Source organism: Klebsiella sp. CB_Kp196, from assembly GCF_040061575.1.
In the GTDB taxonomy this organism is placed as follows: Bacteria; Pseudomonadota; Gammaproteobacteria; order Enterobacterales; family Enterobacteriaceae; genus Klebsiella; species Klebsiella michiganensis.
Window position 1 is genome coordinate 1 of the sequence record NZ_JBEAFH010000038.1, and the last position, 56,508, is coordinate 56,508.

At 57.8% G+C, this 56,508-nt stretch carries 51 protein-coding genes and 1 pseudogene (1 of these 52 only partly in view); 27 read left to right on the forward strand and 25 right to left on the reverse strand.

Annotation, left to right across the window (positions count from 1 at the left end; genetic code table 11):
* Positions 1-140: 140 nt before the first annotated feature.
* The 3 genes from paaX to ABLU87_RS11080 are packed head-to-tail and all read left to right on the forward strand — an operon-like array spanning position 141 to position 2,091.
* Positions 141-1,067: a phenylacetic acid degradation operon negative regulatory protein PaaX gene (gene paaX, locus ABLU87_RS11070; protein WP_009652999.1), complete on the forward strand. Its 927-nt coding sequence runs from the start codon at positions 141-143 to the stop codon at positions 1,065-1,067.
* A gap of 9 nt (positions 1,068-1,076) precedes the next feature.
* Positions 1,077-1,673: a phenylacetic acid degradation protein PaaY gene (gene paaY / locus ABLU87_RS11075; protein ID WP_014229191.1), complete on the forward strand. Its 597-nt coding sequence runs from the start codon at positions 1,077-1,079 to the stop codon at positions 1,671-1,673.
* Between the two features lie 7 nt (positions 1,674-1,680).
* On the forward strand, positions 1,681-2,091 hold the full coding sequence (locus ABLU87_RS11080; RefSeq protein ID WP_086074107.1) for a GFA family protein: 411 nt from the start codon (positions 1,681-1,683) through the stop codon (positions 2,089-2,091).
* A 37-nt stretch (positions 2,092-2,128) separates the two neighbouring features.
* Here ABLU87_RS11080 and azoR read toward each other — a convergent pair whose 3' ends face one another.
* Positions 2,129-2,734, reverse strand: coding sequence for an FMN-dependent NADH-azoreductase (azoR, locus tag ABLU87_RS11085; RefSeq protein ID WP_014229193.1), 606 nt, complete (start codon positions 2,732-2,734; stop codon positions 2,129-2,131).
* 204 nt (positions 2,735-2,938) lie between these two features.
* Between azoR and hrpA the strand changes: the two genes are divergently transcribed.
* Positions 2,939-6,841 (forward strand): ATP-dependent RNA helicase HrpA, encoded by a 3,903-nt coding sequence (gene hrpA, locus ABLU87_RS11090; RefSeq protein ID WP_049084341.1) that lies wholly within the window; start codon positions 2,939-2,941, stop codon positions 6,839-6,841.
* A 48-nt stretch (positions 6,842-6,889) separates the two neighbouring features.
* Here hrpA and ABLU87_RS11095 read toward each other — a convergent pair whose 3' ends face one another.
* The 6 genes from ABLU87_RS11095 to ABLU87_RS11120 all read right to left on the reverse strand — a co-directional run bounded on the left by ABLU87_RS11095 (position 6,890) and on the right by ABLU87_RS11120 (position 13,582).
* Complete coding sequence (locus ABLU87_RS11095) at positions 6,890-7,549, reverse strand: O-methyltransferase (RefSeq protein ID WP_038424460.1); 660 nt, start codon at positions 7,547-7,549, stop codon at positions 6,890-6,892.
* A 15-nt stretch (positions 7,550-7,564) separates the two neighbouring features.
* Positions 7,565-8,944, reverse strand: a complete 1,380-nt coding sequence (locus ABLU87_RS11100) for an efflux transporter outer membrane subunit (protein WP_025107915.1) — start codon at positions 8,942-8,944, stop codon at positions 7,565-7,567.
* Complete coding sequence (locus tag ABLU87_RS11105) at positions 8,941-10,026, reverse strand: HlyD family secretion protein (protein ID WP_014229197.1); 1,086 nt, start codon at positions 10,024-10,026, stop codon at positions 8,941-8,943. Before ABLU87_RS11105 ends, ABLU87_RS11100 begins: the two co-directional genes overlap by 4 nt.
* Positions 10,027-10,048: 22 nt before the next feature.
* On the reverse strand, positions 10,049-11,701 hold the full coding sequence (locus ABLU87_RS11110) for an MFS transporter (protein WP_014229198.1): 1,653 nt from the start codon (positions 11,699-11,701) through the stop codon (positions 10,049-10,051).
* Positions 11,701-12,132, reverse strand: coding sequence for a MarR family transcriptional regulator (locus tag ABLU87_RS11115; RefSeq protein WP_122117062.1), 432 nt, complete (start codon positions 12,130-12,132; stop codon positions 11,701-11,703). The genes ABLU87_RS11110 and ABLU87_RS11115 overlap by 1 nt, the downstream gene beginning before the upstream one ends.
* Before the next feature lie 175 nt (positions 12,133-12,307).
* Positions 12,308-13,582, reverse strand: coding sequence for a Glu/Leu/Phe/Val dehydrogenase (locus ABLU87_RS11120; RefSeq protein ID WP_014229200.1), 1,275 nt, complete (start codon positions 13,580-13,582; stop codon positions 12,308-12,310).
* 411 nt (positions 13,583-13,993) lie between these two features.
* Here ABLU87_RS11120 and ABLU87_RS11125 point away from each other — a divergent pair, with 411 nt between their 5' ends.
* Both ABLU87_RS11125 and aldA read left to right on the forward strand, forming a co-directional pair.
* Positions 13,994-14,785: a YdcF family protein gene (locus ABLU87_RS11125; protein WP_032749261.1), complete on the forward strand. Its 792-nt coding sequence runs from the start codon at positions 13,994-13,996 to the stop codon at positions 14,783-14,785.
* Positions 14,786-15,056: 271 nt separating this feature from the next.
* Entirely contained in the window at positions 15,057-16,496 is a 1,440-nt protein-coding gene (aldA, locus tag ABLU87_RS11130) for an aldehyde dehydrogenase (RefSeq protein WP_122117061.1), read from the forward strand.
* Between the two features lie 165 nt (positions 16,497-16,661).
* Here the strand turns inward: aldA and gap are convergent, their stop codons facing one another.
* Both gap and ABLU87_RS11140 read right to left on the reverse strand, forming a co-directional pair.
* Positions 16,662-17,660 (reverse strand): type I glyceraldehyde-3-phosphate dehydrogenase, encoded by a 999-nt coding sequence (gene gap / locus ABLU87_RS11135; protein WP_004850532.1) that lies wholly within the window; start codon positions 17,658-17,660, stop codon positions 16,662-16,664.
* A gap of 255 nt (positions 17,661-17,915) precedes the next feature.
* The gene (locus ABLU87_RS11140; RefSeq protein ID WP_014838362.1) at positions 17,916-18,410 is read right to left on the reverse strand and encodes a GNAT family N-acetyltransferase; all 495 of its coding nucleotides are present in this window, start codon (positions 18,408-18,410) and stop codon (positions 17,916-17,918) included.
* An 89-nt stretch (positions 18,411-18,499) separates the two neighbouring features.
* Between ABLU87_RS11140 and ABLU87_RS11145 the strand changes: the two genes are divergently transcribed.
* Positions 18,500-19,423 carry a LysR family transcriptional regulator gene (locus ABLU87_RS11145; protein ID WP_162557344.1) on the forward strand — a complete coding sequence of 308 codons (924 nt, stop codon included), beginning with the start codon at positions 18,500-18,502 and terminating at the stop codon, positions 19,421-19,423.
* A gap of 132 nt (positions 19,424-19,555) precedes the next feature.
* Positions 19,556-20,527 (forward strand): sensor domain-containing diguanylate cyclase, encoded by a 972-nt coding sequence (locus ABLU87_RS11150; protein WP_014229205.1) that lies wholly within the window; start codon positions 19,556-19,558, stop codon positions 20,525-20,527.
* A 65-nt stretch (positions 20,528-20,592) separates the two neighbouring features.
* Here the strand turns inward: ABLU87_RS11150 and ydfZ are convergent, their stop codons facing one another.
* On the reverse strand, positions 20,593-20,796 hold the full coding sequence (gene ydfZ, locus ABLU87_RS11155) for a putative selenium delivery protein YdfZ (protein ID WP_004850536.1): 204 nt from the start codon (positions 20,794-20,796) through the stop codon (positions 20,593-20,595).
* A 291-nt stretch (positions 20,797-21,087) separates the two neighbouring features.
* Between ydfZ and ABLU87_RS11160 the strand changes: the two genes are divergently transcribed.
* Positions 21,088-21,285 carry a hypothetical protein gene (locus ABLU87_RS11160; RefSeq protein WP_122117060.1) on the forward strand — a complete coding sequence of 66 codons (198 nt, stop codon included), beginning with the start codon at positions 21,088-21,090 and terminating at the stop codon, positions 21,283-21,285.
* Positions 21,286-21,405: 120 nt separating this feature from the next.
* Here ABLU87_RS11160 and ABLU87_RS11165 read toward each other — a convergent pair whose 3' ends face one another.
* Together ABLU87_RS11165 and ABLU87_RS11170 are read right to left on the reverse strand one after the other, a co-directional pair.
* On the reverse strand, positions 21,406-21,570 hold the full coding sequence (locus ABLU87_RS11165) for a hypothetical protein (RefSeq protein WP_004850538.1): 165 nt from the start codon (positions 21,568-21,570) through the stop codon (positions 21,406-21,408).
* A 21-nt stretch (positions 21,571-21,591) separates the two neighbouring features.
* Positions 21,592-21,834: a DinI family protein gene (locus ABLU87_RS11170; RefSeq protein WP_004101739.1), complete on the reverse strand. Its 243-nt coding sequence runs from the start codon at positions 21,832-21,834 to the stop codon at positions 21,592-21,594.
* A 225-nt stretch (positions 21,835-22,059) separates the two neighbouring features.
* Here ABLU87_RS11170 and cybB point away from each other — a divergent pair, with 225 nt between their 5' ends.
* The 3 genes from cybB (at position 22,060) to ABLU87_RS11185 (ending at position 24,173) form a co-directional block, all read left to right on the forward strand.
* Positions 22,060-22,587, forward strand: coding sequence for a cytochrome b561 (cybB, locus tag ABLU87_RS11175; protein ID WP_025107908.1), 528 nt, complete (start codon positions 22,060-22,062; stop codon positions 22,585-22,587).
* Positions 22,588-22,756: 169 nt separating this feature from the next.
* Positions 22,757-23,032: a metal/formaldehyde-sensitive transcriptional repressor gene (locus ABLU87_RS11180; RefSeq protein ID WP_004101746.1), complete on the forward strand. Its 276-nt coding sequence runs from the start codon at positions 22,757-22,759 to the stop codon at positions 23,030-23,032.
* A gap of 22 nt (positions 23,033-23,054) precedes the next feature.
* On the forward strand, positions 23,055-24,173 hold the full coding sequence (locus tag ABLU87_RS11185; RefSeq protein WP_014229209.1) for an S-(hydroxymethyl)glutathione dehydrogenase/class III alcohol dehydrogenase: 1,119 nt from the start codon (positions 23,055-23,057) through the stop codon (positions 24,171-24,173).
* Between the two features lie 52 nt (positions 24,174-24,225).
* On the opposite strand, the gene ABLU87_RS11190 is transcribed toward ABLU87_RS11185, so the two are convergent.
* From ABLU87_RS11190 to pcaH, 5 genes are all read right to left on the reverse strand, one after another.
* Positions 24,226-24,501, reverse strand: a complete 276-nt coding sequence (locus ABLU87_RS11190) for a hypothetical protein (protein WP_122117058.1) — start codon at positions 24,499-24,501, stop codon at positions 24,226-24,228.
* Between the two features lie 164 nt (positions 24,502-24,665).
* Positions 24,666-27,038, reverse strand: coding sequence for a membrane-bound PQQ-dependent dehydrogenase, glucose/quinate/shikimate family (locus tag ABLU87_RS11195; RefSeq protein WP_122117057.1), 2,373 nt, complete (start codon positions 27,036-27,038; stop codon positions 24,666-24,668).
* Positions 27,039-27,330: 292 nt separating this feature from the next.
* The gene (locus ABLU87_RS11200) at positions 27,331-28,254 is read right to left on the reverse strand and encodes a LysR substrate-binding domain-containing protein (RefSeq protein WP_004850547.1); all 924 of its coding nucleotides are present in this window, start codon (positions 28,252-28,254) and stop codon (positions 27,331-27,333) included.
* A gap of 170 nt (positions 28,255-28,424) precedes the next feature.
* Entirely contained in the window at positions 28,425-29,045 is a 621-nt protein-coding gene (gene pcaG / locus ABLU87_RS11205) for a protocatechuate 3,4-dioxygenase subunit alpha (RefSeq protein WP_122117056.1), read from the reverse strand.
* The gene (gene pcaH / locus ABLU87_RS11210) at positions 29,042-29,782 is read right to left on the reverse strand and encodes a protocatechuate 3,4-dioxygenase subunit beta (protein ID WP_122117055.1); all 741 of its coding nucleotides are present in this window, start codon (positions 29,780-29,782) and stop codon (positions 29,042-29,044) included. The genes pcaG and pcaH overlap by 4 nt, the downstream gene beginning before the upstream one ends.
* A 239-nt stretch (positions 29,783-30,021) precedes the next feature.
* Here pcaH and ABLU87_RS11215 point away from each other — a divergent pair, with 239 nt between their 5' ends.
* The 4 genes from ABLU87_RS11215 to rimL all read left to right on the forward strand — a co-directional run bounded on the left by ABLU87_RS11215 (position 30,022) and on the right by rimL (position 35,562).
* On the forward strand, positions 30,022-31,365 hold the full coding sequence (locus tag ABLU87_RS11215) for a VOC family protein (protein WP_004850554.1): 1,344 nt from the start codon (positions 30,022-30,024) through the stop codon (positions 31,363-31,365).
* A gap of 42 nt (positions 31,366-31,407) precedes the next feature.
* The gene (locus ABLU87_RS11220) at positions 31,408-32,916 is read left to right on the forward strand and encodes a carboxylesterase/lipase family protein (RefSeq protein WP_122117054.1); all 1,509 of its coding nucleotides are present in this window, start codon (positions 31,408-31,410) and stop codon (positions 32,914-32,916) included.
* Positions 32,917-33,246: 330 nt separating this feature from the next.
* Entirely contained in the window at positions 33,247-34,902 is a 1,656-nt protein-coding gene (locus ABLU87_RS11225; protein WP_004850560.1) for a glucan biosynthesis protein, read from the forward strand.
* Between the two features lie 75 nt (positions 34,903-34,977).
* Entirely contained in the window at positions 34,978-35,562 is a 585-nt protein-coding gene (rimL, locus tag ABLU87_RS11230; RefSeq protein WP_004850562.1) for a 50S ribosomal protein L7/L12-serine acetyltransferase, read from the forward strand.
* 126 nt (positions 35,563-35,688) lie between these two features.
* Here rimL and ydcK read toward each other — a convergent pair whose 3' ends face one another.
* Positions 35,689-36,669, reverse strand: a complete 981-nt coding sequence (gene ydcK, locus ABLU87_RS11235; RefSeq protein WP_122117053.1) for a YdcK family protein — start codon at positions 36,667-36,669, stop codon at positions 35,689-35,691.
* 110 nt (positions 36,670-36,779) lie between these two features.
* On the opposite strand from ydcK, the pseudogene tehA reads away from it, so the two are divergent.
* Positions 36,780-37,777 (forward strand): annotated as a pseudogene (gene tehA, locus ABLU87_RS11240) (dicarboxylate transporter/tellurite-resistance protein TehA).
* A 2-nt stretch (positions 37,778-37,779) separates the two neighbouring features.
* Positions 37,780-38,376: a tellurite resistance methyltransferase TehB gene (tehB, locus tag ABLU87_RS11245; RefSeq protein ID WP_014229216.1), complete on the forward strand. Its 597-nt coding sequence runs from the start codon at positions 37,780-37,782 to the stop codon at positions 38,374-38,376.
* On the opposite strand, the gene pepT is transcribed toward tehB, so the two are convergent.
* Complete coding sequence (gene pepT, locus ABLU87_RS11250; protein ID WP_032749237.1) at positions 38,373-39,602, reverse strand: peptidase T; 1,230 nt, start codon at positions 39,600-39,602, stop codon at positions 38,373-38,375. The genes tehB and pepT overlap by 4 nt on opposite strands.
* A gap of 113 nt (positions 39,603-39,715) precedes the next feature.
* On the opposite strand from pepT, the gene ABLU87_RS11255 reads away from it, so the two are divergent.
* Positions 39,716-41,308, forward strand: a complete 1,593-nt coding sequence (locus tag ABLU87_RS11255) for an ABC transporter substrate-binding protein (RefSeq protein WP_064375244.1) — start codon at positions 39,716-39,718, stop codon at positions 41,306-41,308.
* Between the two features lie 139 nt (positions 41,309-41,447).
* Entirely contained in the window at positions 41,448-42,116 is a 669-nt protein-coding gene (locus ABLU87_RS11260) for a DUF3313 domain-containing protein (RefSeq protein WP_014229219.1), read from the forward strand.
* A gap of 75 nt (positions 42,117-42,191) precedes the next feature.
* Here the strand turns inward: ABLU87_RS11260 and ABLU87_RS11265 are convergent, their stop codons facing one another.
* A complete protein-coding gene (locus ABLU87_RS11265) occupies positions 42,192-43,109 on the reverse strand; it encodes an EamA family transporter (protein WP_014838374.1) in 918 nt (305 codons plus the stop codon).
* 182 nt (positions 43,110-43,291) lie between these two features.
* On the opposite strand from ABLU87_RS11265, the gene ABLU87_RS11270 reads away from it, so the two are divergent.
* Positions 43,292-44,158 carry an AraC family transcriptional regulator gene (locus ABLU87_RS11270; protein ID WP_014229221.1) on the forward strand — a complete coding sequence of 289 codons (867 nt, stop codon included), beginning with the start codon at positions 43,292-43,294 and terminating at the stop codon, positions 44,156-44,158.
* Here the strand turns inward: ABLU87_RS11270 and ABLU87_RS11275 are convergent.
* Positions 44,138-45,304 (reverse strand): benzoate/H(+) symporter BenE family transporter, encoded by a 1,167-nt coding sequence (locus tag ABLU87_RS11275; protein ID WP_122117803.1) that lies wholly within the window; start codon positions 45,302-45,304, stop codon positions 44,138-44,140. The two genes, ABLU87_RS11270 and ABLU87_RS11275, sit on opposite strands and share 21 nt — an antisense overlap.
* Positions 45,305-45,483: 179 nt before the next feature.
* Here ABLU87_RS11275 and ABLU87_RS11280 point away from each other — a divergent pair, with 179 nt between their 5' ends.
* A complete protein-coding gene (locus ABLU87_RS11280; protein WP_014229223.1) occupies positions 45,484-46,014 on the forward strand; it encodes an XRE family transcriptional regulator in 531 nt (176 codons plus the stop codon).
* 248 nt (positions 46,015-46,262) lie between these two features.
* Complete coding sequence (locus ABLU87_RS11285) at positions 46,263-48,227, forward strand: U32 family peptidase (RefSeq protein WP_032693487.1); 1,965 nt, start codon at positions 46,263-46,265, stop codon at positions 48,225-48,227.
* A gap of 11 nt (positions 48,228-48,238) precedes the next feature.
* Here the strand turns inward: ABLU87_RS11285 and ABLU87_RS11290 are convergent, their stop codons facing one another.
* The 4 genes from ABLU87_RS11290 to ABLU87_RS11305 form a co-directional block, all read right to left on the reverse strand.
* The gene (locus ABLU87_RS11290) at positions 48,239-48,472 is read right to left on the reverse strand and encodes a DUF2554 family protein (RefSeq protein WP_004850586.1); all 234 of its coding nucleotides are present in this window, start codon (positions 48,470-48,472) and stop codon (positions 48,239-48,241) included.
* Positions 48,473-48,641: 169 nt separating this feature from the next.
* Complete coding sequence (locus ABLU87_RS11295) at positions 48,642-48,767, reverse strand: DUF2474 domain-containing protein (protein ID WP_004850587.1); 126 nt, start codon at positions 48,765-48,767, stop codon at positions 48,642-48,644.
* Entirely contained in the window at positions 48,767-49,777 is a 1,011-nt protein-coding gene (cydB, locus tag ABLU87_RS11300; RefSeq protein ID WP_004850589.1) for a cytochrome d ubiquinol oxidase subunit II, read from the reverse strand. Before cydB ends, ABLU87_RS11295 begins: the two co-directional genes overlap by 1 nt.
* Positions 49,777-51,174: a cytochrome ubiquinol oxidase subunit I gene (locus ABLU87_RS11305; RefSeq protein ID WP_014229228.1), complete on the reverse strand. Its 1,398-nt coding sequence runs from the start codon at positions 51,172-51,174 to the stop codon at positions 49,777-49,779. The genes cydB and ABLU87_RS11305 overlap by 1 nt, the downstream gene beginning before the upstream one ends.
* Positions 51,175-51,958: 784 nt before the next feature.
* On the opposite strand from ABLU87_RS11305, the gene ABLU87_RS11310 reads away from it, so the two are divergent.
* From ABLU87_RS11310 to ABLU87_RS11325, 4 genes are all read left to right on the forward strand, one after another.
* Positions 51,959-53,371: a PLP-dependent aminotransferase family protein gene (locus ABLU87_RS11310; RefSeq protein ID WP_004850592.1), complete on the forward strand. Its 1,413-nt coding sequence runs from the start codon at positions 51,959-51,961 to the stop codon at positions 53,369-53,371.
* A gap of 443 nt (positions 53,372-53,814) precedes the next feature.
* Positions 53,815-54,960, forward strand: coding sequence for a putative ABC transporter substrate-binding protein YdcS (ydcS, locus tag ABLU87_RS11315; RefSeq protein WP_049079816.1), 1,146 nt, complete (start codon positions 53,815-53,817; stop codon positions 54,958-54,960).
* A 19-nt stretch (positions 54,961-54,979) separates the two neighbouring features.
* Positions 54,980-55,990 carry an ABC transporter ATP-binding protein gene (locus ABLU87_RS11320; RefSeq protein WP_122117601.1) on the forward strand — a complete coding sequence of 337 codons (1,011 nt, stop codon included), beginning with the start codon at positions 54,980-54,982 and terminating at the stop codon, positions 55,988-55,990.
* Between the two features lies 1 nt (position 55,991).
* Positions 55,992-56,508 carry the 5' portion of an ABC transporter permease gene (locus tag ABLU87_RS11325; RefSeq protein ID WP_014229232.1) on the forward strand. 413 nt of this gene lie beyond the right edge of the window, so the window shows 517 of its 930 coding nt (coding positions 1-517); the start codon lies at positions 55,992-55,994; its stop codon lies beyond the right edge, outside the window.

A 56,508-nucleotide genomic window follows, 5' to 3' on the forward strand; every position in this document is an offset into this window, starting at 1 on the left:
CCGGCTCGCGCTGCGCTTAGCCGGGCTACGTATTCACCGTCGTCTGCGGGCCGGTCGCCCGGACAGGTGCGCCAGCACCGCCTCCGGGATTTCCTGTGCTATGATTCAAAAAGGACAAAAATCACAACAGAATGAATCAGATGAGTAAACTCGACACCTTTATTCAACAGGCCGTCGCCGCGATGCCCATTAGCGGGACCTCGCTTATTGCTTCTTTATACGGCGACGCCTTGCTCCAGCGCGGCGGAGAGGTCTGGCTCGGCAGCGTGGCGGCGCTGCTGGAAGGGCTCGGATTCGGCGAACGATTCGTGCGTACCGCGCTGTTCCGCCTGAATAAAGAAGAGTGGCTCGATGTGGTGCGCATTGGCCGCCGCAGCTTCTACCGCCTCAGCGACAAAGGCCTGCGCCTGACCCGCCGGGCGGAGCATAAAATCTATCGCGCCAGCGCCCCGGAGTGGGACGGTACCTGGCTACTGCTGCTGTCGGAAGGGCTGGAGAAGAGCACTCTGGCGGAAGTCAAAAAACAGCTGCTGTGGCAGGGATTTGGCGCGCTGGCGCCGAGCCTGCTGGCTTCGCCATCGCAGAAGCTGGCGGACGTGCAATCTCTGCTGCACGAAGCGGGCGTAGCGGAAAACGTTATCTGCTTCGAAGCGCATTCCCCGCTGGCGCTCTCCCGGGCGGCGCTGCGCGCTCGCGTTGAAGAGTGCTGGCATCTTACCGACCAGAACGCGATGTATGAAACGTTTATCGCCCTGTTTCGACCGCTGCTGCCGCTGCTTCGCGACTGCGAGCCCGCGGAGCTGACGCCTGAACGCTGCTTTCAAATTCAGCTCCTGCTGATTCACTTCTATCGCCGGGTGGTGCTGAAAGATCCGCTGCTGCCCGAAGAACTGCTCCCCGCGCACTGGGCCGGACAAACCGCGCGCCAGCTGTGCATCAATATTTATCAACGCGTTGCGCCCGGCGCGCTGGCGTTTGTCGGCGAAAAGGGCGAAAGCTCGGTGGGGGAACTTCCCGCGCCGGGGCCGCTCTATTTCCAGCGCTTCGGCGGGCTGTCGGGCGTATAAGGAGGCACTATGCCCATTTATCAGATTGACGGTATGACGCCGGTTGTACCGGACGAAAGCTATGTTCATCCCACCGCCGTGCTGATTGGCGACGTGATCCTCGGCAAAGGGGTCTACGTCGGGCCTAACGCCAGCCTGCGCGGCGATTTTGGCCGTATCGTGGTGAAAGATGGCGCTAATATCCAGGATAACTGCGTGATGCACGGCTTTCCCGGCCAGGATACGGTGGTGGAAGAAGAGGGACATATCGGCCACGGCGCGATTCTGCACGGCTGCACCATCGGCCGCAACGCGCTGGTGGGGATGAGCGCGGTGATTATTGACGGGGCCAGGATTGGGGAAAACAGCATCGTCGGCGCTTCGGCCTTTGTGAAAGCCAACGCCGAAATGCCCGCCAACCATCTGATTGTCGGCAGTCCGGCAAAAGCCATTCGTACATTAAGCGAACAGGAGCTGGCCTGGAAGAAGCAGGGGACGCGGGAGTATCAGGTGCTGGTGGAGCGCTGCAAACAGACGCTGCATCAGGTGGAACCGCTCAAAGAAGCAGAGCCGGACAGAAAGCGGCTGATCTTTGACGAGAATTTGCGGCCGAAATCATCATCCTGAGGGGAAAATCATGGCAGAGAAATTATCCGCTCAGTGCCACTGCGGCGCGGTGGCGTTTACCGTTGAGCTCAGCGATGGCTTCAACACCGTTCGCCGCTGTAACTGTTCATATTGCCGGATGCGTGGGGCGGTTGCGGTCTCCGCGCCGCTTTCAGGAATAGAGGTGGTGCGCGGACGGGATAAGCTCACGGAGTATCGTTTTAATACCGGTCAAGCCGTGCACTTTTTCTGCTCGGTATGCGGGATCTACACCTTTCATCAGCGGCGTTCAAACCCGCAGCAGTACGGCGTGAATGTGGCCTGCATTGACGGCGTGTCGCCCTTCGATTTTCCCTGCGTGGAGGTCAACGACGGCGTGAATCATCCGAAAGATGGCGGTGGTGGCGTAGTGGGGTATTTGCGCTACGAGAAAAAATGAAACTCTCCTCCCGCCGGGAAGCGGGAGGAGTCAACTCTTATGCGGCTACAACGCTGTCGATAGCGGCTTTTGCATCAGACTGCGCTTTCGCTGCGACTTCCGGGCCGTAGGCGATGCCTTCAGCAAACACGAAGTTCACATCGGTAATGCCGATAAAGCCGAGGAAGGTGGAGAGGTAAGGGGTCACCAGATCGGTCGGGGTATCTTTATGGATACCGCCGCGGCTGGTGACGACAACCGCACGTTTACCTTTCACCAGACCTTCCGGCCCTTTCTCGGTGTAGCGGAAGGTCACGCCAGCGCGCGCCACCAGGTCGAAGTAGTTTTTCAACTGGGTCGGGATGTTGAAGTTGTACATCGGCGCCGCGATAACAATCACATCGTTCGCCTGCAGTTCAGCGATCAGTTCGTCAGAAAGCGCCAGCGCTTCCTGCTGACGCGGCGTCAGCGGCGCGTCGCTCGGACGCAGAGCGCCAACCAGCTCGCCGTCCAGTACCGGAATTGGGTTTGCAGCCAGGTCGCGCACGGTGATAACGTCTTCCGCGTGCTTTTCACGCCATTGTTCAACAAAATAGTCGGACAGCTGACCAGATTGCGAGTACCCTGCCAGAATACTGGATTTCAGAACTAATACTTTGCTCATGGGTGTTTCCTTTTTTAATGTGATTGACGGGCCGATGCCCTGGTGCTTGTTGACACTCTATTCACAATCATGCCACAGAGAAAGCGCAATAAATCGAACTCTGTATTCAGTTTTTTTGAACAAGGCACGAAATGCGCGGATGTGGTACTCTAACGCAATACTTCAAAAGAGATTTTTCCCGGCAGTGCGCTGCCCGATAACGCTATGACAGAACAACAAAAAATGACCTTCTCATCGCTCTTTGAACGGCTTGATGGCCTGATGCTGCGCGATAAGTCGCGCTTCGCCCGTCGCCTGCACGGCGTGAAGAAGGTTAAAAATCCTGATGCCCAACAGGCCATTCTTCAGGAGATGGCGCAAGAAATTGAACAGGCGGCAGGGAGAGTCCTGCTGCGCGATGCCGCGCGGCCAGCGATTTCCTATCCGGAAAACCTGCCGGTTAGCCAGAAAAAACAGGAGATTCTCGAAGCCGTTCGCGATCACCAGGTGGTAATTGTGGCGGGGGAAACCGGGTCGGGGAAAACCACCCAGCTGCCAAAAATTTGTATGGAGCTGGGGCGCGGCGTTAAAGGCTTAATTGGCCATACGCAGCCGCGTCGCCTGGCCGCGCGTACCGTCGCCAACCGTATCGCCGAAGAGCTGCAAACGGAGCCCGGCGGCTGCATCGGCTATAAAGTTCGCTTTAGCGACCACGTCAGCGATAACACCATGGTTAAGCTGATGACCGACGGTATTCTGCTGGCGGAAATCCAGCAGGACCGGCTGCTGATGCAGTATGACACCATCATTATCGATGAAGCGCACGAACGCAGCCTCAATATCGACTTCCTGCTGGGTTATTTGCGGGAACTGCTGCCCCGTCGCCCGGATCTGAAAATTATTATCACCTCGGCGACCATCGACCCGGAACGCTTCTCGCGCCACTTTAACAACGCCCCGATTATCGAAGTGTCCGGGCGCACCTACCCGGTAGAAGTGCGCTATCGACCCATCGTTGAAGACGCCGACGACACCGAGCGCGATCAGCTGCAGGCGATTTTCGACGCCGTTGATGAGCTCGGGCGTGAAAGCCCCGGCGATATCCTCATTTTTATGAGCGGCGAGCGCGAAATTCGCGATACCGCCGATGCGCTCAATAAGCTGAATCTGCGCCATACCGAAGTGCTGCCGCTGTATGCGCGACTGTCCAACAGCGAACAGAATCGCGTGTTCCAGGCCCACAGCGGGCGGCGGATCGTGCTGGCCACCAACGTCGCGGAAACCTCGCTGACCGTGCCGGGCATCAAGTACGTTATCGATCCAGGCACCGCGCGTATCAGCCGCTACAGCTTCCGGACCAAAGTACAGCGCCTGCCGATTGAGCCGGTTTCCCAGGCGTCGGCTAACCAGCGTAAGGGCCGCTGCGGCCGCGTCTCCGAAGGGATCTGTATTCGTCTTTATTCTGAAGACGACTTCCTGTCGCGCCCGGAGTTTACCGACCCGGAGATTCTGCGCACCAACCTGGCGTCGGTTATTCTGCAAATGACCGCGCTCGGGCTCGGCGATATTGCCGCGTTCCCGTTCGTTGAAGCGCCGGACAAACGCAATATTCAGGACGGCGTGCGCCTGCTGGAAGAGCTGGGAGCGATTACCACTGACGAACAGCAGACCGCCTATAAGCTGACGCCGATGGGCCGCCAGCTGAGCCAGCTACCGGTGGACCCGCGTCTGGCGCGCATGGTGCTGGAAGCGCAAAAACACGGCTGCGTGCGCGAGGCGATGATTATCACCTCGGCGCTCTCTATTCAGGATCCGCGCGAGCGGCCAATGGACAAGCAGCAGGCGTCCGACGAGAAACACCGCCGCTTCCACGACAAAGAGTCCGACTTCCTGGCGTTCGTCAACCTGTGGAACTACCTGGGCGAGCAGCAAAAAGCGCTCTCCTCGAACCAGTTCCGCCGCCAGTGCCGGGTCGATTTTCTCAACTACCTGCGCGTGCGCGAGTGGCAGGATATCTACACCCAGCTGCGTCAGGTGGTCAAAGAGCTCGGCCTGCCGGTCAATAGCGAGCCGGCGGAGTATCGCGAAATTCACACCGCGCTGCTGACCGGTCTGCTGTCGCACATCGGTATGAAAGACGCCGACAAGCAGGAGTTTACCGGCGCGCGCAACGCCCGTTTCTCCATCTTCCCCGGATCGGGGCTGTTTAAAAAGCCGCCGAAATGGACGATGGTCGCCGAACTGGTGGAAACCAGCCGCCTGTGGGGGCGCATCGCCGCGCGCATTGAGCCGGAATGGGTCGAGCCGGTGGCGCAGCATCTGATCAAACGCTCGTACAGTGAACCCCACTGGGAGCGCGGGCAGGGCGCGGTGATGGCGACGGAGAAGGTGACCGTTTACGGCCTGCCGATTGTCGCTGCCCGCAAGGTCAACTACAGCCAGATTGACCCGGCGCTGTGCCGCGAGCTATTTATCCGCCACGCGCTGGTGGAGGGCGACTGGCAGACTCGCCACGCGTTCTTCCGCGAAAACCTGAAGCTGCGCAACGAAATTGAAGAGCTGGAGCATAAATCGCGCCGTCGCGACATTCTCGTCGATGACGAAACGCTGTTTGAGTTCTACGACCAGCGCATCAGCCATGACGTCATCTCCGCGCGCCACTTTGATAAATGGTGGAAGCAGGCCAGCCGCGAGACGCCGGATCTGCTCAACTTTGAAAAGAGCATGCTGATTAAGGAAGGCGCGGAGCAGGTCAGCAAGCTCGACTATCCGAACTTCTGGCATCAGGGCAACCTCAAGCTGCGTCTGACCTATCAGTTCGAGCCGGGCGCCGACGCCGACGGCGTGACGGTGCATATTCCGCTGCCGCTGCTCAACCAGGTGGAAGAGGCCGGGTTTGAGTGGCAGATCCCGGGGCTGCGCCGGGAGCTGGTTATCGCCCTGATTAAATCGCTGCCGAAGCCGGTGCGCCGCAATTTTGTCCCGGCGCCAAACTACGCGGAAGCATTTCTCGGTCGCGCGACGCCGCTGGAGCTGCCGCTGCTGGATTCACTGGAGCGCGAGCTGCGGCGGATGACCGGCGTGACTATCGACCGCGAGGCCTGGCAATGGGATCAGGTGCCCGATCACCTGAAAATCACTTTCCGGGTGGTGGACGAGAAAAACAAGAAGCTGCAGGAAGGGCGTTCGCTGCAGGATCTGAAAGAAGCGCTGAAAGGTAAGGTGCAGGAGACGCTGTCCGCGGTCGCCGATGACGGTATCGAGCAGAGCGGGCTGCATATCTGGAGCTTTGGCCGGCTTCCGGAGAGCTACGAGCAGAAGCGCGGCAACTACAAAGTTAAGGCCTGGCCGGCGCTGGTGGACGAACGCGACAGCGTGGCCATCAAGCTGTTTGATAATCCGCTGGAGCAGCAGCAGGAGATGTGGCGCGGCCTGCGCCGCCTGCTGCTGCTGAATATCCCGTCGCCGATAAAGTATCTGCACGAAAAGCTGCCGAATAAAGCCAAGCTGGGGCTCTATTTCAACCCCTACGGTAAAGTGCTGGATCTGATCGATGACTGCATCGCCTGCGGCGTGGATAAGCTGATTGACGAAGCGGGCGGCCCGGTATGGAGCGAAGAGGGCTTTGCCGCGCTGCATGAAAAGGTGCGCGCCGAGCTGAACGAGACGGTTGTGGACATTGCCAAACAGGTCGAACAGATCCTGACCGCGGTCTTTAACGTCAACAAACGCCTGAAAGGGCGCGTGGATATGACCATGGCGCTGGGGCTGTCGGATATCAAATCGCAGATGAGCGGGCTGGTGTATCGCGGTTTCGTCACCGGTAACGGCTTCCGCCGCCTTGGAGACACGCTGCGCTATCTGCAGGCGATTGAAAAACGGCTGGAGAAAATGGCCATCGATCCGCACCGCGACCGCGCGCAGATGCTTAAAGTGGAGAGCATCCAGCAGGCGTGGCAGCAGTGGCTGAATAAGCTGCCGCCTCAGCGCCGTCAGGATGACGACGTGCAGGAGATCCGCTGGATGATTGAAGAGCTGCGCGTCAGCCTATTCGCCCAGCAGCTCGGCACGCCGTATCCGATTTCCGACAAGCGGGTACTGCAGGCAATGGAGCAGATTACGGCCTAGGCCGAAGCTTTCCCCGGTGGCGCAGGCTGCCGGGGAGGGCGGATAGCGTCAGGCGTTCACCCACGCGAGGGTGAACCCATCCCAGCCTTTGCTGCCCACGGTTTGCAGGGCCGTGACCGTCAGTCGCGGGTCGCTGCCCATCATGTCGATAAACGCTCTGACGCCCTGCACCCGGTCATCCGCGCTCTCCGGATTCGTCACTTCGCCATCGCGCACCACGTTATCGCCCACAATCACTGTCCCCGGACGGGAATAGCGTAACGCCCAGCGCAGATAGTGGGGATTATTGGGCTTATCCGCATCGATAAAAATGAGATCGAACGGCGGGCGCTCTCCCAGCGTTTCGAGGCTGGTCAGCGCCGGACCTTCCAGCACCGCAACGCGATCGTCCACGCCCGCCAGGCGCAGGTTCTCGCGGGCGACGGCGGCATGGTGCGCGTCGGCCTCCAGGGTAAGTAATTCGCCATCGGCGGGCAATTCTCTGGCCATCCAGATGGTGCTGTAGCCGCCGAGCGTGCCAATCTCGAGGATGCGTCTGGCGCCCGTCATGCGCACCAGCAGGGCCAGAAACTGCCCCTGATTAGCGGCAACGTCGATAGCCGGAAGCCCGGCGCGCTGGTTATTCTCCAGAACCTGGCTGAGTAGCGGATCGGTGGGGATTAACGCTGTCACGAGATAATTATCTACTGCCGACCACTGTTGTTGCATGTCAGGTTTCCCGTATTACATCCCTGATGAATCAGACCAGCCGCCTCCCAGCGACCGGTACAAATCAACTTGCGCCAGCAGCAGGTTGTTTTTCACCTGTACCACGCTGAGCTGGGTGGAAAACAGCGTGCGCTGGGCGTCCAGCACGTCCAGATAGGAAGAGTAGCCGTTGCGATAGCGGTTTTGCGCGATGCGCAGCGTCTCCTGGGCCACCTTCTCCTGCGCCTGCAGCTCCGCCAGCTGCTCGCCGTAGCGGCCGATGGCATCGAGACTGTCATTCACCTCTTTAAACGCGCCGCGTACCGTTTTCTCATAGCTAAACAGCGCCTGATTGCGCTGGGCCATCGAAACGTCCACCTGGGCATTCAGCGCCTGGCGGTTGAGCAGCGGCGCCAGAATGCTGCCGCCGAGGCTCCATAAGCGTAGCGGATTATCCAGCAGGTCGGGCAGGGTGCGATCCTGCAGGCTGCCGGTGGCGGTAAGGTTAATGGACGGCAGCAGCTGCGCCTGCGATGACGCCAGGGTGGCGTCGGCGGCCACCAGCTGACGCTGGGCCTGAACGATATCCGGTCGGCGGTTGAGCAGGGTTGACGGCAGCTGGGAAGGTAGCGATAGCGGCGACAGCTGCGCGAACGCGTTGCGCTTAACGGCGTCCGGATTGGCGCCGAGCAGAAGGCTGAGCGCATTTTCCTGCTGGGCGATTTGGTGGCGCAGCGGCGGAATTTGCGCGCGCGTGGAGCGCAGTTCGGAGTCCGCCTGCATCAGCTCCAGGCGTGAGGTATAGCCCGTCTCAAACTGGCGCTTCGCCAGGTTGAAGGCATCTTCGCGCGATTTTAACGTTTGCTGCGTCACCCGCAGCTGTTCATCCAGCGAGAGCAGGGTGATATAGCCGGCCGCTACCGAAGAGGCGACGGTCAGATTCGCCGCTGCGGCAGCCGCCTTTTGCGCCTCCAGGCTGGCTTGCGCCGCGCTGGCGGCGCTGCGGTTTACTCCCCAGAGATCAACATCGTAGCTGGCGGTTAGCGCGCCTTTATACACCGTACTGTGGACCGGCAGGCCGGTAGCGGCCGACTGTGACCGCGCGCGGGTGCCGGTCAATCCGGCGTCAAGGGAGGGAAACAGGCTGCTATCGGCGGCGTAAGCCCGCGCCTGGTACTCGTTGACCCGTTCGCGGGCTATCAGCACGTCGCTGTTGTAGCGCAGCGCCTGGTCAACGTAGAGATTGAGCGTACTGTCGTGGAAGTTGCGCCACCACACGCCCTCAACCGGGCTGGAGGGGCCGACATCCGCCCGCCAGGCGGCGGGGATCTGCAGCCCGGGCGCGGCCCGTTGAACGTCGGCGGACTGGCAGCCGGCCAGCGCAAGCATAACGGCGAGAGCGAGCGGACGGATCATTGCTGCTCCTCCGCGCGGGTATCGATGGTGACCTGCACCGACATGCCCGGCCGCAGGCGCTGGCCGTTTTTCTGCCCCTCATCAACGGCGATGCGTACCGGAATGCGCTGGGCGATTTTGACAAAGTTACCGGTGGCGTTATCCGGCGAAATAGCGCTGAACTCCACGCCGGTCGCCGGGGAGATGCTCTGCACCGTACCGGTGAATTTCTCGCTGTTCAGCGCATCCACGGTAAAGGTCACCGGCTGTCCGACGCGCACCTGGGCCAACTGGGTCTCTTTCAGGTTAGCGATCAGCCAGTGCTGCGGCGGCACCAGCGAGGTCAAATGCGTCCCGGCGGTCACGTATGCGCCAAGGCGAACGGAGATTTGCCCAAGCTGACCGTCCGTCGGCGCGATAATACGGGTGTTTTGCAGGTCTATCTGCGCCAGCTCCAGCGCGGCTTTCGCATTGGCGACGTCGGCGAGCAGCGAGTCACGATTAACGATGGTTGATTGCAAATCCTGGCGCGACATCTCCAGCGTTGCTTTGGCCTGCTCGATATCCGCGGTGCCCTGCGCCGCGCTGGCGCGGGCGGAATCGCGTTCGCGAATCGATAACGAGCCGTCGGCGGTCAGCTCCTGAACGCGTTTTAAATCCGCCTGGGTTTTCAGATTCTGCGCGCGGGCGTTTTGCAGCGCCGCTTCGTTACGGGTGATGACCGCTTCGGCGCTTTTACGCTGCTGCTGATTGTTCTTCAGCGCCGCCTCTTTCATCGCCAGCTGAGCTTCCGCCTGATGGACGCGCTGCTTATAGATGCGGTCGTCGATTTGAAACAGCACGTCGCCGGCTTTTACCTGATTAAAATCCTGGACCTTAACCTCGGTGATATAACCGTTGACCTGCGGGCTGATAAACGTGGTTTGCCCGCGAACGTAGGCGTTATCGGTAAACTGGCTTTCTCGGGTAAACGGCGGCAGCTGCCAGGCGTAGAGAATAACCAGTACGCCAACGATGCCAATGGCGGCGGCGGTAAAAATAGAGACGATGCGAATATTATTTCGGGTATTGGCCTGCTGTTTGGCCGCATCCTGCTGACTCATAATAACTCCAGAGTGAAAATTTTTATTTGCTTCCCGTCGCGCGCTTCAGCGCGATACGAGCGGTAATACGTAATCTTATTAAGCGCCAGAAAACCCATACCAGCGTGGCGGCTGAAATCGCCGCCGTCAGCAGATAGGTATCATTGTAAGCGAGAATATTGGCCTGCAGGGTGGCGGCGTTTTGCAGCAGCGTGGTGGCCTGAACGTTGAGCAACGTGCTGTCGCCAATCTGGCTTTGATACATCTGGCTGTACTGCTGCAAACGCTCGGTAATCAGCGGATTGAGCGTGGTAAGCTGGTCGGCGAGCTGGCTGGAGTGAAACTTCTCCCGCCAGGTCTGAAAGGTGCCGAGAATAGCGGAACCCAGCAGGCCGCCGATATTCTGGCTCATGCCGAACAGCACCGAGAAGCTCACCAGGTTGCGCTGGTCGGCAATGACGCCGCCAATCCCCGCCAGCATCGCCGGGGCGAGGAAAAAGGCGCTGCCGAAGCCCAGCAGAAACTGGCTGAACATCAGCTGCTCCGGTCGCGTGAGGATCGTCGACTGGCTGTCGAGCAGCGAGGCAACCATAATCAACGCCAGCGCCGTGGCGGTGGGCCAGTAGAGGCGCTGCGGGTTGAGCGTCAGGCAGCTGGCGACGATGCCGCAGACGATCCCGGCAAAAATTGACCATGCCAGGTTGGTCATCTGTTCATTCTGCAAACCGACGTACTGCAGCCAGCCGATAACGCCGGTATTCTGCTCCGCCAGCACGATGCGGATCAGCAGCATAATCAGCCCGAGACGCAGAATACTGCCGCTGGAGAGCCATTTGATATTGAGCAGCGGGTTGCTGCGGTTATGCTCAAAGGCAATCGCGGAGACAATCAGCACCACCGCGCCCGCCAGCGCCCAGCCGATCCACGGCGCTTCAAACCACCAGTCCAGTCGTCCCAGCGACAGCACCGCGGTGACCAGCGCCATCCCCGGCGCCAGCAGGAAGAAGGTGATGAAGTCTTTCTTCTCAAACACCTTTTTACGATCGCTTGGCGGCAGCTTGAGGGCGATCACGCAGGCCAGCGACACCAGCGCCAGCCCCAGCTCAAAGAAGTACAGCCCGCGCCACTCGTCGATTTGCAGCAGCTCGGTTGAGAACAGGCGCGCCAGCGGGATCGCCAGGGATGAACCGGTGATGCCGATGGTCAGCGCTTTGAGCCGATGGCGGGCGGGCCAGGCCTGCACCTGATAATAAATCCCCAGCGAGCTTAGCGCTGCGGCTACCATTCCGTGGGCGGCGCGCACCATCAGCGCTGAACTGAGGTCGTTAACGAACAGGTGGAAAAAGGTCACCAGCACGTAGAGAACGAGAAAACCCTCGGTAAAAGCGCGCAGGCCGAACTGCTGGCGAAACTTCACCAGCAGCAGGTTGATGGAGACGTTGGTCATCACGTAGACCGCCGGGAGCCAGGCAATCTCGGTTGACCAGGCGGCAAAGGTACCCTGCAACAGCTGCAGATTGGCGGTTACCACCGCGTTGCCGAGCGCGCCCGTCAGGCAGACCAGCAGCCCGACGATCCCGTAGGCAATACGTTTTGGCGTACTGTGGATGGGGGTCGACGGCGAGCCGAGGATCGCCGGTTTTTCGTGCGGGGCCCAGTCGTGAGGAACATAGGGATTAGCGTGACGACGCGGCATTATTTTTTCTCAACCTCGCGCAGCAACTTCTCCAGTACCCGCTGCGTCTGCCGCTGCTCTTCGGGGGTAATGGCGGTAAGGATCTCCTCCCGCAAATTATCGGCCACCGTTTTCACCTGCTGATACACCTCAAGGCCTTTGGCGGTAGCGATCAGCAGTCGTTTACGCTTGTCGCGTTCGGTTTTCACCCGCTCGACCAGACCGAGATCGACCAGCCGGTTGAGCAGCGGTACGAGAGTTGCGCTTTCGACGCCCAGCTCCTGGGCCAGCTCGCTTTGCGATAGCGGCTTTTCGTTGCGCGCGATGGCGGAAACGGCGACCCAGCTGGCCTGGCTCATGCCGAGGTCCTTGAGCCGACGGTTGACCGCCAGGCGCCAGTGGTGGGCGGTCAGATATAAAAGATGGGAAAAGTTAAGCTGTCGGTTATCCATAGGTCAGTCTGCAATATCGTTAGAGCTCTAATGATTTTTGCCTGACCAGAACGAGAATTCAAGCCTGATTGATAAAAACAGGTTAACGGTATGTGCGTTTATTGTGGAAGATGCTTTGGGAGGGGGGAAGAGAGTTCTGATCTCAGCCCGGCATTAACCGGGCTGAGAAGGGGGATTATCCCGGATAAATACCGCGATCTTTACGCGCCATCAGAATTCGCTCACAGGCCACGATATAGGCGGCGGTACGTAAAGAGCACGCTTTTTCCACCGCTTTTTCGTAAACGTGAACGATCGCATCGGTCATGATACGGTCCATTTTGGCGTTGATCTCTTCTTCGCTCCAGAAGAAGCTGGCCATATCCTGCACCCATTCGAAGTAGCTCACGGTGACGCCGCCGGCATTACAAATAACGTCCGGCACCACCACGATGCCGCGCTCGGCCAGCACGTCGTCCGCTTCCGGATAGGTCGGGCCGTTAGCGCCTTCAAGCACCAGTTTGCAGCTGAGGGTTTCCGCGCGCTCGCGCGTAATCTGACCTTCCAGCGCCGCCGGGATCAGAATATCCATCGGCGTCGTCCAGAACGCTTCTTTGTCAATTTCGCGGGCGCCCGGGAAGCCGGCAATTTGCTTGTTCTCCGCCTGCCATGCGGTCAGCGCGGCCATATCAATGCCGCCCTCGTTATACAGCGTGGCGGTGTGGTCCTGAATCACCACAATCCGCGCGCCGACGCCCGCGAACAGGCGGGCCGCTTCGCTGCCCACGTTACCAAAACCCTGCAGCGCGACTTTGGCGCCCTCGATTTCGATACCGCTGCGGCGAGCCACTTCGCGACCGGTGACGAATACGCCGCGGCCGGTGGCTTTTTCACGGCCCAGCGAACCGCCGAGGTGAATAGGCTTGCCGGTGACCACGCCGGTGATGGTGGTGCCGTGGTTCATGGAGTAAGTATCCATCATCCAGGCCATCACTTTACCGTTGGTACCAACGTCCGGCGCCGGAATATCTTTTTGCGGCCCGATGATAATGCCGATCTCGCTGGTATAACGACGGGTCAAACGTTCCAGTTCACCTTCTGATAATGAGAACGGATCGACGCGGATACCGCCCTTGGCGCCGCCGTAGGGAATATTGACTGCCGCACACTTGATGGTCATCCAGGCTGAAAGCGCCATCACTTCATTCAAATCGACATCCGGATGGTAGCGCACGCCGCCTTTACCCGGTCCACGCGAGAGGTTGTGCTGAACGCGGTAGCCTTCGAAGTGGCGGATAGTGCCATCATCCATTTGTACCGGAATATCAACGATCAGCGCGCGTTTCGGATGGCGCAGGGTTTCGATCCAGTAGGCGAGATCGCCGAGATAGGGCGCAACGCGATCGATTTGACGCAGGTAGGTGGTCCATGGAGATGTACTACTTTCAGAAGCGTAAGATAACTTTTCCATAAGAGTCCTGTTTCGCAGTGATAATTATTTTGTTAACCGTGGAAAGGTACAGCTATAAACTCTGTAACGAGAATGTTATCACCAATTTAATGGGACGGTATTTGGCAAAAATGCAGAATATGCTGTCGTTGCGGCTGGGGTTCGGCTTTTTATGAATAAAAAAACGGAAAACAAGGCCATCAATGGATGAATATGCACCTTTGTGCATTAAAGCCGTAGTTGTGACCCTTTATCTCTATTTATCAGAATCTTGACCCTCTTCAAAAAGTGAATAAAACGCTATGTATATGTGTTGACTTTGTTGCATAACGGGCGTGGGTGTTCTGTTCGCACTTTATTACCCCAAAGTACGCTGTACCGTCTAAGATGGTGGCCGATAATGTCAGGCTAAGAACGCTAAAAGGAGAGAACATGTCAGAGCATTTTCCATCGCTGCCGGAGGCGGTACTGGCCGCGGCGAACCAGCTGGGGGCCTGGCTGGCGCAGGATGATTTACCGCAGGATCCGCAAATAGAGCTGGTGGTGCTGGCAGGCAATGCGGTGATCCCGACCATTGATTTCGCCTGCCGGCTGGCAGCGCATCACGCCGTTCCTCTGCTGATCAGCGGCGGTATCGGCCACTCCACCTCGTTTTTATACCAGTCGGTGTTGAATGACCCGCGCTACCGCACCATTCCGGTAGACGATCGCGCCGAGGCGCATATTCTGGCCGACATTGCCCATCAGTTCTGGGCGATTCCGCGCCAACGAATCGTGGTGGAAGACCGCTCCACCAACTGCGGCGAGAACGCGCGCTTTACCCGGCAAATGCTGGAGCACAACGGCATTGCGCACCGTACGGGCGTGGTGGTTCAGGATCCGACCATGCAGCGGCGAACGATGGCGACATTTGCCCGCGTCTGGCAAGACGACCCGCGTGCGCCGACGTGGTACAGCGCGCCGGGCTGTTCACCGGTGTTGTGTAACGGGCGTGACGGCGTCACGTTCAGCGGGAAAGAGGCGGGTCTGTGGCCGGTGGGGCGCTATCTGGCGCTAATCCTCGGTGAACTGCCGCGGCTGGCGGATAACCCGCAGGGCTACGGCCCCCTGGGTAAGGGATTTATCGCTCATGTGGATATTCCGCCGCACATCGCTCAGGCGTGGCAGACGCTGCGCGACGACCGCCTGCTCTCCGATGCGCTAAGCGCGCGTCAGCTGGCTTAGGGAATGGCGCGGCATGCCATGATAGCCAGCCCGCATTTCCCCTTCGAACGCAGGACCTATTAGCCGGTAACTCTCATCCTGCCCGTTTGCGTTAGCGATATCGCAAACGGGCATCATCTGTTATTGAATTGTGATTTTTTACGCCCCGGATTGCTCCGTTTTTATGAAATATCTCACAAAAACAAGCGCTCATGCTGTCCCTTTGCCTGAGGGGCGATAATTTTTAACATCTAGTTCACCTGTTAAAAACAATAATCCTGAGGAGCAGACCATGACAGCACCCGTTCAACACCCTATGTATATTGACGGCCAGTTTGAACCCGGCCGCGGTGATGCATGGATTGATGTGATCAATCCGGCGACGGAAGCGCTGCTTTCGCGTATTCCCGACGGCAGCGCGGAAGATGCCCGGCGCGCGATTCTGGCCGCTGAGCGCGCGCAGCCGGGCTGGGAAGCCCTGCCGGCGATTGAACGAGCGGGGTGGCTGCGCAAAATCGCTGCCGGTATCCGCGAGCGGGCCGAGGAGATCGCCGCGCTGATCGTCGCCGAGGGCGGAAAAATACAGCAGCTGGCCGCGGTGGAGGTCTCCTTTACCGCCGATTATCTGGATTATATGGCCGAATGGGCGCGCCGTTATGAAGGTGAAATTGTACAGAGCGACCGGCCGGGGGAAAATATTCTGGTATTCAAGCGCGCGCTGGGCGTGACCACCGGCATTCTGCCGTGGAATTTTCCGTTCTTCCTGATTGCCCGCAAGCTGGCGCCGGCGCTCATTACCGGTAATACCATCGTGATTAAACCGAGTGAATTTACGCCGAATAACGCCATCGCTTTTGCGCAAATCGTCCATGATATCGGCCTGCCGAAAGGGGTCTTTAACCTGGTGCTGGGGCGCGGCGAAACCGTGGGCCAGGAGCTGGCGAGCAATCCGAAAGTGGCGATGGTCAGCATGACCGGCAGCGTCGCCGCGGGCGAGAAGGTTATGGCCGCGGCGGCGAAAAACATCACCAAAGTGTGTCTGGAGCTGGGCGGTAAAGCGCCCGCTATCGTGATGGACGATGCGGATCTTGAGCTGGCGGTTAAGGCAGTGGTGGATTCTCGCGTAATTAATAGCGGGCAGGTGTGTAACTGCGTTGAGCGCGTATATGTGCAAAAGGGCATTTACGATCGCTTCGTTAACCGTCTGGGCGAAGCGCTGAAGGCGGTGCAGTTTGGCGATCCGGCGTCTCGCGACGATATCGCAATGGGACCGTTGATTAACGCAGCCGCGCTGGAGCGCGTGGAGCAGAAGGTGGCGAAAGCGGTGGCCCAGGGCGCGCGCGTCGTCCTGGGTGGGAAAGCGGTGACGGGTAAGGGCTATTTCTATCCGCCGACGCTGCTGCTGGACGTGCGCCAGGAGATGGATATCGTGCATGAAGAGACGTTCGGCCCGGTGCTGCCGGTGGTGGCGTTTGATACCCTTGAAGAGGCGCTGGCGATGGCCAACGATAGCGATTACGGGCTGACGTCGTCAATCTATACCCGCGATTTGAACGTCGCGATGAAGGCGATCAAAGGGTTGAAGTTTGGTGAAACCTATATTAACCGCGAGAACTTCGAAGCGATGCAGGGTTTCCATGCCGGATGGCGTAAATCGGGCATCGGCGGCGCCGACGGGCGTCATGGTCTGAATGAGTATCTGCAAACCCAGGTGGTCTATCTGCAGGCCTGAGTCAGCAGAAGACAGGTGGGCTTCCCGGAGGCGATGCTGCGCATCTGTCCGGGCTACCCGGCCCGCAGACCGCCTCCCGGGTCGCGGCTGACGCCTTACCCGGGCTACCCAAACGCAGGCCGCACGTACCTGTAGCCTGGGCAAGGCGTCAGCCGCCCCCGGGATTTATTTGGCGAACTTATCCAGTACGCGGATAAGCTGGGTAACGAAGCCATACTCGTTATCGTACCAGGAGACGGTTTTCACCAGCTGGAGATCGCCAACCTCGGCAATCTCCAGCTGCGTGGCGTCATAAATGGAACCGAAATGGCTGCCAATCACGTCCGACGAGACGATCTCCTCTTCGGTGTAACCGAATGATTCGTTGTTCGTCGCCGCGTTTTTCATCGCCTGATTGACTTCTTCGGCGGAGACCTTTTTCTCCAGCACCGACACCAGCTCAGTCACCGACCCGGTTTTCGTCGGCACGCGCTGGGCGTGGCCCTTCAGCTTGCCGCTAAGCGCTGGAATAACCAGCCCGATGGCTTTCGCCGCCCCGGTTGTATGCGGAATGATATTTTCCGCCGCCGCGCGGGAAGCGCGTAGATCTTTGCCGCGCGGGCCGTCAACCAGCGATTGCGTACCGGTATAGGCGTGAATGGTGGTCATGGTTCCCACCTTAATACCAAAGGCGTCATTCAGCACTTTCGCCATCGGCGCCAGGCAGTTGGTGGTGCAGGAGGCCACGGAAATAATCGTATCGTTTGCCTCCAGCGTGTCGTCGTTAACGTTATAGACAATGGTTTTCATATCGCCAGCGGGCGCGGAGATAAGCACTTTTTTAGCGCCGGCGGTCAGATGAGCTTGCGCTTTTTCCGCGGAGGTATAAAAACCCGTACACTCGACAATCAGCTCGGCACCGACCGCTTTCCACGGAATATGCTGAGCCTCTTTTTCGGCATAAACGGTAATTTTTTTGCCGTCAACGATAAGCGCATCTTCAGTAAAATCGACGCTCCACGGGAATGGTCCGTAGTTAGAATCATGCTTAAGCAGGTAGGCCAGTACCTTGGGGGAGGTGAGGTCGTTGATGGCGACGACCTCTAAAGGACTATTAACCTCCAGTAATCGGCGCAGTACTAAACGTCCAATACGCCCAAATCCATTAATCCCGAGTTTACTCATGAAGAATCTCCAGGTCAGTTGAACTGTCAGGTGAAAACTTCTCCAGGCTTAGTTCAGCTGGCGGAATAGGGCAACCAACGATTTTTCCGGCGCCGTTAAATGCTGATAAAAACGCGTACGGAAAAGTGAATAAATTCGGCGGGTTGTGGGCGGGGCGTTAAGGGTTAATAATTTTTTGTTTCAGCTTTATACGCCGCGGGCATATTGGCAAGGGGTTGAAAAGATGGGCCCGGGAAGGGCCCGCCGGGTGGCCGATTATTCGGCGTTCCCGCCCCGTTCAGCAAAAGCGGCAAGCGCGGCGCCGTCAAGGCGATAGCGAACCCACTCACTTTGCGCAACGGCGCCAATGCTCAGATAAAAATCAATGGCCGGCTGGTTCCAGTCGAGCACGCTCCACTCCAGGCGACCGCACTCTCTTTTTACCGCCAGCTGAGCGATGGTTCGCAATAGCGCTTTTCCAGCGCCGCGACCGCGAAATTCGGGAGTGACGTACAGATCTTCCATATAGATGCCGTTTCGACCGAGCCAGGTGGAATAGCTGGTGAAGAACACCGCGTACCCGGCAACCTTATTGTCAATCTCGCAGATTAGCGCTTCCGTTTTGCTGTCGCTGGCGAAAAGCGATGCCTGGATTTCATCTACCGTGGTGACCACCTGCTCCGGCGCTTTTTCATAAACCGCAAGCTCGTAAATCATGTCATAAATTGCTTTTGCGTCCGCCGGGCGGGCCTGACGAATGGTCATATTCATTGGAGTACCTGTTGTGCCATCGTGAGTTTGATACCGCCAAGCATAAACGTTAAGGTTAGAAGAATTAAGTGCAATGAAATCACCCAATGATGAATATTATGCATCCTGCGCTTCGCCGTCTTGATTTGAATCTGCTGCCGGTATTTGAGGCGGTCTACCGCTATCGTTCGGTGCGCCTGGCGGCGGAAGAGCTGGCGATGAGCACATCAGCGTTAAGCCACGCGCTATCCAGACTGCGCGCCGCGCTCAACGACCCGCTTTTCTATCGCGAAGGTCATCGTATGTGCCCCAGCGTATACGCCACCCAGCTCGCGCCTTCCATCGCTTCGGCGCTCAAGTTTTTAGATCAGGAGCTTACTCCGCAGCCGAAGTTTGTTGCCTCAGCCAGTACCGACTGCCTACAGATAGCGATCACGGACTTCACCGCGCAGTGCGTTTTCCCGACGCTGATGCCCAGGCTACAGCAACAGGCGCCAGGCCTGCGTTTCGAACTGCGCTATCTGCCGCACAGCCCGGCGCTGACGGAACTGCTGGCCGGCGAGGTGGATTTAGCGCTGGGATTTAGCGCGCTGGATGAAGCAGAGCATCCGGAGCTGGATGAGATTTGCTGGCTGAAAGATGATTATGTTGCGATAAGCAGCGCCAGGCGATCCCGGCTCACGCTGACGGACTACCTGGCAGCACAGCATCTGGTAGTCACCCCGTGGAATGAAAGCCAGGGCGTTCTCGACGTGCAGCTTGCGAAAATGGGCTTCTCGCGGCATATCACCATCAAAACCCCCTCTATGCTGAGCGCGCCAGCTATTATTGCGCAAAGTGAACTGCTTATGGCGATACCGCGCTCTGCCGCGGCAAAAATGACTGACGCGGCGACGCTGAAGGTCTTTGAATTACCGTTTGAGGTTCCGCCGTTTGAAGTGAAAATCTATTCCCACAAGCGGAGCGGGCAGCGCGGCGCGAGCCAGTGGCTGAAAGAGAGGCTGAGGGAGTGGGCCGCGACGGAACGAACCTGATGTCTCGTTTGACGAGTCAGCGAAATATGCTTAACTCATGAGACAACAAATGTGAATCGTCTGTTAACAGCCTGATGCGCGCTTCAGTGATAAGCGCAGCGTCATCTATCCTGATAACGTAAGAGAGAAAAATTGAAATTAGCCGGACTCCATCCCGATGAACTGCGTCGCCTGCAATCGCTGCGGGCATCCGGATTACTTAATAGCGGAAAAGAAGAGCGTTTCGATCGCCTGACCCGGCTTGCGCGTACGCTCTACGATCTGCCGGTGGCGTCGGTTAGCCTCGTGGGAGAAAATACCCTGCATGTAAAATCCTGCGCCGGACTTGAAGTCGATACCCTGCCGAGGGATATCACGTTCTGCGCGCATACTATCCTGCAGACCGACCCTTTAATCGTTAATGACCTGCAGCAGGATCTGCGCTTTCACGATAACCCGCTGGTCACGGAAGCGCCTTTTATCCGCTTTTATGCCGGATACCCGGTACAGCTGCCTGACGGCGCGACGGTCGGCGCGTTCTGCCTGATGGACCACAAGCCGCGCGCCTTTTCCGTGCATGAGATACAAATATTAAGCGACCTGGCCGCCATCGTTGAAGATGAATTCAAGGTGCTCGACGCGGCGACCGCCGATGAGCTGACGGGGCTGTTCAACCGCCGGGGTTTTATGTCGTTAGCGGAGTACGCGCTGCTGACGGCCAGGCGGCGCAATGAACCGGCGAGCCTCGTATTTATCGATCTCGATCGCTTTAAGCTGATTAACGATACCTGGGGTCATGAACAGGGGGATAAAGCCCTGACGGCGATGGCTGATTTGATGAAAGCCACCTTCCGGGAGTCGGATATCATTGCCAGGCAGGGCGGAGATGAGTTTATTATCCTGCTTGCTAATACTGCCCAGCAGGCGGCGGGCATCGCGATGGCGCAGCTAAGCAATAACGTTGCTGAATATAATCAACAGGCGGGCAATCCGTGGCAGCTGGCCTTTTCCTGGGGCTGCGTTGAATACGACCCTGCAACGCATCATAGCCTCAATGAGATCGTTGCGGTGGCGGACCGGCGCATGTATCAGGCGAAGACCAGCCATGGCGCCGAGCGCCGGTAGGGAACCGCCCGGCGTCGCCAGCCGATATTCGGCGTCTGGCTGATGCCGCGGCGGCTTGCGCTTCCTTAGTGGAGACCAAGGCGGATCAGTTCAACGGGCTCGAACTTACCTTCCGTCCCTTCCACTTCGACTGTCTTATTACGGCGCAGCTGGGCTGGCGTTAAGCCCGTCGCGTGGATAGCGATAATTTTACCGGTTTTACCCGTCCCGTTAATCATCACCTGGCTGCCGTTAGTAATAGGATTGCGGTTACGATCGTAAGTGATCATGCTGATTTCTCCTTTTAATCATCGGGTGGTAACAATCGCTTCTCGCGCCGGGCTGCCCCCGGCGCGGACGTAATACCAATACGCCTCTCGGCCCGTCATTTTGTTGTTTTTGATCAACTTCACACTTTTTAGCGTCCCTCAACGGGCTAACGAGCCGGAGACAGGCTTTGCCTGACCCGGAATCCGTACTGCTTTTGAAGACGATTCCGCGGGTATCAACCCCCGTGGAGGCCCGGGTTGCAGTCGCTGATGCGGCTGCTAAACTTTTTTCGGGCATAACGGAGCGGAACGATGAAGAACAAAGAAGAGCAAACGGGGCTGATTGGTCTTGCCATTGGCGCGGCGGTTATTGGCCTGGTCTCTGGCCAGAGGCCAATCAACCGGGAAAGCATTGTTGAAGAACTGGTGAGGCTGGGCAGACAGAAGGGGGATGGCGTCGAGGACGAGATTTTTATGCAGGCGGCAACGCTGGTGCGCAAGGGGGTATGATCCCGCCGGTAGAAGAAGCCCGGGTAGGCGAAAACCCGGGATTAAACGGGGAGGAAGGTCATCATAAGATACGCTATCACAATGCATATCAGCGCCATGTACCAAACAAAACTCATTCTGTTACCCGCCCTGTAGCGCCATGCCGGTCACCGCGTTAACCACGGTCGCGGCCATCAAAACGCCGCCGACGATAGCGCAGGCACGGTTTTTCCGGGTCGCCCCCAACGTCAACATCACCACCGCTGCGGCAAAGAGGGGGATGGCTATTATGCTGAAAGTGTTCATCGTTTCCTCAACACTCGTCCGTTAATCTTCCTGCATCCACATATCGGCTTCTTCGAACATCTCCTGCACGGCGCGGCTGATCTGCTCCTTCTCGTGCTTGCTGGCGTCAGTATTGATGGAGGCCAGGGTCATCATCGGCTTAACGCGGACGTCGGCATCGGGAAAAATGCGATGCACTCGCTTCGTCAGTTCATTAAGAATGATCTCTTTAGCGCCGGCCAATCCCTCGAAATTTCTTTTGTCATAAATCAGCTCTACGAACATTTTTTATCCCGTTTATGGTAATAGCAGGGAGTATTGTACTGTGATTATATACAGCGTCAAGGCCGAGGTATACGTTCCCCGTATTCCTGCGCCGGGGATAACTCGCCGCTTTTGCATTAAATGCGTGAAACCGACAATTGTTTTTTTATAAGTACGTAAAAGTTAATGAATTTTTAATAAAAGGTGTTTATGTTGGCGATATCACCGTTTTATTAAGGGTTTCTCATGCGCGATAAATATTCTGGCCTGCAAATTGGCATCCACTGGCTGGTGTTTCTTTTAGTGATAGGCGCTTACGCGGCGATGGAGCTGCGGGGCTTTTTCCCCCGCAGCGCGCGGCCCGTCATCAATATGATTCACGTCTCCTGCGGGATTTCTATTTTTGTTCTGATGGTGGTGCGCCTGTTGGTGCGTCTCAAATCTCCGGCGCCGCCAATTGTGCCTAAGCCGTCGCCGATGATGACCGGCTTCGCGCATCTGGGGCATCTGGTTATCTATCTGCTGTTTATCGCGCTGCCGGCCATCGGCATGGTCATGATGTACTACCGCGGTAACCCGTGGTTCGCGTTTGGCCTGACCATGCCGCACGCGGCGGAAAGCAACTTTGAGCTGGTGGATACCCTGAAAGCGTGGCACGAGCTGCTGGCCAATACCGGCTACTTTATCATTGGCCTGCACGCGCTGGCGGCGCTGTTGCACCACTACTTCTGGAAAGATAACACGCTGCTGAGGATGATGCCTCGCAGGCGTTAAACCTCGATAAACCCGCTTCGGCGGGTTTTTTTGTCTCATTCTTCGGGGGCCTCAACTTCCGCTAAGCGCAAATTCTCGCCGCTATGCTACGGTTAAAGCGGCGAAGCCATTTGCCTCATGGCAACAATAAATATAGTATACCCCCCTATATGATATGGAGGGCGTCACCATGCCACATTCACCTGAAGATAAAAAGCGTGCCCTCAGTCGGGTAAGGCGCATCCGTGGCCAGGTTGAAGCGCTCGAGCGGGCGCTGGAATCCGGCGAACCCTGTATGACCATTCTGCAACAAATCGCCTCAATTCGCGGCGCCGCCAACGGCCTGATGGGAGAGATGGTTGAAATTCATCTGCAGGATGAACTGGTCAGCGGCGAAACGACGCCAGACCAGCGCGCCGCCAGAATGGCGGAAGTCGGGCATCTGCTACGGTCCTATTTAAAATAAAATCACCACGAGGAAGAGAGATATGAAATCACGTGCAGCCGTCGCGTTTGGCCCAGGCCAGCCGCTTTCAATCGTTGAGATTGACGTCGCGCCGCCAAAAAAAGGCGAAGTGCTGGTCAAAATCACCCATACCGGCGTATGCCACACCGATGCCTTTACCCTCTCAGGCGACGATCCGGAAGGCGTTTTCCCGGCGGTACTGGGCCATGAAGGCGGCGGGATTGTCGTTGAAGTGGGGGAAGGCGTGACCAGCCTGCAGCCGGGCGACCACGTTATTCCTCTGTATACCGCCGAATGCCGCGAGTGTAAGTTCTGTAAATCCGGCAAAACTAACCTCTGCCAGGCGGTGCGCGCTACTCAGGGTAAAGGCCTGATGCCGGACGGCACCACCCGTTTCTCCTATAACGGTGAACCGATTTATCACTATATGGGGACCAGCACCTTCAGCGAATACACCGTAGTGGCCGAAATTTCGCTGGCAAAAGTGAACCCGCAGGCGCCGCTGGATAAAGTCTGCCTGCTGGGCTGCGGCGTCACTACCGGCATCGGCGCGGTGCACAATACGGCGAAAGTAAAAGAGGGCGATACCGTCGCCGTCTTCGGCCTCGGCGGGATCGGCCTGGCGGTGATCCAGGGCGCGGTACAGGCGAAAGCCGGGCGCATTCTGGCGGTGGATACCAACCCGGAAAAATTCACCCTCGCGAAAGAGATGGGCGCGACCGACTTTATCAACCCGAATGATTACGATAAGCCGGTGCAGGATGTGATTGTTGAACTCACCGACGGCGGCGTCGACTTTAGCTTCGAGTGTATCGGTAACGTCAACGTGATGCGCGCGGCGCTGGAGTGCTGCCACAAAGGCTGGGGCGAAAGCGTCATCATCGGCGTTGCCGGCGCGGGCCAGGAGATTAAAACCCGCCCATTCCAGCTGGTCACCGGGCGCGTCTGGCGCGGCTCCGCGTTCGGCGGCGTGAAAGGGCGTACCCAGCTGCCGGGAATGGTTGAAGAGGCGATGGCGGGGAAAATTCGCCTCGATCCGTTTATTACCCACCGTATGCCGCTGGATCAAATCAACGAAGCGTTTGATCTGATGCATGAAGGTAAATCCATTCGTACCGTCATTCATTTCGGCGAGAATTGATTTTCCTGGTGAAAAATAACCCGGGCATGCCCGGGTTATCGTTTAAGAGGGATTACTCCCGCCGCAGGTTTTCATAACCATTCTGCCATCGCCGCTGTTCCCGCCGCTCCCGTTCACGTTGAATATCCGATTTCTCATCTTCCCAGACCGCGCAGTGCGGCCCGCTGAACACCTCGCAGGGCTGTGGGCTGGCGGTGAGCGGAGACGCGGCTTTCTCTTCCCAAATCGTCGGATCGCGCAGGTCCACTTCCGGGGCTTTTAACGCCTGAGCCGAGGCGGCGGCTAATATGAAGGTGCCTGCGAGCAGGCGGCAGGGTGAACTTTTCATCCATTATCCTTGTTCAGTTGTTATTATTGATAACCATTCGCAATAGTAACATGGCTGAATGAAAATGGCTTGCTTAGGGGGGAGAAGATGATTTTGCTTTCGCGCCAGCCGCCACCGGGCGGTTCCCGGGCCGCAAAAAGGGCCCCGTTTTGGGGCCCTGGTGGTTACTTCTGCTGCGCAAGCGCGTAAGCGATAATATAATCGCCGCGGTCCGGCGACTGGCGAGCGCCGCCCGCGTTGATGATGATGTACTGTTTGCCGGTTTTCGGCGATACGTAGGTCATCGGGCCGGACTGGCTGCCGACCGGCAGACGCGATTTCCAGATCTCTTTCCCGTTGGCGGTATCAAACGCGCGCAGGTAGAAGTCCTGGGTGCCCGCGAAGAACAGCAGGCCGGACTGGGTTGATAACGAGGCGCCCAGCGTCGGCATACCGATAGGGATTGGCATATGCATGCGGATCCCCAGCGGGCCGGTGTCCTCAACGGTGCCCACCGGAACCTGCCACACCAGTTTGCCGGTTTTCAGATCGACCGCTGACATAGTGCCGAACGGTGGTTTCTGGCACGGAATGCCCAGCGGAGACAGGAAACGTTCGCGCATGGCGCCGAACGGCGTGCCCTCCATCGGCACAATCCCCATTTCGATACCGCTGGCGTCCTTCGCCACTTTGGCGCGCGGCACCATATAGTTGGCGAGGCCAAGGCGCATATCATTGACGAACATCAGGCTGTTATTCGGGTCAACCGACACGCTGCCCCAGTTCATCCCGCCCAGCGAGCCGGGATACTGCAGCGAACGATCCTCGCCCGGCGGGGTGAAGACGCCCTGGTGACGCATCTCTTTAAACTGGATGCGGCACAGCAGCAGGTCGACAGGCGTCGCGCCCCACATATCCGACTCGGTCAGCGTCTCGTTGCCGATCATTGGCATGCCGACGGAGTAGGGCTGGGTCGGCGAGTAGCGCTCGCCCTTGACGTTGCCCGCCGGGACAGGACGTTCCTCAACCTTGGCGACCGGTTCACCGGTGGCGCGGTTCAGCATAAAGATCATGCCCTGCTTGCTGGTTTGCACCAGCACCGGCGTGGTGCCGCCTTTACCGTCAGGCAGATCGTACAGCAGCGGCTGGGAAGGCAGGTCGAAATCCCAGAGATCGTGATGGGTGGTCTGATAATGCCAGCGTACCTTGCCGGTCGTGGCGTCAACGGCCACGATGGAGGAACTGTATTTATCGTCCAGCGCGGTACGTTCGCCGCCAAAGAAGTCCGGCGTCGCGTTACCGGTCGGCAGATAAATCAGATTCAGCTTCGCGTCATAGGACATGGCCGACCAGACGTTCGGCGTACCGCGGGTGTAGGTCTGTCCTGCCGGCGGTTCGCCGGTCAGGTTCGGGTTGCCCGGATCCCATGCCCACGCCAGTTTGCCGGTATGAACATCATAGGCGCGAACGACGCCCGGGGGTTCGCCGGTGGAGAAGTTATCCGCCACGCGACCGCCAACCACGACCACGTTACCCGCCACCAGCGGCGTGGAGGTCTGCTGGTAGTAACCCGCTTTGATTTCCCCCATGCCAACGCTCAGGTCCACAATACCGTGGTCGCCGAAGGCGTCGCACAGTTTACCGTTATCGGCATCAATAGCGATCAGACGGGCGTCGGTGGTTGGCAGGAACAGGCGGCGGGAGCAGGCGGCCGGCTGCGCGTCGGCGGCAGGGGAAACCTGGGCCTGGCTCTCTTCGTAATAGCCTAAGCCGCGGCAGCGCTGCCAGTTCGGCGCGGTAGCTTTTGAATCATAGCGCCATTTCTCTTTACCGCTATCGACATCCAGCGCCAGCACCTTGCTGTAGGGCGTACAGACGTAAAGCGTATCGCCAATTTGCAGCGGCGTATTCTGGTCTTCCGCGCCGGAGCCGTTGCTCTGCGGGATATCCCCGGTGTGGGCGACCCAGGCAACCTGCAGCTGGTCAACGTTCTGTTTGTTAATCTGGTCGAGGGCGGCGAAACGGTCGCCGTGGGTGGTGTTGCCCCAGTGCGCCCAGTTTTTCTGCTGCTCGCCCGCGGCGACCGGTTTAACCGGCACCGCCTCGCTGGCGCTGACCAGCGGCTGGGATTTAAACATCCAGCCGAAACTAACCAACAGTACCACCGCCAGCACCGCTGCCAGGCCAAACGCCGGCCCTTTTTTTGCCGGCTGCCGGGAGAGAAACGGCCAGACCAGCGCGGCAAGGAAGGCCAGTACGCCGAGCGCGAACAGGCGCGAGAACAGCGGCCAGTAGGTCCAGCCGGCATCGCTAATGGCCCAGACGATCGAGGCGATAAACGCTATCGCGTACAGTGTGATACCGCCGCGACGGCTGCGGAAAATGAGCACCGCGGCGATAACCATCACCAGGCCCATAATCGCAAAATAGAAGGTCCCGCCAACGGAGGCGAGCTTTGCACCAAGAATACCGATAGCCAGGCCGATGATCAGCATCAGCCCGGCGAGAAGCCACTGCAGGACCCGGGGGAATCCTCGCGGCGCGTTGCCAGTTGCCATTTTTTCTCCTTAACCACTCCTGAACAGGTGTGAACCAGATGAATCAATTTCTCAAGTGAAGGCTTTTGAATGAAGCGATGCCGACCTTCATAAAAGCAGGTTTTTTACTGTTATTGATTTCGAGTGAACCATTTGGTGAAATCATGGCTATGATAGATCTGTTAAAGAAATTTACGCAATTGTTAATGAATGATTTCGCACTAATTGATTATTGTGGTGAATATGGTGGGTGCGAAAAGGAAATCTGGCGGTCAGATCTCCCCGACGCGGGTAACGGTCGGGGAGAGGGCGATCAGACGGGCATCGATTTACGAATGGCGCTCAGCAGGGTTTGTGTTCCCGCGGTGAGCGTGGCGTCCACCCGGGTGAGAATACCTATCGGTTCGCCCGCGCCCTGGGTGGGCACCGGCAGCGCGGCCAGCAGCCCACGGCGCAGGTCGTCTTTGACCGCGCCGGAGGGGACAAACCAGACGTAGTCGTAATCGACGGTGAGCTGGCGCGACAGGGAAGCCGACAGCGTCTCGATGCAGCCAGACGGAATTTTGCAGCCCTGGCTTTGCAGCAGAGTTTCGGCGTTCTGTCGCGGCAGCGTACCTTTGGGCGAAACCACCACCGGCCACTCCATGACCCGACTCAGCGTAACCGTTTCCTGCAGCAGCGGATGCCCCGGACGAACCACCAGCTTCAGGGATTCGAGAAACAGCAGTTCATAGTTCAACCCGCTCATCAACTCCGGATCGGACATCCGTCCGATACCGATATCGATTTCTCCCGATTTTAGTCCGGCCAGCAGCATGGTGTTATTCATGGTCGCCACCTGCAGGGTGATATCTTTTTGCTGCTGATGGAACTGGCCGATCACCGAGGGCAGGATCCCCAGCGCGGCGGTGGGGAGCGCCCCGATGCGCACGATATCGCTGTTGAGGCCTTCTTTACGGTTTAGCGCCTGTCCCGCGGTATTGAGCGCGTCGAGCACTTTAACCGCGTGGGTGAGAAACTGTTCGCCGACCAGCGTGAGCTGCGCGCCGAGGCGTCCACGCTCAAACAGCCGGGTACCGGTCAGCTGCTCCAGTTCGTTTAGCGTTTTGGATAAAGCCGGTTGACTCAGATTTAAGGTTTCAGCCGCACGCCCAAGAGTTCCCTGTTGAGCGACGGCCACGAAAGTATGTAGATGGCGCAAGCGAATGCGCTGACTGAAAAGACCATTTTTTTGCATAATCAATGTTAAAAACAGAGGCGTCCCAGTGACAAGTAAGGGCGATTAAAATTGTTAACTTCATAGCAAAATATTATTAACATTTTATATTATTATTTTACAAGTTGATTTTATTGAGTTTGCCATATAGCGTCGCCCCTGACCGGCAGGGGCGGAAAAGAAGAAAAAACTCAGATATCGAAGAAGACGGTTTCGTTTTCGCCCTGCAGGTGAATATCGAAGCGATACACGATCTCCGCGCCGCGGACCTCGCGCTGCGCGATGAGGGTCTGGCGACGCACTTCCCACTCAATCAGATTCAGCACCGGGTCGACCTGGTTGGCATCCTGCTCGTCGGAAAAGTACATCCGCGTGTTGAGGCCAATATTAATTCCGCGGGCGACCACCCACAGATTGACGTGCGGCGCCATGGTGCGCCCGTCGCGACCTACCACGGCCCCGGGTTTAATGGTTTCGAAGCGCCAGATGCCGCTGGTGAAGTCCGAGCAGCTGCGTCCCCAGCCGCGAAACGCCGCATCCAGCTTCTTGCCCTGCTGTCGGTCGTCGGGATGGTTATAGCGCCCGGCGGCGTTGGCCTGCCAGATTTCCAGCAGCACATCGCGCACCGGCGTGCCGGAGCCGTCGATGACTCTGCCTTCGATAGTAATGCGTTCGCCCTCGGTATCTGCCGTTGTCAGCGTCGGGCCAAAATTTTTCTCAAAGATATGGAAACCGGCGGCGTCCGGCGCGAGGCCGATATGCACATAAGGGCCGGCGGTTTGTGATGCGGTTTCAGGTAAATAATCTTTCATCGGGCGGCCCCCTGCGTGCGGTTTTCAAACAGCGTTGCGCGATGGCCGCGCAGCACGAGATCAAAACGGTAAGCCAGAGAGTCCAGCGGTACGGCGGCATGGGTATCCAGCTCGGCGATTAACGTCCTGATGGCATCATCGTTATTGATGGTTTTGACGATAGGGCACTGTTTAATCAGCGGATCGCCTTCGAAATACATCTGCGTGATCAGGCGCTGTGCCCAGGCATCGCCGGAGAGCGAAAAGTGAATATGCGCCGGACGCCAGTCGCTTACCTGGTTGCGCCACGGATAGGGGCCGGGCTTGATGGTGCGGAAACAATAGTAGCCGTTTTCGTCGGTCAGCACCCGTCCGCAGCCGCCAAAGTTCGGGTCGATAGGCGCCAGGTATTGATCTTTCTTATGCCGGTAGCGTCCGCCCGCGTTGGCCTGCCAGACTTCGACCAGCGTATTTTTCATTGGTCGGCCAAATCCATCGCGAACGTAGCCGTGGACGATTATCCTTTCGCCAATCGGCAGGCCGTCTTTGGCGTAGTTGAGGATCAGGTCGTTATCGAGCGCGCCGAGATCGTCGCTGCTGAACACCGGTCCGGTGATTTCAGAAAGGGAATTCTGCAGGGAAATGAGCGCATTGTGCGGCGAGCGCAGCACGCTGGTTTTATAGCCCGGGGCGTAAGCGGGAGGATGGCTGCTGTAGTCGCGGTGCAGGACCTCGCGCGGTGACCATTTGTCGTTCATGAGGGTACTCCATATTATCGGTAGAGAGGCATGTTGTTGTAATGTCGCCACTCGCAGTGTGTGTAAATGTTTTGTTAATTTAAAGTGAAATTAAAGGGTGTTTAACATAACCGGCGGTTATGAAGTGAGCGGGTGAAAATAAACCGGCCAGCTACCGGCATCACAGTTTGTAAATTCTTCCCGCCGTCTGCAGAGAGCTTTCCTACACTCCAGGGAGAATTCACTGGAGGTAAGACATCATGGCGAACACCATCACGGCTGATGAGATTCGGGAAAGCTTTTCGCAGGCGATGTCGGCGATGTACCAGCAGGAAGTTCCGCAGTACGGGACGCTACTGGAGCTGGTGGCCGACGTTAACCTGGCCATACTGGAGAATAACCCGACGCTGCACGAACAACTGGCCAACGCCGATGAACTGGCGCGGCTGAACGTTGAACGCCACGGCGCGATCCGCGTCGGTACGGCGGAGGAACTGGCGACCTTGCGTCGCATGTTTGCCATTATGGGAATGTATCCCGTCAGCTATTACGATCTGTCGCAGGCCGGCGTACCGGTTCACTCCACCGCGTTTCGCCCCATAGATGACGCCGCGCTGGCGCGCAATCCGTTTCGCGTTTTTACCTCGCTTCTGCGACTTGAACTTATCGCCAATGAAGCTTTGCGTCAGCGGGCGGCGGATATCCTTTCCCGACGCGATATCTTCACGCCGCGCTGTCGTGAACTGATCGCGTTACATGAACAGAAAGGGGAGTTTACCGCCGCAGAGGCCCGCGAGTTTGTGCAACAGGCGCTGGAAACCTTTCGCTGGCATCGACACGCCACCGTCGATGAGGAAACCTATCACGCGCTGCATGAAGAGCACCGGCTGATTGCCGATGTGGTCTGTTTCCCCGGCTGCCACATTAATCATCTGACGCCGCGCACCCTGGATATTGACCGGGTGCAGGCGTTAATGCCCGAGTGCGGTATCGCGCCAAAGGCGTTGATAGAAGGGCCGCCGCGCCGCGATGTGCCCATTTTACTGCGCCAGACCAGCTTTAAGGCCCTTGAGGAGCCGGTAATGTTTGCCGGAGAGCATAGAGGCACGCATACGGCTCGCTTTGGCGAAATCGAGCAGCGCGGTATCGCCCTAACGCCGAAGGGCCGCGCCCTGTACGACCGACTGCTTGGCGAGGCGGGGGTGGGCAAAGATAATCTCACCCATCAGCGTCATCTGCAGGAGGTGTTTAGCCCGTTTCCGGACAGCGAATTCCTGCTGCGTCAGCAGGGGCTGGCGTACTTTCGCTATCGCCTGACGCCCGCCGGCGAAGCGCACCGTCAGGCGTTTCGTCCGGGCGACGATCCGCAGCCGCTGATTGAACGCGGCTGGGTCATCGCACAACCGATTATTTATGAAGACTTTTTGCCGGTCAGCGCCGCCGGGATTTTTCAGTCTAACCTGGGCAACGAGATACAGACCCGCAGCCACGGCAACGCTAGCCGCCAGGCCTTTGAGGAGGCGCTGGGCTGTCCGGTCTATGATGAGTTTGCTCTTTATCAACAGGCGGAAGAGCGCAGTAAACGACGTTGCGGTCTGCTGTAAAATCAGTACTCTGCTGGCATGAGTCGTTAAAGGAAGCAGGTCATGCAGAATCCGTCTACCCCGCTGGTGAAAACCCGGCAGGGCACCCTATCCGGCACCGCTGAAGAGAACATGCATATCTGGCGCGGTATACCCTATGCCGCGCCGCCCGTCGGCGATCTCCGCTGGCGCGCGCCGCAGCCCGCCGCCCGCTGGCAGGGCGTGCGCCGGGCGGAGAGTTTCTCGGCCTCCAGCTGGCAGGATATTGAGTACTGTCGTGAGCTCGGCGGCGGCGATCCCGGCCGATTTTCCGAGGATTGCCTGTACCTTAACGTCTGGTCACCCGCTTCGCGCGCGCAGCCGCTGCCGGTGATGGTATGGCTGCACGGCGGCGGCTATACCATCGGCGCGGGAAGCTTACCGCCCTATGACGGTAAAGCCTTAGCGTCCCGTGACGTGGTGGTGGTGACGGTTAACTACCGGCTGGGGCATCTGGGCTTTTTTGCCCATCCGGCGCTGGAGGAAGAAGAGGGGGTGCGCATCTATAATTTCGCGCTGCTCGATCAGATAGCCGCCCTGCAGTGGGTTCAGGAGAACATTCACGCCTTCGGCGGTGATGCGGCCAACGTGACGCTGTTCGGCGAGTCCGCCGGGGCGCGCAGCGTGCTGTCGCTCATGGTTTCGCCAAAATCCAGGGGGCTGTTCCATAAGGCGATTATTCAGAGCGGCTATACCTTGCCGGATCTGCCGCGGGAAAAGGCGCTGGCCAAAGGGCAGCTCATCGCGGAGCACTTCTCTTTACCGCAGGCCAGCGCCGAACAGCTGCGGGCGATTCCGGCGGACGCGTTCTGGTCGCTGACCGCGCCGCTTACCATCGGCCCGGCGCCCATTGTTGGCGATGCCGTACTGCCGCAGCCGATGCTGGAGACTTTTTTTAGCGGGCGTCAGCACCCGTTGCCGGTGATGATCGGCTCGAACAGCGATGAGGCCAGCGTCATGGCGGTGTTTGGCGTCGATATCGCCGGGCAGATCCAGAAGCTTCGCCGTGAACGCCGTTTTGGTCTCGGTTTGATTAAGCTGCTCTATCCCGGCGTCAAGGGCGATGAGGCATTAGGGCGTGAAGTCTGCCGCGATATGGCCTTTACCACCCTGGGTTACGTGGTGATGCAGGCGCAGCAGCGGGTAGGGCAACCGTGCTGGCGCTACTGGTTTGACTACGTTGCCGAGGCGGAACACCAAACCTATCCGCACGGCGCGTGGCACGGTAATGAAGTGGCGTACGTTTTTGACAATCTCGACCTTGCCGAGCCGGTACGACAGTATGCGAACGAGCGCGACCGGACCTTTGCCGCCCGGGTTGCCGACTATTGGGCTAGCTTTGCCCGTGTGGCGGGTAACGGCTGCCACGAGCTATCCGGGCCTGTGCGCTGGCCCGCCAGCGTGCGCGGACGGGACCGTCTGTTGCGTATCGGTTTGCACAAGCGGGCCGGTTTTAAAGTGGAAAACCGTTTTATGCGCGCGCGTCTGGCGCTGTTTCGGCGGGTGATGAAGCACCATGTGATGCTGGATTAACGCTGTCCGGAAGATCTCCGTTTGCCGCGGTACGTTTTTAACCTTCTGCAGCAAAAATAATCGCCTGCGCGGCCGGCGTTCGTCTGGCCGCCTTCCTGTTTTGCTTTGCCGCCGCGGTATTTAGCATGAAACGCCGCCGGTTGGCGAAATCATCGCCGCCCCCGGATATCGATAATTCGGTCTGGTCCGGTGGACATATTTTTTTCACGCATTTCTGCCGTCAACAATTGGATTATCAATCATTTTTGTCTAGAGTGAGCGACATTCACGACGCATGGGTTTGTTACGTCGCGTCTCAATTCACATATGAAGAAGGATGCTCTCTCAGGCATGAATCGCAGACGTTTTCTCAAATCTTCCATGGCTGTTGCCGCCGTATGCGGAACGTCAGGAGTTGCCTCATTATTCTCGAAAGCGGCCTTCGCCGAGGACTCGGGAATTGCCGACGGCCAGACCCGTCGCTTTGACTATTCCGTACTTCAGTCGATGGCCCACGATCTTGCGCGTCAGCCCTGGGGCGGCGCGCCGCGCGATCTGCCGCCAACCCTGGCAAACCTGACCCCGCAGGCCTACAACAGCATTCAGTACGATGCTGCGCACTCCCTGTGGAGTAATATCGAAGAGCGCAAGCTGGATATTCAGTTCTTCCACGTCGGGATGGGGTTCCGCCGCCGCGTACGGATGTTCTCCCTGGATTCACAAACCCAGCAGGCGCGGGAAATTCACTTCCGTCCCGAGCTGTTTAAATATAATGACGCCGGCGTCGACACCAAACAGCTGGAAGGCCAGAGCGATCTCGGCTTTGCCGGGTTCCGCGTGTTTAAGGCGCCGGAGCTGGCGCGCCGCGATATCGTCGCCTTCCTCGGTGCGAGCTACTTCCGCGCGGTAGACAGCACTTATCAATACGGACTCTCCGCCCGCGGCCTGGCGATCGATACCTTTACCGATACGCCGGAAGAGTTCCCGGACTTCACCTCCTTCTGGTTTGAGACCGTGAAACCGGGGGCTACGGTATTTACCGTCTATGCGCTGCTCGACAGCCCAAGCGTCACCGGCGCCTATAAGTTCGTGGTTAACTGTCAGGAGACGCAGGTGATTATGGATGTGGAAAACCACATCTACGCGCGTAAAGACATCAAACAGCTGGGCATCGCGCCGATGACCAGTATGTTCAGCTGCGGCAATAACGAACGGCGGATGTGCGACACTATCCATCCGCAGATCCACGACTCCGACCGCCTGTCGATGTGGCTGGGCAACGGCGAGTGGGTGTGCCGCCCGCTGAACAACCCGCAGAAGCTGCAGTTCAACGCTTTCCAGGATAAAAATCCGCGCGGTTTTGGCCTGCTGCAGCTGGATCGCGACTTCTCCCACTATCAGGACATCATGGGCTGGTATAACAAACGCCCGAGCCTGTGGGTGGAGCCGCGCAACCAGTGGGGTAAAGGGGCCGTCAACCTGATGGAGATCCCGACGACCGGTGAAACGCTGGACAATATCGTTTGCTTCTGGCAGCCCGAGAAGCCGGTGAAAGCCGGGGATGAGCTGGACTTCCGCTATCGACTCTACTGGAGCGCGCAGCCGCCGGTCCGTTCGCCGCTGGCGCGGGTATTGGCCACGCGTACCGGAATGGGCGGTTTCCCGGAAGGCTGGGCGCCGGGTGAGCACTACCCGGATAAATGGACCCGTCGTTTTGCCATCGATTTTGTCGGCGGCGACCTGAAGGCCGCGGCGCCAAGAGGCATTGAGCCGGTGATTACCCTGTCGAGCGGCGAAGCGAAGCAGATAGAAATTCTCTACGTGGAACCGTTTGATGGCTATCGCATCCAGTTTGACTGGTACCCGACCTCGGATTCGACCGACCCGGTCGAAATGCGCATGTTTCTGCGCTGCCAGGGGGAAGCGATCAGCGAAACCTGGCTGTATCAGTACTTCCCGCCAGCGCCAGACAAGCGTAACTATGTTGACGATCGGGTAATGAAATAATTGCCCTTGATTCCGCCCGCTAAGGTAACTTAGCGGGCGTTTGTTTTTTAATCAGACTATTAATCAGAGTCCATTATGACTGACGAAAACGCGCCTGCGAGAGAAACTATCCCCGTCACCGAGTCGCTTTCTCTGCGCGCTGTGGATGAAAGCCACGTCGCTGAGCTGCATCAGCTGGTGATCAAGAACCAGCGCTGGCTCCAGCAATCGCTGAGCTGGCCCGCTGACGTCAGTCACGAAGACGAAACCCGCCGCCACGTGCAGGGCAACGTGATGCTGCACCAGCGCGGTTACGCCAAAATGTTTTTGCTCTTTCTGCGCGAAGAGATCGTCGGCGTGCTGTCGTTTAACCAGATTGAGCCGATCAATAAGACCGCATACATCGGCTACTGGATAGATGAAAGCCACCAGGGGCAGGGGCTGCTTTCTCAGGCGCTGCAGGCGCTGATGGACGCTTTTGCCCGCAGCGGGACGGTTCGCCGCTTCGTGATTAAATGTCGGGTAGCAAACCAGAGAAGCAATCAGGTCGCCCTGCGTAACGGTTTCACCCTCGAAGGGTGCCTGAAGCAGGCCGAGTATCTGAACGGTTCGTACGATGACCAGAATATCTACGGGCGCATTATTGATTGTGACACCGGGCAATTCCCGGCTCGCGGCTGACGCCTTGCCCGGGCTATGGGCCGCGCTGAGATGTAGCCCCGGCAAGGCGCGTTGAGCGCCCCCCCCCCCCCGGGGAACAGCGCGCAGGGACCTGAAGCTGATAAACCACGCGGTCGGGAGCAAAGGTTATAGAAAGCCGACAATGGGCGTGCGGGTAAAACGTTCGTCGCCGTTTATCACTTTCTCCCCTCTGATAGAAATGGCGTCGCCCGCGCTGGCTTCAATTCGCGCCCTGTCGCCGATCGTCACCTGATGTTCAATCACTACATCGCCGCAAATCACCGCATGCCCTTCAATTAACACGCTATCGTCCAGCAGAATCGGCCCGCCGCGCAGGTGCGCATGCCCGCCGACCATCACCCGATGCTTCAGCAGGCAGTTGCCTTCGACCACCGCGTGCTCCGCCACCTGCGAGCTGTAGCGCAGGGTGGGGATGGCGTCCTCTTCCCGCCCGGCGATAATCCTCGCGTGGCCATAAACTCGCGCGTTATCGCAGACCCAGACGTCGTTTTCGTCGTTACCCTCCAGCCGCGCGCAATCGAAGATTTCCGCCCGATGCTCAACAAACGCGTGTTCGACAAACGCGTCGCCGTAAACTTGCGCCTGGTGAACGATGCGCGAAGCGCTGACCGTTGCCCGCTGATAAATGCGCAGGATTTTGTCGCTGTCGGCGGTCAGACCCTGGGCGGCGATAATAAGCGAGTGGGGGAGGATCTGCGCGTTGTCGGCCAGGTGACAATAACCCCGAATCTGCGAACGCGAAACGGTGACGTTGTCACTTATACGCGCGCAGTGGCTTGCCTGCACGCTGTCCAGTCGCGCGTTATCGCTGACGATGGCGCCATGGCTGATAATGCACTCGCCGGTTAAGCGGGCATTGCCCTCGATTTTCGCACCGGCAAACACCGCGCTATTTGGGTCATAAATCCAGCACTCGCCTTCGTGGCTCAGGGCTGCTTCATTGTCCAGCCAGCCGCCTTCATCGCCGCGCTTCACGTCAGCGAAATCGCGTAAGGCGACAATTTGCCGCAGATTGACGCTATGTTTGTTTCCGTCGGCGTCATAGTGAAACTGGCGAACCTTCTCGCTGAGGTAATATTTGCGCATCTGCCTTTCTCATTACGTATGGTTAACATAAACATAGCAAAAAACGCCGTAGCGCGTTTTTGAAGGTTCCTTTAGAATGCAACTTAAGATAAATTGAAAATTTAAACAAAATGAATAAAAAGCTGGGCACAAGCCGGGTGCTGAATCTCCCGGCGGGCTATTTTGGTATGGTTCTGGGCATTATCGGCATGGGCTTCGCCTGGCGCTACGCCAGCACCATCTGGCCGGTGAGCCGGATCGTCGGCGACGGTCTGGTGGTCACGGCGACGGTCATCTGGGCGCTGCTGGCGCTGGCGTTTATCAGCCGGGCGGTCCGTTTCCCGCACAGCGTACTGCAGGAGATGCGCCATCCGGTGGCCAGCAGTTTTGTCAGCCTGTTTCCGGCGACGACCATGCTGGTGGCCATCGGCTTTGTTCCCTGGCTGCGGCCGCTCTCGCTGGTGTTATTCGCGATTGGCGTAGTGCTGCAGCTAAGCTATGCGGCCTGGCAGAGCGCCGGGCTATGGCGGGGGAAACATCCCAATGAGGCGACCACCCCGGGCCTCTATCTGCCGACGGTGGCGAATAACTTTATCAGCGCCATGGCCTGCGGCGCGCTGGGCTTTACCGACGCCGGACTGGTGTTTCTGGGCGCCGGCTTATTCTCCTGGTTAGTCTTGAACCGGTGATTCTGCAGCGCCTGCGCAGCGACGGCGAACTGCCGATGGCCATGCGCACCGCCCTCGGCATTCAGCTGGCGCCGGCGCTGGTGGCGTGCAGCGCCTGGCTGAGCGTGAACGGCGGCGAGGCGGATACCTTCGCTAAGCTGCTGTTCGGCTATGGTCTGCTGCAGCTGCTGTTTATGCTGCGCCTGATGCCGTGGTACCTGCGCCAGCCGTTTAACGCCTCGTTCTGGAGCTTCTCGTTCGGCATCTCCGCGCTGGCGACCACCGGCCTGCATCTCGGTCATCAGCATCCGGACGGCTTTTTCCATACCCTCGCGCTCCCGCTGTTTCTCTTCACCAATCTGATCGTCGGGCTGCTGCTGATTCGTACCTTCCTGCTGCTGATGCGCGGTAAACTGCTGATTCGCGTTGAGCGCGACACATTATTAAAAAATAAGGATTAACCATGACGCTTCGTGACGAAAATTACTTCACCGATAAATACGGGATGACCCGCACCCACTCCGAGGTGCTGCACGCCGCCACCCTGATCGCGCCGGGCAAGGCGCTGGATCTGGGCTGCGGCAACGGGCGCAATAGCCTCTACCTCGCGGCCAACGGGTTTGATGTCACCGCGTGGGATAAAAATCCGGCCAGCATCGGAAATCTTGAGCGCATTCGTCAGGCGGAAGGGCTGGAGAATCTGCGGACGGCGATTAAGGACCTTAACGCCCTCAGCTTTGACGGCGAGTATGACTTTATTCTTTCGACCGTGGTGATGATGTTCCTCGACGCGAAGACCATCCCGGGTCTGATTGCTAACATGCAGCGCTGCACCAGACCCGGCGGCTACAATCTGATTGTTGCGGCTATGGATACCGACGATTATCCGTGCAGCGTCGGCTTCCCGTTCGCGTTTAAACCGGGAGAGCTGCGCAATAATTATGAAGGCTGGACGTTGCTCAAATATAACGAAGACGTCGGTGAACTCCACCGCACCGACGCCAGCGGGAACCGGATTAAGCTGCGTTTCGCCACGATGCTGGCGCGCAAACCGGCTTAACGCGCCGCTAAAAGGCAGAGCTGTAACGCGGTCTGATAAGAGGCCTCAAAGGCGCGCAGCGGCAGAAACTCAAATTTCGAGTGGAAGTTGTGCGCGCCGGTAAAGAAGTTGGGCGTTAATACGCCTTTTGCCGACAGGGCCGCGCCGTCGGTGCCGCCGCGCATCGGCGTCGGTTTCGGCGTAATGCCTAAGCTTTCCATCGCTTCGAACATCAGATCAACGGCGCGGCGGTCTTCGCCGATGGCATTGCTGATGTTGCTATAGGTATCGCTGATGTGAAATTCCACCTTTCCGGTCGGATACTGCGCGGCGATTTTCTGCGCCACCTCGCTAATTTGCTGCTTACGGCGATGAAAACTTTCGAGGTCGAAATCGCGAATGCTGGCCTGCAGCAGGGTGCTGTTCTGATCGCCCTGGATACCGTTGAACCAAACGTAGCCCTCGCGTCCGGCGGTATGCTCCGGCGTTTGCTGGCGATCGAAATGGCTCATGTAATCCGTGGCCATCAGCAGCGGGTTCACCAGCACGCCCTTTGACGACATGGGGTGAGCGGTCACGCCGGTAAAGCGAATCTCCGCCGCGGCGGCGTTAAAGTTCTCATAGACGATTTCGCCGAGCTCGCAGCAGTCGATGGTCCAGGCAAAATCGACGGCAAAGCGCGCGAGATCCAGCGCCTTCGCGCCGCGCAGGCCCACTTCTTCATCCGGCACAAACGCGACCACGATGTCGCCGTGGCGGTGTTCCGCCGTCAGGTTTTCCAGCACCGTCATCACCACCGTAACGGCGGACTTGTTATCCGCCCCGAGCACGCTGGTGCCGTCGCTGAAAATAATCTCTTCATTGGGATAAGCGAGGATTTCCGGATGTTCCGCAACGCGCAGCCAGATATCTTTATCCCTGTTCAAACAGAGATCTTCACCAGTAAAACGCAGAATTTGTGGATGAATATCCGGCGACAAACCGACGTCAACGGTATCGATGTGGGTAATAAAGCCAATCCGCGGCGCGCCTGCGACGTTGCCCTTTTTCACCGCCGTGACGGTGGCGCGCTCGTCAATCACAATCTCATCCAGCCCCAGCTGGCGTAGCTCATCCGCAAGGGCCTGCGCCATCGCGTGTTGCCCGGCGGTGGTAGGCAGCGTCGTGGCTCGCGGGTCGCTTTGGCTGGTTATCGCCAGATAGCGAAAGAAGCGTTGGGTTAATTGACTGGCCAGGGCTGATGACATAGTGATTCCTTCTTTATTCGAGTTTTCAGGTGTTTGCAATCAGGCTTTAGTGTTATGTATGGAAGGGAAAACAACAAGCTATTCATTAGCTGACAAATGAAAAAGGAAAACCTATGCAACGCAGATTCACGACGCTTGCTCTGGCGTTAGCGGCCCTGACGGCCAGCTCGGCCATTAGCGCAAAAACGCTGGTCTACTGCTCAGAAGGATCGCCGGAAAACTTTAACCCGCAACTCTACACCTCCGGGACCAGCGTGGACGCCAGCGCGGTGCCGGTCTATAACCGACTGGTCGATTTCAAAGCCGGTACCACAGAACTGGTGCCGAGCCTCGCCGAAAGCTGGGAAGTCAGCGAAGATGGGAAAGTTTATACTTTTCATTTACGCAAAGGCGTTAAATTCCAGAGTAATAAATATTTTAAACCCAGCCGCGATTTTAATGCCGACGACGTTATTTTTTCGTTTATGCGGCAAAAAGATCCTCACCATCCTTATCATAATATCTCCAGCGGCAATTACTCCAATTTTGAAAGCCTGGAATTTGGCCAGTTAATTACCGCGATTGATAAGCCTGATGAATATACGGTGCGTTTCACGCTGGCCCATCCCGAAGCGCCCTTTGTGGCCGATCTTGCCTGGTATTTCGCTTCTATTTTATCGGCGGAATATGCCGATACGATGCTAAAAGCCGGCACGCCAGAGCGCGTGGATATGGACCCGATTGGTACCGGACCTTTCAAACTCGCGCAATATCAAAAAGATTCCCGAATTCTTTTCACCGCGTTCCCGGAATACTGGCAGGGGAAGGCGCATATCGATCGTCTCATTTTTAGTATCACGCCGGACGCCTCGGTGCGCTACGCCAAGCTGGAGAAAAACGAGTGTCAGGTGATGCCGTTCCCCAATCCGGCCGACCTGCCGCGAATGAAAGAGAACAACGCGATCAACCTGATGAGCAAAGCGGGCCTTAACACCGGTTTCCTGGCGTTTAACACCCAAAAAGCGCCGCTGGACAACGTTAAGGTGCGTCAGGCCCTGGCGATGGCGATCAATAAACCGGCGATCATTGAAGCGGTGTTCCACGGTACCGGTACGGCGGCGAAAAACCTGCTGCCGCCGGGCGTATGGAGCGCGGATAGCCAGCTGAAGGATTATGACTACGACCCGCAGAAAGCCAAAGCGCTGCTGGCGGAATCGGGCGTTGCGGGGCCAATTACCATCGATCTGTGGGCGATGCCGGTGCAGCGACCCTATAACCCGAACGCCAAACGCATGGCCGAAATGATCCAGGCCGACTGGGCGAAAATTGGCGTGCAAACGAAAATCACAACCTATGAGTGGGGTGAATACTTAAAGCGGGTGAAGGATGGCGAACATCAGGCGGCGCTGATGGGCTGGACGACCGCGACCGGCGACCCGGATAACTTCTTTGGCCCACTCTTTACCTGCCAGTCGGCGAACGGCGGGTCAAACTCGGCAAAATGGTGCTATCAGCCGTTTGATAAAATTATCGCCGAGGCAAAATCGATAACCGATCGCCAAAAACGCGAAGCGCTCTATCGCCAGGCGCAGCAGATGATGCATGACCAGATGCCGGCAGTCATGATTGCCCACTCGACAATATTTGAACCGGTGCGTAAAAACGTGTCAGGCTACGAAATAGACCCCTTTGGCAAGCATATTTTTTATCAGGTTGATATCAGATAAACAGCCAATCACGGCCCGCCGGTAACGGCGGGTTTATTTTTTCCAGCTACTTGACGTAGCACCGCTTTTGCCACAAAACTTACCCCTGTTATTTGCTATAACTCTTGCCGATAAATGGTATTCACAGGGATTAACCTATATGCGTACTCCGTTATTTTTTAAAGTCGCCGCGCTTGCTGGCCTGTTAGCATTGGCCGGCTGCTCATCCAAAATCGCTAAGCCGGAACAATATTCGGGATTTTTAAAAGATTACTCTAACTTAAAAGAAACCACCTCGGCGTCCGGCAAACCGGAACTGCGCTGGATTTCGCCGGATTACAATCCGAGCAACTATGACAATATCGTCTATAACCCGATCACCTATTACCCGGTACCAAAACCCACCACCCAGGTGGGCGAGAAGGCGCTCAGGGATATCCTGAATTACACCAATAAAGAGATGAAACAGGCTATTTCCGAGCGTAAACCGCTGGCAACCACCCCGGGCAAGCGCAGCCTGATCTTCCGCGGCGCCATCACCGGCGTGGATTCCAGCAAAGAAGGGCTGCAGTTCTACGAAGTGATTCCGGTGGCGATGATTATCGCCGGTACGCAGGCGGCAACGGGCCACCGTACCATGGACACCAACCTGTTTTTTGAAGGGGAGCTGATTGATGCGGCGACCAAAAAGCCGGTTATCAAAGTGGTCCGTAAGGGCGAAGGTAAAAACCTGTCCAACGAAAATACGCCGCTCACCGTCGAGACCCTGAAGCAGGTCATTGATGATATGGCGATTGACGCGGTGAAATTCGACCCCAATAACCGTTAATCAGGCGTATCCGTGAATAAAGGCGCTAGTGGTTGATAGCGCCTTTTTCATTTCTCCTCGACGGCAGCGCGAGCGTCAGCAGCGATCCGAGCGAACCCAGGCCAGCCTGCGCCGCAGCAGCCACTGCTCCGGGCGAGCGAACATCACCAGATTTCCGACCAGGATCAGCGCCAGTCCGGCCACGGCGCTACTGTGCCAGACGTAACCTTCATAAAAAGTCGAAATGGTCAGCGCGACGAGTGGAAACAGCAGGGTGCTGTATGCCGCTTTACCCGCGCCGATTCGCCCCACCAGCGTAAAATAGGCGCCAAAAGCAATCACCGAGCCAAACACGGCGAGATACAGTAGCGCGCCCATATAGCTGAGGGTCCACTGCGGCGCGAAATTATCACCGCGAACCAGCGCGATCGCGCCCATGACCAGGGTGCCGTAAAGCATGGCCCAGCTGTTGGTGGTCAACGTCTCCAGACCGCGGCGCTGGTGGCGGATGCTGAGCATATTGCCGAGCGAAAACCCATAGGTGCCCAATGCGCTGAGGGCAATACCCAGCAGGAGCGAGGCGTTCAGGCCGCTGGCCCATAAATCATCCCAGAATAGCGTCACGATCCCCGCCAGCCCCAGCGCGGCGGCCAGCCAGAATCGGCCCGGAGGCTGCTGGCGATAGAAGAGAAAGCTATTGATGGCGTTAAACAACACCGCCATGGAGAAGATCACCGACTCCAGCCCGGTATTGATATACGCGGCGGCGGTATAGAAACACCAGAAATTAAAGCAGAAAACGCAGCAGCCCTGTAGCAGGCAAAAGAGATGGTCGCGCGCGGCCAGCGGGCGCAGGCGGCGGGTAACCAGCAGAATGGTCAACATCGCGACGCTGGCGACGGCGAAGCGCCAGAAAATAGACACCGGCGCGGCAACCGGCCCCTGCTGCAAAAAGATAGCAATCCAGGTGGTGCCCCAGATAACCACGACCAACCCGTAGAGTAATGCGTTCAAAATGTCTCTCCTGTGAGTGTTGTACCGGTCATTGTGCGGCCCGGGCGAATTCGGCGCTGTCATCAGCTTGTCGCCGACTTGCAAATTCTTGCGCTTATTTTTCATTAGCGGCGGGGGAATGCTGGTATCTGCCGGCGACTCTTCTTAGACTAGCGATCTGCGGAATCTGAACTGTGAAGGCTATGGCTTACGGGACTTTCGAAACATTGCGTCAAAAAAATGCCGTGCTGCGGGGGACGGTGAACCTCAACTCCGGTATTCAGCTGGCGGCGTGGTATAACAATCTTGATACCATCACGGTACAAAGTGACCACCATACCCTGAGCCTCTATATTGCCGATGGCTACGAAAGCTACCAAAAAACGCCCCACGGCTGGAAAAACGGCGGCGGGCCGGATCGTTTTTGCCTGATGCCGAAAGGCGATGAGAGCACCTGGGATATCCGCGGCGATCTCTCTTTTGTGCATCTTTACTGCACCGATGAGCACCTGCGCCGGGTAGGCGAGCAGATTTGGGACCGCAGCCCGGCCTCGTTCACGCTGCAGGAGAAAACGTTTTCCAGCGATGACAAAATCACCGCCGTCTACCGCCAGTTTCTCCTCGACAACGACTGGCAGCAGCAGGCGAATCAGCTAACGTTGAGTTCGGCCAGCACGCTGCTGCTCACTCACCTGATTCAGCACTATTCGAACGTTCAGTGGCGTTTACCGACGGTGACCGGCGGGCTGGCGCCGCACGTCTTGCGCAATCTGCTGGCATGGATTGAGGAGAACCTCGACCAGCCGCTCACTCTTGCCGATCTGGCGCAGGAAGCGGCGTTAAGCGAATACCATTTTGCGCGGATGTTTCGCCAGTCGATGAAGATGGCGCCGCATCAGTACGTTATGCAGCGCCGGATGGTTAAAGCGCAGGCGCTGATTAGCCAGAGTCGGCTGCCGTTAACCGATATCGCCATGGCCTGCGGTTTTAGCAGCGCCAGCCACTTCAGCAACCGGGTGAAAAGCGCCACTGGCCTGACGCCCTCGCAGCTACGCGCGGCGCAGCGTTGACAGCAAAACGTAGCTGACGCCGCCGAGAACCAGCCCCCAAAACGCTGAGCCGATACCGGCCAGCGTCACGCCGCTGGCGGTGACCAGAAACGTTACTACCGCCGCATCGCGCTCACTCTCATGATTCAATGCCTGAAACAGGCTGCCGCCGATGGTACCGAGCAGCGCCAGCCCGGCAAGCATCTGGACCCACGCTATCGGCAGCGCCGACATCAACGAGGTGATTGAGCCGCCAAATATCCCCGCCAGCAGATAAAACACGCCCGCCGCCGCCGCCGCGAGCCAGCGTTTTTGCGGGTCCGGATGGGCTTCCGGGCTCTGGCAAATCGCGGCCGTAATGGCGGCGATGCAGATCGAGTAGACCCCGAAAGGCGACAGCAGCAGCGCCAGGCCGCCGGTGGCGACAATAAGGGTTGAAGCGGGGACCCGATAGCCTGAGGCCTGGAGGGTGGCGAAGCCGGGGGCGTTTTGCGACGCCATGGTGACGAGGAAAAACGGTATACCGACGCTGATCAACAGCGCCGGCGTGAATTCAGGGGCGATCCAGGAAGGGGCGACAATGCTGAAGTTTATTTGTGACGTTGTCACTTCTCCGCTCAATCCGGCCACCGCGCTTCCTGTCAGCAGGGCGGCGACAACCGCGAAGCGGGGAAGCCAGGCTTTGCACAGTAACCATACGGCTAACATACTGCCGCATAACAGCAGATTAGCCTGCAGGCTGGCGAAAGCCTGCATGCCAAAGCGCAGCAATATGCCGGCCAGCATCGCCGCCGCCAGTGAATGGGGAATAATCTTCATGAGCCGGGCAAATATGCCGGTGATGCCGCAAAGCACGATTAAGGCGTTGGCAAAAATAAAGACGCCAACCGCCTGGGAGAGCGTGACCCCCTGCAGACCGCTGACCAGCAGCGCCGCGCCGGGCGTTGACCAGGCCGTCAGGATGGGCACCTTTCGCCAGACGGTGAGGGCCAGGGTGCTGATGCCCATTCCCAGACCTAAGGCGGTCATCCAGCCGGCGATTTGCGCAGCATCGGCGCCTGCCGCCGCCGCTGCCTGCCAGATAATGGCGGCAGAGCTGGCATAGCCGACCAGCACGGCGACGAAGCCGGCGAGCAGACTCGGAAAAGGGAGAGTGAAAGAGCGCATGGGTGTGCCTTGTGCGTTATAACGGTCGATATAATGTAGCATTGTGCGTTATAGCGCACAACTGGCTTTTCGCCAACGCCAGACCCGGATAGCGGAGCCGGGGCGAGCGCTATACGTCAATTCCCTGTAGAATCAGGTGAATGTGCGTATAATTCCTTCAGATATTATTGGGAGGTTGAATGGATATTGCGCAACACCTGTCGGCTACGTTAAAAACGCTGCGCCAGCAGCGCGGCTGGAGCCTGTCGCGCCTGGCGGAAGAGACCGGCGTGTCGAAGGCCATGCTGGGCCAGATTGAACGCAACGAATCCAGCCCGACGGTAGCGACGTTATGGAAAATCGCCACCGGGCTTAACGTGCCGTTTTCCGCCTTTATCGTTGCCGATGAGGCCGGTGAACCGACGGCATTTGATCCCCAGCAGCAGGCCATGGTGGTCACGCCGCTATTCCCTTGGGACCCGGTGCTGCGCTTCGATCACTTCTCCATCACCCTGGCCCCGGGCGCGCTGAGTGAGTCAACGCCGCATGAGCAAGGGGTTATCGAACATGTGGTGGTGATTAGCGGCGTGCTGGATCTTTGCCTGCAGGACAGCTGGCAATCGCTGCAGCCAGGGGAAGGGCGGCGTTTCGCCGGCGATTTAGCACACGCCTATCGCAATAGCGGTGGGCAGACTGCCCATTTTCATTCGCTGATCCACTACCCGAAATAAAAAAGCCGCGAGTAAACTCGCGGCCAGGCAAATGACTGAGACAACAAATCACAACGTGACGAGGAAAATCCGGAATACGTGATGACTCTATCCTTAGGCACTTTTTCTGGGAAATATCTTTTCCTTCAATGCTTTGCTAAAAACTGAAAATTCCTTCCGCGGCGGCGATGGAAAATGTTTTGGTCTGCGCCAGGTTCTGACTACAATAGCCGCCATTTCGACCCCCTATAATGGATAACGACGAGCGTATGCGCCTGCAAAACCATCATCTTGAACTACTGAGTCCTGCCCGCGATGCCGGGATCGCCCGTGAAGCGATTTTACACGGCGCGGATGCGGTCTACATCGGCGGGCCGGGCTTTGGCGCGCGCCACAACGCCAGCAACAGCCTGAGCGATATCGCCGGTCTGGTACCGTTTGCCCATCGCTACGGCGCGAAAGTGTTCGTGACCCTGAACACCATTCTTCATGATGATGAGCTGGAGCCGGCGCAGCGCCTGATAACCGACCTGTATGAAACCGGCGTCGACGCGCTGATTGTCCAGGATATGGGGGTCATGGAGCTGGATATTCCGCCGATTGAGCTGCACGCCAGCACCCAGTGCGATATCCGCAGCGTTGAGAAAGCGAAATTTCTCTCCGACGTCGGCTTCAGCCAAATCGTGCTCGCCCGCGAGCTGAATCTTCAGCAGATCAAAGCGATTTACGATAACACCGACGCGACCATTGAGTTCTTCATCCACGGCGCGCTGTGCGTGGCCTATTCCGGCCAGTGCAATATTTCCCATGCTCAGACCGGGCGCAGCGCCAACCGCGGCGACTGCTCGCAGGCCTGCCGTCTGCCCTATACCCTGAAAGATGACCAGGGCCGCGTGGTGGCGTATGAAAAGCACCTGCTGTCGATGAAAGACAACGATCAGACCGCCAATCTGGCCGCGCTGATCGATGCCGGGGTACGTTCCTTCAAGATTGAAGGCCGCTACAAAGATATGAGCTATGTGAAGAACATCACCGCGCACTATCGCCAGATGCTCGACGCCATTATTGACGATCGCGGCGACCTGGCCCGCGCCTCGGCGGGGCGTACCGAACACTTCTTTGTTCCGTCAACGGATAAGACCTTCCATCGCGGCAGCACCGACTATTTTGTCAACGCGCGCAAAGGCGATATTGGCGCGTTTGACTCGCCGAAGTTTATTGGTCTGCCGGTGGGGGAAGTCCTGAAAGTCGGTAAAGATTTTCTCGACGTTGAGGTGAGCGAAACGCTGACCAACGGCGACGGCCTGAACGTGATGATCAAACGTGAAATCGTCGGCTTTCGCGCCAACACGGTGGAGAAAACCGGCGAAAACCGCTATCGCGTATGGCCGAACGAGATGCCCGCGGATTTACACAAAGTGCGTCCGCATCAGCCGTTAAACCGCAACCTCGATCATAACTGGCAGCAGGCGCTGCTGAAAACCTCCAGCGAGCGCCGCATCGCCGTCGATATCGAACTGAGCGGCTGGCAGGAGCAGCTGGTCCTGACGATGACCAGCGAAGAGGGCGTGAGCGTCACCCACACGCTGGACGGAGAGTTTGCCGAGGCGACCCAGGCGGAGAAAGCGCTGGCGAACCTGCGCGATGGCGTGGCGAAGCTCGGCCAGACCCTTTACTATTCGCGCAACGTTGAGATTAACCTGCCCGGCGCGCTGTTCGTGCCAAACAGTCTGCTGAACCAGCTGCGCCGTGAAACGGCGGAAATGCTTGATGATGCGCGTCTGAAGGCCGTGGTGCGCGGCAGCCGCAAGCCGGTTTCGGTGCCGCCGCCGGTCTATCCGGAAACGCATCTGTCGTTTCTGGCTAACGTCTACAACCACAAAGCGCGCGAGTTTTATCAACGTTACGGCGTCCAGCTGATCGATGCCGCCTATGAAGCTCATGAAGAGAAGGGCGACGTGCCGGTCATGATTACCAAGCACTGCCTGCGCTTTGCCTTCAACCTGTGTCCGAAACAGGCCAAAGGTTCGATTAAAAGCTGGAAAGCGACGCCAATGCAGCTGATCCACGGCGATGAAGTGCTGACGCTGAAGTTTGACTGCCGCCCATGCGAAATGCACGTGGTCGGCAAGATAAAAAACCATATCCTGAAAATGCCGCTGCCGGGCAGCATCGTGGCGTCAGTGAGTCCCGATGAGCTGATGAAAACCCTGCCGAAACGCAAGGGCGCCTGATAACGAAATCGCTACTGGTAGTGATGCATTTTTGGTTTCCGCGCATTCTGCCAGTGGTGCTGCTCGCGCAGGTCGGAGGCGGCGTCTTCCGCCTGGCTGCGCAGCTCGTCGCTATCGGCTTCGTGCTGTAACTGCTGTTCGAGACTCTGTACCGGGAAGAAATCGTGTCCGTGCTGGCGGGCCAGCACGTGCCCGGAAAACAGGGCGCACGCCAGCAGTAATGTTGAAACGCTTCTTCTGAACATCTCTTTTTCCATGCTATCGGCGAATGAGGCTACTATGCCAGGGGCTGGGTGAGCTTATTACGTCGGTTGTCAAAGAAGAGAAAAGGCTTTGTCAGCATCGCCTGACGGATGGCGAAAAAAAGCCCGATGGTGTCGCCATCGGGCCGAATAACATAACGTGACGGGCGGATCAGGCCTTCAGCCCGGCGGCCGTCATCAGCAGCCGAAATCCCATGCTTACCGCCGCCAGCGCCAGCACGCTGCCTCCCCACAGGACCACCATCCATAATGTGCGCTTAAGCCATACTCGTTGCATCAGTGATACCCCTCGCCGTGTTGAACTTTGCCGCGAAAAACGTAGTAGCTCCAGAAGGTGTAGCCGAGGATCACCGGCAGAATAAGCAGCGCGCCAACCAGCATAAAGCCCTGGCTTTGCGGCGGCGCGGCGGCCTGCCAGAGGGTGATGCCCGGTGGAATAATATACGGCCAGATACTGATTCCCAGCCCGCTAAAGCCGAGAAAGATCAGCCCCAGCGTGAGGACAAACGGCAGCAGGTGGCTGGCGCTGTTGCGCAGCGCTCGCCACAGCCAGGCGCTTATCGCCGCGACCAGCAGCGGTACCGGCAGCAGGAAGAAGAGATTTGGCAAGCTAAACCAGCGCTCGGCGATGGCCGTCTGCGCCAGCGGGGTCCAGATGCTGATGGCGACAATTACCGCCAGCAGCGCCAGCAGCAAACCGCGCGCGGTCACGCGCATATTGCGGTGGAGCGCATTCTCGCTCTTCATCACCAGCCAGCTGGCGCCCAGTAGCGCATACGCAATGCACAGTCCCAGGCCGCAGAACAGGGTAAACGGCGTAAACCAGTCAAACATCCCGCCGCTGAAGCTGCGGCCGCTGACCGCGAAGCCGTTGATCACCGCGCCGACGACCATCCCCTGGGTGAAAGTGGCCAGAATCGAACCGCCCATAAAGGCGCGATCCCAGAACGGGCGGTGCGATGGCGTCGCGTTAAAGCGGAATTCAAAAGCGACGCCGCGGAAAATAAGCCCGATCAGCATCAGGGTAAGGGGGATCGCCAGCGCGTCGATAATTACCGCATAGGCCAGCGGAAAAGCGCCAAACAGGCCCGCGCCGCCGAGCACCAGCCAGGTCTCGTTGCCATCCCAGACCGGCGCGACGCTGTTCACCATGACGTCGCGATCCGCCGCGTCCCGCGTGGTACTGAATAAAATGCCAATGCCCAGGTCGAAGCCGTCCATCACGATATACATCAGGGTGGCGAAGACGATGATGACAAACCAAATAACCGATAAATCGATACCCATTACCAGGACTCCTTCTGCTGTACATGGTCCGTTGCGGCGGAAAGCGGGCGGGCAGGCGTACCGGCGCCAGGCGGCTGAGCGTCCTGCGGCCCTTTGCGAATCAGACGCAGCATATAGCTATAACCGACGCCGAATACCGAAGCGTAGACGACGATAAACGTCAGCAGACTGATGGACATATGCAGGTCGCCGTGAGCGGAGACGGCATCTGCGGTACGCTGTACGCCGTAGACGACCCACGGCTGGCGGCCCACCTCGGTGGTCACCCAGCCCGCGAGGATAGCGATAAGCCCCGATGGCCCCATCCATAGCGCAAAGCGTAAAAAGGGTCGGGAGTGATAGAGGCGACCGCGATAGCGCAGCCACAGGGCCAGCGCGCCGAGCAGGATCATCAGCATGCCGAGGCCGGCCATCAGACGGAAGGACCAGAACACGATGGTGGCGTTAGGGCGATCTTCCGCCGCGAACTCTTTCAGCGCGGGAACCTGTTTATCCAGGCTGTGGGTGAGGATCAGGCTGCCGAGGGCCGGGATTTCCAGACCATAGCGCGTCCGTTCCTGCTGCATATCCGGCCAGCCGAACAGCAGCAGCGGGGTGGGTTCTCCGGGGATATTCTCCCAGTGACCCTCGATAGCGGCGATTTTCGCCGGCTGGTGCTTGAGCGTATTCAGCCCGTGCATATCGCCAATCATGGCCTGAACCGGGGCGACAATCAGCGTCATCCACAGCGCCATGGAGAACATCGCGCGAACGGCGGGCGTGTTGTTGCCGCGCAGCAGGTGCCAGGCTGCCGATGCGCCGACGAACAGCGCGCTGCTGAGAAAGGCCGCCACCGACATATGCAGCAGACGGTAGGGAAACGACGGGTTAAAGATAACCGCGAACCAGTCCACCGGCACCACCTGGCCATTGACGATCTCAAACCCCTGCGGCGTTTGCATCCAGCTATTGGACGCGAGGATCCAGAAGGTGGAGATTATCGTCCCCAGCGCCACCATGCAGGTGGCGAAGAAGTGCAGGCCCGGCCCGACGCGGTTCCAGCCGAACAGCATGACGCCGAGGAATCCGGCTTCAAGGAAGAAGGCGGTCAGAACTTCGTAGGTCAGCAGCGGGCCGGTTATGCTCCCGGCAAACTCGGAGAATCCGCTCCAGTTGGTACCAAACTGGTAGGCCATGACCAGACCTGAGACCACTCCCATGCCGAAGTTGACGGCGAAGATTTTCGACCAGAAGTGGTAGAGCGAGCGCCAGGTCGGGTTTTTCGTTTTTAACCATAAGCCTTCGAGAACCGCCAGGTAGCTGGCTAACCCGATGGTGATGGCGGGGAAGATGATATGAAATGACACGGTGAAGGCGAACTGGATCCGCGCCAGGTGGAATGCATCAAGACCGAACATGCAGAACTCCGCAATAAAATTGATTCAGCGCAATTCTAGGCCTCCGCTATGGCGGATAGCAGGAACAGAAACCCTGTTTTTATCTATAACAGTTATGGATTTGAGTTTCGGTTATCTTGTGATAAATCCTTTTTTCTAAAATCAAGCTATTTCACACCCGCGGATAGTATGTTATTTTAATTAGACGTTAGCGCTGCAAGTCAGCATTTAAACGTTCCTTTGGGTAAGCAATATTTATATATCTATTATAAATATAGATGTGCTGAATAATTCATAAATTGTGTATCAATCCTACAATAAAATAATTGATTGTTTTTACTGCACGCACGTATGCCTTCATTAACGCTGGTTTCGTATGCTGTGGGTTTTAATCTGGGATTTTAACTCAGCCTGATTTGAGCGCTGAGTTAAGGATATGTTTAATACATACCCGTAATTTTATGGGTTGTTATTGGATAGTGTATTTATTGATTATATTTTACAGAGGATGTGATTGTGTCGACTAATGGACTTCGTAGCTTATGTACTGTTTTGTTAATTATGACTTTTTTCTGGATACTGGTTGTTAGTGGGATGGTTATGCTATTTTAAATAATAGCTTATCGTTTAATCACCTGAGTTTATTCTGCATCAGGTGGATATATGAGCAATAAACGAATGGCTTAGCTGTAAGTAATTCGTGCTATCGCCAATGCCAATCTTTGTAAATAGGTCAGTATATAAATACTGGCCTATTTTATAAACTGATATACAATTGTGCTGACATTTTCTTGCGGATTGTTATATGAAAAAGTACCAGCAGCTGGCGCAGCAGATTACCGAACAGATTGGCCTTGGGGTGTGGTTACCCGGCGACCGGCTGCCCTCACTGCGGGAACAGGTGGTCAGCAGCGGGATGAGTTTCATGACCGTCAGCCACGCCTACCAGCTGCTGGAAAGCCAGGGCCGGATCATTGCCCGCCCGCAGTCCGGCTATTATGTCGCGCCGCAGCCGATCAAACAGCGTCAGCCTGAGCCGCCCGCCCAGGTGACGCGCGATGAGTCCGTTGATATCAATACCTACATCTTCGAGGTGCTGCAGGCCAGCCGTCAGGCGTCCATGCTGCCCTTTGCCTCCGCTTTTCCCGATCCGCGCCTGTTTCCGCTGCCGCAGCTTAACCGCTCTCTGGCGCAGGTCAGCAAAACCGCCACCGCCATGAGCGTGATTGAAAACCTGCCGCCGGGGAATGATGAACTCCGCCATGCCATTGCCCGCCGCTACGCACTGCAGGGAATGAATATCTCGCCGGATGAAATCGTCATCACCGCCGGAGCGCTGGAGGCGTTGAACCTTAGCCTGCAGGCCGTTACTGAACCGGGCGATTGGGTCGTTGTGGAAAACCCCTGCTTCTACGGGGCGCTGCAGGCGCTGGAGAGGCTGCGCCTGAAGGCGCTGTCGGTGGCGACCGATGTCAAAGAGGGCATTGACCTCGACGCGCTGGAGCAGGCGTTGCAGAATTACCCGGTTAAAGCCTGCTGGCTGATGACCAACGGGCAAAATCCGCTCGGCTTTACCCTCAGCGCGGAGAAAAAAACGCAGCTGGTCGCGCTGCTGGCGCGCTACAAGGTGATGCTGATTGAAGATGATGTCTACAGCGAGCTCTATTTCGGCCGCGAGAAACCGCTGCCGGCAAAGTACTGGGATCGCGACGATATGACGCTGCACTGCAGCTCTTTTTCCAAGTGCCTGGTGCCCGGGTTCCGCATTGGTTGGGTGGCGGCGGGCAGGCACGCCCGACGCATTCAGCAGCTACAGCTGATGAGCACGCTCTCAACCAGTTCACCCATGCAGCTGGCGCTGGTGGATTACCTCTCGACCAAGCGCTATGACGCCCATTTGCGGCGTTTGCGCCGCCAGCTTGCCGAGCGCAAGCAGCTGGCCTGGCAGGCGCTGCTGCGCCATCTGCCCGCTGAGGTGAAAATCCATCATAGCGACAGCGGCTATTTTCTCTGGCTTGAGCTCCCCGCCGGGAGCGACGCGGGGGAGCTGAGCGCCCGCGCGCTGGCGTATAATATCAGCATTGCGCCGGGGAAAATGTTTTCCACCTCCGCCAGCTGGACCGCATTTTTTCGCTTTAATACCGCGTGGGGCTGGGGCGAAAGAGAGGAGCAGGGGGTTAAGCGGCTGGGCGAACTGATTCGCGAGATGCTGGCGTAGCTGGGATGGCGGTCCGCTTGCCCGGGCAGGGGAAGTTTATTGGCGCCCGGGCAAGCGCAGAATATCCCTGACCGGTCCGGCCGCCACCCGGCAAAAAACCGCGGCGGCAGAGAAAACGGTTTTTTCATTTATCCGGGGTTTTGTTTATATCCAGCGGTTATCACTTTCCTTAAAAATATGCCGCTGACGCAGGCTGAATATCATGCCCGTTATTATTGTTTCGCGGTAAACCATATGAAATTTGCATAGTCATATTAACTCGCTAACCGCTTGTCTATAATCCGCAAAGTCAGCCCGTGTCGCACGTTTTGTGCGTAATGCGCCCCTTGTCACAACCTGAATAAATTTCCCCGGGAGGCCATAGCGCGCCGTCTACTGTTATTAAGGGAGATATTTTTACGGCATGGCTGCCGCTCATTTTCTTGTGACAGGAGTAAGACCCGATGAGCAAAAAAATTGCCCGTGGCAGCCTTTGCGTGCTGGGTATGGTTTGCCTGACGGCGCAGGCCGCCGAGCCGCCGACATCTCTCGATAAAGGCGAAGGCCGTCTCGATATTATCGCCTGGCCGGGATATATCGAACGGGGACAGACCGATAAAAGCTACGACTGGGTAACCCAGTTTGAAAAAGAATCCGGCTGTCAGGTCAACGTCAAAACCGCCGCCACGTCCGACGAGATGGTCAGCCTGATGGCGAAAGGCGGTTATGACCTGGTCACCGCGTCCGGCGATGCCTCGCTGCGCCTGATTATGGGCAAGCGCGTGCAGCCGATTGACACCGCGCTGATCGCTAACTGGAAGTCCCTCGACCCGCGCGTGGAAAAAGGCGCGTGGTTCAACGTCAACGGTAAGGTTTACGGCACTCCCTACCAGTGGGGGCCGAACCTGCTAATGTACAACACGAAAACCTTCCCGACGCCGCCGGACAGCTGGAGCGTGGTGTTCGTCAAACAAAACCTGCCGGATGGTAAAACCAACCTGGGCCGCGTGCAGGCCTATGACGGGCCGATTTATATTGCCGATGCCGCGCTGTTCGTCAAAGCCACCCAGCCGCAGCTGGGCATCAGTGATCCCTATCAGCTTACCGAAGCGCAATATCAGGCGGTACTCAAGGTGCTGCGCGATCAGCACGCCCTGATTCATCGCTACTGGCACGATACCACCGTACAGATGAGCGATTTTAAAAACGAAGGCGTCGTGGCCTCCAGCGCCTGGCCCTATCAGGCCAACGGTCTGAAGGCGGAAGGTCAGCCGATTGCGACCGTTTTCCCGAAAGAGGGCGTCACCGGCTGGGCGGATACCACCATGCTGCATAGCGACGCGAAACACCCGGTCTGCGCCTATAAATGGATGAACTGGTCGCTGACGCCGAAAGTGCAGGGGGATGTCGCGGCCTGGTTTGGTTCGCTACCGGTGGTACCCGAGGGGTGCAAAGCCAGCGCGCTGCTGGGGGACAAAGGCTGCGAGACCAATGGTTACAACGAATTTGCCAAAATCGCGTTCTGGAAAACGCCGGTAGCGGAAGGCGGGAAATTTGTTCCCTATAGCCGCTGGACCCAGGATTACATTGCGATTATGGGCGGTCGTTAAGTCGCCGGAGGCGAAGAACATGCACGCGGTAGAGTTCGATAATGTTTCGCGGCTGTACGGCGACGTGCGGGCGGTGGACGGCGTCAGCATCGCCATTCGCGATGGCGAATTTTTCTCCATGCTGGGGCCCTCCGGCTCCGGCAAAACCACCTGCCTGCGCCTGATTGCCGGGTTTGAACAGCTTTCGGGCGGCGCCATTCGCATTTTTGGTAAAGCGGCCAGCGAACTGCCGCCGTGGCAGCGCGACGTGAATACGGTGTTCCAGGATTACGCGCTGTTTCCTCATATGTCGGTCCTCGATAATGTCGCCTACGGGCTGATGGTCAAAGGCGTCGGTAAGAAAGCGCGGCATGCCCGCGCGCTGGAGGCGCTGGAGAAGGTCGCGCTCGCGTTTGTCCACGCGCGCAGGCCATCGCAGCTTTCCGGCGGCCAGCGCCAGCGGGTGGCGATCGCCCGCGCGCTGGTGAATCAGCCGCGCGTCCTGCTGCTGGATGAGCCGCTCGGGGCGCTGGATTTAAAACTGCGTGAACAGATGCAGCTGGAGCTAAAGAAACTGCAGCAGGCGCTGGGCATTACCTTTATTTTTGTGACCCACGATCAGGGCGAAGCCCTGTCGATGTCCGATCGCGTGGCGGTGTTTAATAATGGGCGAATCGAACAGGTTGATGCGCCCCAGGACCTCTATTTGCGGCCTAAAACGGCGTTTGTGGCCGGCTTTGTCGGCACCGCCAACGTATTCACCAGCGAGCAGGCGCACAAGCTGTGCGCGATGGCGGGAACGTGGTCGCTGCGCCCGGAACATATCCGGCTGAACGTTGCCGGGGAGATCCAGACGGAGGGCGTTGTGCAGGCGGTGCAGTATCAGGGGGCCGCGACCCGCGTCGAACTCAAGCTGGCGAATGGCGAGAAGCTGTTGGTGAGCCAGGCGAATAGTGATGGTCATGCCGCGCTAAACGCGCCGCCGGTAGGGCAAACGGTGATGGCTTCGTGGTCGCGAGCGGCGATGGTGCCGCTGGAGAGCGGAGGCTGATATGACGATGGCGATTCCGTCCGCCACCACCGGGCGCGTATCCGCGCTGTTCTGGCGTAAACCCTCGCTGGCCCTGTTTTTGCTTCTGCTTGGCCCGCTCATGTGGTTTGGCATTGTCTATCTGGGATCGTTGCTGACCCTGCTATGGCAAAGCTTCTACACCTTCGACGATTTCACCATGTCGGTCACTCACGACCTGACGCTGGCCAATCTGCAGGCGCTGTTTAACCCGGCGAACTACGACATCATTATCCGTACCCTGACGATGGCGCTGTCGGTGACCGTCGCCAGCGCGATTCTGGCCTTGCCTATGGCCTGGTACATGGCCCGATATACCCGGGGCAAGATGAAGGCGTTTTTCTACATCGCCGTGATGCTGCCGATGTGGGCAAGCTATATCGTCAAAGCCTATGCATGGACGCTGCTGTTGGCGAAAGATGGCGTTGCACAGTGGTTCCTGCGCCATCTTGGCCTGGAAAGCGTACTGAGCATGGTGCTGACGATCCCGGCGGTCGGCG

What these genes read in the sequence shown, in the direction of transcription:
- paaX (WP_009652999.1), top strand. Translation starts at nt 141, where the DNA reads ATGAGTAAACTCGACACCTTTATTCAACAGGCCGTCGCCGCGATGCCC.
- paaY (WP_014229191.1), top strand. Translation starts at nt 1,077, where the DNA reads ATGCCCATTTATCAGATTGACGGTATGACGCCGGTTGTACCGGACGAA.
- azoR (WP_014229193.1), bottom strand. Translation starts at nt 2,734, where the DNA reads ATGAGCAAAGTATTAGTTCTGAAATCCAGTATTCTGGCAGGGTACTCG.
- hrpA (WP_049084341.1), top strand. Translation starts at nt 2,939, where the DNA reads ATGACAGAACAACAAAAAATGACCTTCTCATCGCTCTTTGAACGGCTT.
- ABLU87_RS11095 (WP_038424460.1), bottom strand. Translation starts at nt 7,549, where the DNA reads ATGCAACAACAGTGGTCGGCAGTAGATAATTATCTCGTGACAGCGTTA.
- ABLU87_RS11100 (WP_025107915.1), bottom strand. Translation starts at nt 8,944, where the DNA reads ATGATCCGTCCGCTCGCTCTCGCCGTTATGCTTGCGCTGGCCGGCTGC.
- ABLU87_RS11105 (WP_014229197.1), bottom strand. Translation starts at nt 10,026, where the DNA reads ATGAGTCAGCAGGATGCGGCCAAACAGCAGGCCAATACCCGAAATAAT.
- ABLU87_RS11110 (WP_014229198.1), bottom strand. Translation starts at nt 11,701, where the DNA reads ATGCCGCGTCGTCACGCTAATCCCTATGTTCCTCACGACTGGGCCCCG.
- ABLU87_RS11115 (WP_122117062.1), bottom strand. Translation starts at nt 12,132, where the DNA reads ATGGATAACCGACAGCTTAACTTTTCCCATCTTTTATATCTGACCGCC.
- ABLU87_RS11120 (WP_014229200.1), bottom strand. Translation starts at nt 13,582, where the DNA reads ATGGAAAAGTTATCTTACGCTTCTGAAAGTAGTACATCTCCATGGACC.
- ABLU87_RS11125 (WP_032749261.1), top strand. Translation starts at nt 13,994, where the DNA reads ATGTCAGAGCATTTTCCATCGCTGCCGGAGGCGGTACTGGCCGCGGCG.
- aldA (WP_122117061.1), top strand. Translation starts at nt 15,057, where the DNA reads ATGACAGCACCCGTTCAACACCCTATGTATATTGACGGCCAGTTTGAA.
- gap (WP_004850532.1), bottom strand. Translation starts at nt 17,660, where the DNA reads ATGAGTAAACTCGGGATTAATGGATTTGGGCGTATTGGACGTTTAGTA.
- ABLU87_RS11140 (WP_014838362.1), bottom strand. Translation starts at nt 18,410, where the DNA reads ATGAATATGACCATTCGTCAGGCCCGCCCGGCGGACGCAAAAGCAATT.
- ABLU87_RS11145 (WP_162557344.1), top strand. Translation starts at nt 18,500, where the DNA reads ATGAATATTATGCATCCTGCGCTTCGCCGTCTTGATTTGAATCTGCTG.
- ydfZ (WP_004850536.1), bottom strand. Translation starts at nt 20,796, where the DNA reads ATGATCACTTACGATCGTAACCGCAATCCTATTACTAACGGCAGCCAG.
- ABLU87_RS11160 (WP_122117060.1), top strand. Translation starts at nt 21,088, where the DNA reads ATGAAGAACAAAGAAGAGCAAACGGGGCTGATTGGTCTTGCCATTGGC.
- ABLU87_RS11165 (WP_004850538.1), bottom strand. Translation starts at nt 21,570, where the DNA reads ATGAACACTTTCAGCATAATAGCCATCCCCCTCTTTGCCGCAGCGGTG.
- ABLU87_RS11170 (WP_004101739.1), bottom strand. Translation starts at nt 21,834, where the DNA reads ATGTTCGTAGAGCTGATTTATGACAAAAGAAATTTCGAGGGATTGGCC.
- cybB (WP_025107908.1), top strand. Translation starts at nt 22,060, where the DNA reads ATGCGCGATAAATATTCTGGCCTGCAAATTGGCATCCACTGGCTGGTG.
- ABLU87_RS11180 (WP_004101746.1), top strand. Translation starts at nt 22,757, where the DNA reads ATGCCACATTCACCTGAAGATAAAAAGCGTGCCCTCAGTCGGGTAAGG.
- ABLU87_RS11185 (WP_014229209.1), top strand. Translation starts at nt 23,055, where the DNA reads ATGAAATCACGTGCAGCCGTCGCGTTTGGCCCAGGCCAGCCGCTTTCA.
- ABLU87_RS11190 (WP_122117058.1), bottom strand. Translation starts at nt 24,501, where the DNA reads ATGAAAAGTTCACCCTGCCGCCTGCTCGCAGGCACCTTCATATTAGCC.
- ABLU87_RS11195 (WP_122117057.1), bottom strand. Translation starts at nt 27,038, where the DNA reads ATGGCAACTGGCAACGCGCCGCGAGGATTCCCCCGGGTCCTGCAGTGG.
- ABLU87_RS11200 (WP_004850547.1), bottom strand. Translation starts at nt 28,254, where the DNA reads ATGCAAAAAAATGGTCTTTTCAGTCAGCGCATTCGCTTGCGCCATCTA.
- pcaG (WP_122117056.1), bottom strand. Translation starts at nt 29,045, where the DNA reads ATGAAAGATTATTTACCTGAAACCGCATCACAAACCGCCGGCCCTTAT.
- pcaH (WP_122117055.1), bottom strand. Translation starts at nt 29,782, where the DNA reads ATGAACGACAAATGGTCACCGCGCGAGGTCCTGCACCGCGACTACAGC.
- ABLU87_RS11215 (WP_004850554.1), top strand. Translation starts at nt 30,022, where the DNA reads ATGGCGAACACCATCACGGCTGATGAGATTCGGGAAAGCTTTTCGCAG.
- ABLU87_RS11220 (WP_122117054.1), top strand. Translation starts at nt 31,408, where the DNA reads ATGCAGAATCCGTCTACCCCGCTGGTGAAAACCCGGCAGGGCACCCTA.
- ABLU87_RS11225 (WP_004850560.1), top strand. Translation starts at nt 33,247, where the DNA reads ATGAATCGCAGACGTTTTCTCAAATCTTCCATGGCTGTTGCCGCCGTA.
- rimL (WP_004850562.1), top strand. Translation starts at nt 34,978, where the DNA reads ATGACTGACGAAAACGCGCCTGCGAGAGAAACTATCCCCGTCACCGAG.
- ydcK (WP_122117053.1), bottom strand. Translation starts at nt 36,669, where the DNA reads ATGCGCAAATATTACCTCAGCGAGAAGGTTCGCCAGTTTCACTATGAC.
- tehB (WP_014229216.1), top strand. Translation starts at nt 37,780, where the DNA reads ATGACGCTTCGTGACGAAAATTACTTCACCGATAAATACGGGATGACC.
- pepT (WP_032749237.1), bottom strand. Translation starts at nt 39,602, where the DNA reads ATGTCATCAGCCCTGGCCAGTCAATTAACCCAACGCTTCTTTCGCTAT.
- ABLU87_RS11255 (WP_064375244.1), top strand. Translation starts at nt 39,716, where the DNA reads ATGCAACGCAGATTCACGACGCTTGCTCTGGCGTTAGCGGCCCTGACG.
- ABLU87_RS11260 (WP_014229219.1), top strand. Translation starts at nt 41,448, where the DNA reads ATGCGTACTCCGTTATTTTTTAAAGTCGCCGCGCTTGCTGGCCTGTTA.
- ABLU87_RS11270 (WP_014229221.1), top strand. Translation starts at nt 43,292, where the DNA reads ATGGCTTACGGGACTTTCGAAACATTGCGTCAAAAAAATGCCGTGCTG.
- ABLU87_RS11275 (WP_122117803.1), bottom strand. Translation starts at nt 45,304, where the DNA reads ATGCGCTCTTTCACTCTCCCTTTTCCGAGTCTGCTCGCCGGCTTCGTC.
- ABLU87_RS11280 (WP_014229223.1), top strand. Translation starts at nt 45,484, where the DNA reads ATGGATATTGCGCAACACCTGTCGGCTACGTTAAAAACGCTGCGCCAG.
- ABLU87_RS11285 (WP_032693487.1), top strand. Translation starts at nt 46,263, where the DNA reads ATGCGCCTGCAAAACCATCATCTTGAACTACTGAGTCCTGCCCGCGAT.
- ABLU87_RS11290 (WP_004850586.1), bottom strand. Translation starts at nt 48,472, where the DNA reads ATGTTCAGAAGAAGCGTTTCAACATTACTGCTGGCGTGCGCCCTGTTT.
- ABLU87_RS11295 (WP_004850587.1), bottom strand. Translation starts at nt 48,767, where the DNA reads ATGCAACGAGTATGGCTTAAGCGCACATTATGGATGGTGGTCCTGTGG.
- cydB (WP_004850589.1), bottom strand. Translation starts at nt 49,777, where the DNA reads ATGGGTATCGATTTATCGGTTATTTGGTTTGTCATCATCGTCTTCGCC.
- ABLU87_RS11305 (WP_014229228.1), bottom strand. Translation starts at nt 51,174, where the DNA reads ATGTTCGGTCTTGATGCATTCCACCTGGCGCGGATCCAGTTCGCCTTC.
- ABLU87_RS11310 (WP_004850592.1), top strand. Translation starts at nt 51,959, where the DNA reads ATGAAAAAGTACCAGCAGCTGGCGCAGCAGATTACCGAACAGATTGGC.
- ydcS (WP_049079816.1), top strand. Translation starts at nt 53,815, where the DNA reads ATGAGCAAAAAAATTGCCCGTGGCAGCCTTTGCGTGCTGGGTATGGTT.
- ABLU87_RS11320 (WP_122117601.1), top strand. Translation starts at nt 54,980, where the DNA reads ATGCACGCGGTAGAGTTCGATAATGTTTCGCGGCTGTACGGCGACGTG.